Origin of the sequence: Pseudarthrobacter sp. NamE2 (genome assembly GCF_005796205.1) — a bacterium.
Lineage (GTDB): Bacteria > Actinomycetota > Actinomycetes > Actinomycetales > Micrococcaceae > Arthrobacter.
The window spans coordinates 115,343-173,013 of sequence record NZ_VAHN01000003.1; the positions used below are offsets into that span (position 1 = coordinate 115,343).

Here is a 57,671-nt window from a genome sequence, read left to right on the forward strand (position 1 = left end):
ATTTACGGCGGCACGGCCTACCAGATTTCGGTGCCGGCAGGCGCCAGCCCCGGCACGGAGACGTTCACCTACAACGCCTCCGACGGGCGCGGCCTGTCCGCCAGCGGCCAGGTCACCCTCAGCGTGGTGGGCCCGGACGAGAACAAACCGCCGCAGTTCAAGCGCGGCGATGACACCACCATGCTGGTGGAACAGGGCAAAACGGTCAGCCAGAACATCCTCACCGACTGGATCGACCCCGACGGCGACGACCTGGTCCTCCTCGATGCCCGCGCGGACAATCCCCAGGACCAGGTGAAGGTCCGCCGCGACGGCCTGCTCACCTTCCAGGACTCCGGCGCCACCGCCGGCAAGAAGACCGTCGAGGTCACCATCTGGGACGGCCGCGCCACCGTCACCGGGAAAGTGGTGGTCAACGTCCAGCCGCCAGGTGCCCTGGCGCCGGTGGTCAACGCCGACCACGTCACCGCCGTGGTGGGCCAGGACCTGGTGGTCGCCCCGCTGAAGAACGACGTCGATCCGAACGGCGGCGCCCTCCGGCTCGCCCAGGTGGAGGCCAATGGACCGGCTGAGCTGGGTCCGGTCACCGACGGCGGGACCTTCACCTTCCGCAGCAACACCCCCGGGCCGGTGTACCTGACCTACATTGCCAGCAACGGCCCGCAAAGCAGCCAGGGGCTTATCCGCGTCGACGTGGAGTCCGGTGACGAGGCCGGCAACCCGGTGGCAGTCCACGACGTGGCGCTGATGCCCACCGGCGGCAGTGCGCTCCTGGACCCGCTCGCCAACGACTCCGACCCCTCCGGCGGCGTCCTGGTGCTGCAGTCCGTGAAGCTTCCGGACAACTCCACCGCATCTGTCAGCGTGATCAACCACAGCGTGCTGCGGATTACGGATATCCGCGGGACCAAGGATCCCATCCTGTTCGAATACACCATGTCCAACGGCCGGAAACCGGCCACGGGCAGCGTTTCGGTGGTGCCGGTCCCGGCCCCCGCCGTGGTGGAGGCGCCGCAGCCGAAACCGGATGAGGTGAACGTCCGCGTCAACGACGTGGTCACCATTCCCGTGCTGGAGAACGATACCCACCCCCAGGGCCAGGAACTTTCGGTGGACCCCGTCCTGCCGCAGGGCGTGGACCCGGCGGATGGAAAGAGCTTCGTCTCCGAAAACACGGTCCGTTTCATCGCCGGCAGCCAGCCCAAGACGGTCCGCGCCATCTACAACGCCGTGGACCAGCAGGGCCAGAAGAGCGCCGCCGCGGTGACCATCCACATCCTGCCGCTCGAGGGCGCAGAAAACTCGCGCCCCCAGCCGCGCAACCTCACGGCCCGCGTGGTGGCCGGCGGCATCGTCCGGATCCCCGTTCCCCTGGACGGCATTGATCCCGACGGCGACTCCGTCCAGCTCACCGGCATCGACAGCACCCCGTCCATGGGTACTGCGAACGTGGGCAGCAACTTCATCGACTTCACCGCAGCCGGGGACGGCGCCGGAACGGACACATTCCGGTACAAGGTGGTGGACCGGCAGGGAGCGGTCAACACCGGAACCGTCACGGTGGGCATCGCGCCCCGCGGGGAGGTCAACCAGAAGCCGACCCCCGTGGACGATGAGGTCCGGGTCCGCCCGGGCCGCCAGATTGCTGTTGACGCCACCAAAAACGACACCGATCCCGACGGTGACCTGATCCGCATCCTCACCGAGGGGATCGAAGCCGACCCGGCCCTGCAGGCCACTGTCAGCAAGACCAGCGGCCGCATCATCCTGCTCGCCCCGGACGAAGCCGGAACAGTCAACGTCCGCTACACCATTGCCGACGACCGCGACGCCTCGGCGCAGGCCACCATCCGTGTGGTGGCGGACAACGAGGTGCCGCTCAAGGCTCCCGTCGCCCGGGATGACCGGGTGACGTCTGCGCAGACGCTGGGGAAAACCGCCGTCGACGTCCCGGTCCTGAAGAACGACGAGGACCCCGACGGCGTGGGGGAGAACTTGAAGATCAGCACCGAGGCCGCCACGGCGCGGCCGGGCGCCGACGGCACCATGATCGTGGACCTCACCGAGCAGCCGCAGCTGGTCCCGTACACCGTTGAGGACGTGGACGGCCAGCAGTCGACGGCGGTCATCTGGGTTCCCGGGCTGGGGCAGCAGGTTCCCACGCTGGCCAAGGACGACGTCATTGAGGTCACCGCCGGACAGTCCGTCACTGTGGACCTCGATGAATGGGTGAAGGTCCGCGAGGGCCGCTCGCCCCGGCTGACGCAGACTGACCGGATCAAGCTGATCGGCTCCGACGGCAGCGATCCGGTCACGGGTGACGGTACGGCCCTGAGGTACACGGCCGGCACCGACTACGTGGGACCGGGCTCGCTGACCTTCGAGGTGACCGACGGGACCGGGCCGGACGATCCCGCCGGCCTGAAGTCGACCTTGAGCATCCGCACCAAGGTCCTGCCCGATCCGAACCGGAACAACCCGCCGGAACTCCTTGGCGCCACCGTGGACGTGCCCAAGGGGGACACCGCAAGCACCGACCTCGGAAAGCTGACCTCCGACCCCGACCGTGACGACGTCGAAAAGATGAAGTATGAGCTGGTGGGCGGATCACCCGCAGGCTTCAACGCCAGCCTCGACGGCAGGACGTTGAAGGTTTCCGCGGCCGATTCCAGCAGCAGCGGCACCACCGGGGCCCTGCAGGTCAAGGCCCGTGACTCCCGCGGGCTCGAAGCCACCGCTACCTACCAGCTGGCGGTCACGGCATCGAACCGGCCCAAGCCGGTGGCAAACGACGACCTGGAACCCAGCGCTGCCGCCGGCAAGCCGGTCACCGTCGATGTCCTGGCCAATGACGCCAACCCGTTCCCGGAGACGCCGCTGAAGATCATCGCGGCCGGGACGGAAACCGGCAGCGGCAATGTGGACGTCAACGGCGAGTCCGTTGTGGTGACCCCCGCCCCCGGCTTCACGGGAACCATGGTGGTTTCCTACACCGTGGCCGACAAGACCGGCGACCCCTCCCGGGAGGCAACCGCCCGGATCCGGCTGACCGTCAAGGACAAGCCGCAGGCTCCCGCCACGCCGCAGGCGCAAAGCGTGGGCGACCGTACGGCACTGCTGACCTGGACCGCCCCCGCGGACCGCGGCTCGCCCATCACCAAGTACACGGTGTACGGCGAGGGCGGATTCCAGCAGGACTGCCCGGCCAACACCTGCACCCTGAACGACCTGGTCAACAACACCGCCTACCACTTCCAGGTCACGGCCACGAACGAGTTCGGCGAATCCGACCGGTCTCCGGCCTCCGCCGAGGTCCGGCCGGACGTAAAGCCGGACACCCCGCTGGCGCCGCAGCTGAAATTCGGTGACAAGGAGCTGTCCATCAGCTGGACCGCGCCTGCCAGCAAAGGCTCCCCGGTGAAGTCCTACGACCTGGAAATCTCGCCGCCGCCGGCCGGACAGAACGCGCAGATCCAGAACCTGACCGCTGTCAGCTACGTCTGGAAGGGACTGCAGAACGGCGTCTCCTACAAGGTCCGGGTCCTGGCCCGCAATGACGCCAAGGAACCGTCCGAGTGGAGCCCCTATTCCGCGGCGGAGGTTCCTGCAGGCGTCCCGGCAACCCCGGCAGCGCCCACGGCGGTCCAGGCGGACTCAGTGGGAAGCCAAAGCCAGATGAAGGTTTCCTGGACTGCGCCCAACAACAACGGCGATGCCATCTCGGCCTACACCCTGACCACCCTCCGCGGCGGAGCCGTGGTGGCCACCCAACAGGTGTCCGGCACCACGCAGAACGTAACGGTGGACAACTCGGAAACGAACTACACCTTTACGGTGTCCGCCACCAACAAAGCCGGGACCAGCGCCACCAGCGCCCAGTCCGCGGCGGTCCGGGCCGTGGGCAAGCCGGGAACCGTGGCTGCGCCCACAGCGTCTGCGGTGGAGACCGACGGCAACGGCGGCAAGATCGACGTCCGCTTCGGGGTCCTGACTGAAGCCCAGCGGAACGGCTCCGCTCCGAGTGAAATTTCCTACCGGTATAAGCTCACGTCCGGAGACGGGTCCGGCAGCATCCCTGCAGGCGGTGGCGTGGTTTCCGCGCCCAACGGCACCAACACCGCGGTAGTGGTGTGGGCGGTCTCCTCCCGGAGCACTTCGGCAGGCGACGCCAGCGCCCCGTCCAACTCCGTCAACCCGTACGGATGGGCTGATGCGCCGGTAGTCACGGGCGCGAACAAACCGCAGGGTGAAAAATCCGTCTCCTGGACCTGGACCCAGCCCAACGGCAACGGACGCCCGGTGACCGGCTACCAGTACAGCCTCGACAATGGTGCCTGGACCAGCACTGATTCCCGGTCCTTTTCCACGGGTACGGGCGGTTACGGCGAGACCCATACGCTTCGGGTCCGTGCCATCAGTGGCGGACAGCCCGGACGGATCGGCAGTGACACGTCACGAAGCGGTGCAGCCCCGCCGCCCCCGCAGCCGACGTCTTGGACCATCACCGCGACCCCGGTGCGCAGCTGTACGGAGCCCGGCTACGGTACCGACAGCTTCCGTGCAGGCAACCCTTCGTCCTGCGTTGGCGGCGGCAAGTGGCTGCCGGAGAACACTCCTTCGCAATCGGATTTTTACGTGGTCTGGTACAAGACGGCGGAGAACCCCTCCGGCATCTGGTACCACCTCACCAGCGGTCCCGCCGCCGGCAACTACGTACGGCATGACACCACCAACCGGGACGGCCAGGGCCCGCCGGCAGGCATGCCCCAGCGGTAACCAAACACCCACGCTTTTCGCATCACACTGTAGAGGATCTGACCATGACCATGACCCCGGAGCAGGCCGCCTGGTTTGCCGACACGTTCGAGAAGCTCGTTGCCAACGTTGGACAGGCGGTGCTCGGCAAGGAACACGTCATCCGGCTGACCTTCACCGCGATGCTCGCCGAGGGCCATGTCCTGTTCGAGGACGCCCCCGGCACCGGCAAGACGTCCCTGGCCCGGGCCCTGGCGGCCACCGTCCAGGGTTCGAACAACCGCATCCAGTTCACTCCAGACCTGCTGCCCTCTGACGTCACCGGCGTGACCATCTACGACCAGAAGACGCAGAAGTTCGAGTTCCACAAGGGCCCGATCTTCAACAACATCGTCCTCGCGGACGAGATCAACCGCGCCTCGCCGAAGACCCAGTCCGCGCTGCTGGAGGTCATGGAAGAGTCCCGGGTCACCGTGGACGGCGTCACCTACTCCGCGGGCCGGCCCTTCATGGTCCTGGCCACGCAGAACCCGATCGAACAGGCCGGTACTTACCGCCTGCCGGAAGCGCAGCTGGACCGGTTCCTGATCAAGACCTCCATCGGCTACCCGGACCACGCCTCCACGGTCAGACTGCTGGGCGGCACGAACCTCAAGGACCGCTCCAGGGAACTGTCCGCGGTTATCACCACCCAGGCCGTGGCAGACATGGCCGACCTTGCCGCCACCGTCCACGTGGACACCGTGGTGCTGGAATACATCTCCCGGCTTTGCGAGGAGACCCGCAACGCGCCCGAAACCCGGCTGGGCGTCTCGGTCCGCGGCGCGCTTGCGATGGTCCGCGCCGCCAAGGTGTGGGCAGCATCCCAGGGCAGGAACTTTGTGCTTCCGGACGACATCAAGGAACTCGCCGGCGTGGTGTGGACGCACCGCTTTGTCATGGACCCGGAAGCCGAATTCTCCGGCGCCACGGCCGAGGCCGTACTGACCCGGATCCTGGCGGACGTCGCTGCCCCGCAGCAGCGCACCACCGCCTGACGCCCGGCACTTCCCGCGTCCCCGCCATGAACCGCAACACAACAAAGGCACACACATGTCCAGCGGCACCCCGTTGATCCGGCTCGCGGAACGCCTGAAGCAACCCTTTGCCCGGAACGGCGGCCCCGGCCGGCTGCACCCGTCAGCGGTCTGGACCGAGGCCAGCAGCACCGCTGCCATGGTCCTGGCTCCCGCCTGGCGGGCAGTCCGCGGCGCCTGGCTGAAACACGCTTGGCCGGTTCTCTCGGTGGTGAGTATCCTCGGCTGGTCCGTGCTGGCCGCCGCCATCCTGCTCTGGGCAACGGGGCAGGCATTCGGCTGGCAGGAAGCCAAGGCTGCGGCCATAGCCGCCTTCGTGATTTTCCTGGTTGCAGTCGGCTTCATCCTGGGCCGCTCAGCCTACGGCGTGGTGCTGGACCTCGCCCGTACCCGGGTGGCCGTCGGTGACAGCGCGGTGGGCAGCATTGCGGTGTCCAACACCTCCGCCCGCCCCCTGTTGCCCGCGGCCCTTGAGCTGCCCGTGGGCAAGGCCACCGCCGTTTTCCACCTGCCGCGCATGAAGCCCGGCCAGGTCCACGAGGACCTGTTCACCATCCCCACCGCCCGCCGCGCCGTGATCGTCGTAGGCCCCGTGCGGTCCGTGCGGGCCGACCCCCTGCACCTGCTCCGCCGGCAGGTGCTGTGGACGGAGCCCGAGGACCTCTTCGTCCACCCCCGGACCGTGGCCCTCGCCGGGTCCGCAGCCGGGTTCATCCGGGATTTGGAAGGCATGCCCACCACAGACCTGTCCAGCGCCGATGTGTCCTTCCACGCGCTGCGCGACTACGTGCCGGGCGATGACCGGCGGCACATCCACTGGAAGACCACCGCGCGGACCAGCAAGCTCATGGTGCGCCAGTTCGAGGAAACCCGCCGTGCCCACCTGGCCATCGCCTTGTCCATCAATACAGACGAATACGCGTCCGAAACCGAGTTCGAAATGGCCGTCTCCGCCGCAGCTTCCATTGGCCGCCAGGCCATCCGGGAACAGCGCGAACTGGACATCATCACCCAGCACGGACCGCTGCGCTGCGAAACCGGCCGCAACATGCTCGACGACATGACCCGGATTGTCGGCGCTCCCATGCGCCGCACCGCCGTCGACCTCGCCAGGACCCTGGCGGACACCGTCCCCAACGCATCCGTCAGCTTCTTTGTGGTGGGCAGCAACGTGACTGCCACGCAGCTCCGCTCGGCCGCCGTTTCCGTGCCCCCGGGCGTCCGCAGCCTTGCGGTCCGGGTGGAAGCCGGAGCGGCACCCGCGCGAGCAAACATCGCGGACCTGACGGTCCTGACGCTCGGCGACCTCGCCGACCTCGCCATCGTGCTGAGGAAGGCCGCAGCATGACTGCCGTATCGGGCCAGGGGCCGCTTCCGGAATTCCGCCGGGCCGCCAAGGAGGACCGGCGCGCCGCGCGGGCAAACCAGGCGGACTCCGCGTTTGCCGACGGGCAGCCGCGCTGGCACTTCGTACTCGACGCCGGGGCACTGACCGTCCTGCTGGGACTGGGCCTGCTGGGCTTCGGACTGAGCTTCGGCGGCGACCCCTACTACCTGTTGTCCGGCTTCGGCGGGATCGTGCTGGGACTGGGCATCGGCGTCGTCAACGCACACCTGCGGCTGGGACTGCTGATCACCACCGCCCTTGCCCTGGGCGCGTACCTGGTGTTTGGCACCCTGCTGGCCGTTCCGGACTCGGCGGTTGCCGGGTTCGTGCCCACCCTGGATTCGCTGCGGATCCTGCTGCTGGGGATCGTCTTCGCCTGGAAGGACATGCTTACGGTGGGCGTGCCGGTGGGGACGGCCGGCGGCGTGCTGATTGTGCCTTTCCTCAGCTCAATGATCACGGCCCTGGCGGCAGCTGTCCTGACCTGGCGGGTACGGAGCCCGTATTTCCCGCTCCTGCCCGTCCTGGTCCTGTTCGTCACCGGCATCGCGTTCAGCACCAATGCGGCTTTCCTCACCCTCGAACGGGGCATCGGGCTCACGGTCCTGGGCATCGCCTGGGCAACCTTCCGCCGGGACGCCCTGCGGCGCAGCAGCACACGGAGGGTGGCCGTCAACAACCCGCAGGCCGATACCGCCACCGCCCGGCGCGCCAGGATCCGGCGGCTGGGCATGGCCGCGGGCGTCATCGCCGTCAGCGTTGCAGTCACGGCGTTGTCCGCGCCGCTTGTCACGGCCGGCAGCGAGCGGAAAGTCCTGCGCAACGTGGTGGTGCCGCCGTTCGATCCCAAGGACTACATCACGCCGCTGGCCAGTTTCCGGACGTTCGTCAAGGACAAGAAGGATGACACCCTGTTCGTGGTCAAGGGCCTGCCGCGCGACGCACGGGTCCGGCTGGGTGCCCTGGACGCCTTCAACGGCACCAACTACACCATGGACCCCAACGGCTCGGGCAGTTTCAGCAAGGTGGGTGACACCGAATCCATCAATACTTTGGCGGACACGTCCGGCACTGTTCCCACCAACGATTACTCGATCGATATCACCATCGAGGACTACCAGGGCTTCTTCGTTCCCGGCGGACGCAAGACCACGGGCCTGAGCTTCGACGACAGCGCCTCCGCGGCTGCGTCCGGGCTGTACTTCAACTCCGGCACGGATACCGCCGTCACCACCAGCGGCCTGTCCCGCGGCGATTCGTACAGCGTGCAGGTGTCCGACCCCGTGAAGCTGGAACACGGGCAGCTCACGCAGTACGACTTTGCGAAATTCACCATGCCGGAGGCCCTGGAAGTGCCGCCCGTGGTGGGTTCGCAGGCTAACGACCTGTCCGCCGATGCGCCCACCGCGATCGACCGGGTCCGCCAGATCGAGGCCCATTTCCAGAAGACCGGCGCGTTCAGCAACGGCCTGGTCAGCGAAGGCCAGCTGCCCAGCGTTTCCGGCCACGGCTCGGCCCGGATCCGGAACCTGCTCACCGCCAAGCAGATGCTGGGCGACGACGAGCAGTACGCCGTCGCCATGTCCCTGATGCTCCGGCACCTGGGAATCCCGTCCCGCGTGGTGATGGGCTTCTACCCGGATCCCACCAGCCCCGAGAACGGCGCCGGCGAGGTCAAGATCACCGGCAAGAACGTCCACGCCTGGGTGGAAGTGGCGTTTGAACGCGTCGGCTGGGTCAGCTTCGATCCCACCCCGCCCAAGGACAACGTTCCCATCCCGCCGGACCCGGAGAACAAGTCCAAGCCCAAGCCGCAGGTCCTGCAGCCCCCGCCTCCGCCGCAGGAGCCGGCGGACCTGCCGCCGGATTCTTCCCCCGACGCGCTGGACGCGGACGAGAAGAACAACCCGTGGCTGTTCTGGGGCGCCCTGCTGGGCGCGCTGGGCGTCGCCCTGATCCCGCTGTCCATCCTTGCGCTGCCGCTGCTGCTGATTGCCCTGCTGAAATCACGACGGCGGAAGGCGCGTTTCCGCGACGGGCACCCCGCCCAGCGGGTCGGCGGGGGATGGAGCGAGGTGGTAAGCCTCGCGACCGACATGGGAGCCGCCGTCGACACCCGTGCAACCCGGCGGGAAAGCGCCGCCGTCCTGGCCGAGGCCTTCCCTGCGAGCAAGGCGACCACCACCATGCTCGCCCGCCGCGCGGACGCATCCATCTTCGGCGCCAGCCAGCCCACGGAGGAAGAGGTACGGGAGTACTGGAGCATCGTGGACGGGTCGCTGAAGGAGATGACGGCGACCGTGGGCTTCTGGCGCAGGCAGCAGGCACGGTTCTCGCCGCGCTCGCTCCTGGCCGACGCCCGCCAGGTCCTTAACCTGCGCGGCGGGCGGCTGGCCCTGCCGTCCCTTAAGCTGCCCGGCAGCCGGCGTACCCAGCCGGGACAGGGAGCAGACCGGCCAGACACACCTCCGACGCAAGGGCCCGTAGCGCAGTGACCTCCGACGCCGGGCGCTGCCCGCGCTGCCAGCAACCCATCCGTACGGGCGCGGCCTTCTGCACCGCCTGCGGTGCGCCCCTGCCCAACCGCGCCGCCCGCAGCCAACATGCCCCTGCGATTCCCGGTACTATCCCGGTAGTACAAATGCCGCCGGCGCCGCGCGCCGGAGGAATCACGAACGCGGGCACCGGGCTGGGGAGCGCCGGCGGTTCCACCGCCCAGGTGGCTGCCGCTCCAGGGGGAGGAACGGGAATGGCAACGAACCTTCAGCTTGTCCCGGCGACGGCGGGCAAGCGGCTGGGTGCCGCGGTCATTGACTGGCTGCCGCCCTTCGCGGTCCTGGTGGTGACGTTCGCCATCGGTTTCGCCGGGATCACCCGCACCCGCAGTGGCGGGTTCATCACCTATGACACCGCGTCGCTGGTGCTCTTCGGCAGCATCGGGCTGGGTTTCACGCTTGTTTACCTCTGTGTGGTGATGGGACTGGAAGCGCGGACCGGCAAGACACCGGGGAACCTGCTGATGGGTATCCGCAGCGCCGACAATGACGGCTACGCACCAGGTGCCGGACCGGTTTTCCTGCGCGGCCTGGTGACGGGAGCCGGCATCCTCCTCGCAGTGGTTGCTGCCGTCCTGGTGGCGGTTTTCCAATGGTTCGGGGTTGCCTTCTTTATCCTCGGACCGCTGCTGCTGGCCGGGACAGCCTGGGCCGTGCTGGTGGTGGTCTCGAACTCGTGGGACAAAAACGGCAGGCTGCGGGGCTGGCACGATACCGCCGCCAAGACACTGGCCTTCGACGTGAAGGCAGGCCGCAACCCCATTACCACCGGCGGCATCCAGGGACCCTACAGCTTTGCGCCGCTCGACCTGCCGCCGGTGCAGCAGGTGCTGTCCCCGGTGCCGGGCGCCGCAGCACCACAGGTAGTCAACGCCCAGGCGCCTGCGCCGTCCGCCGGGCCGGTGCTCCCTGTCCCGGTGGTCCCTGCCGCACCGCCGGGCACCTCCGCCGGCACCATGCCGTCCCGGACGATGCCCTACACTTCGCCGGCCTCCTTCGAGCCGCCCGCACCCGCCCGGTACCAGGGTTCCCACGCGGACGACGACGTCGAACGCACCCAGGTGCGGCCCGAAACCGGCGGCCCCGCCCCAATGGCCGTGCTGCGCATCCGGCTCGACGACGGCCGCGACTTCCAGCTGGACCGCTGCGTCCTGGTGGGCCGCAACCCCGTGGGGCAGGCGGGCGAACAGCACGCCCAGCTGCTCGCCGTCGACGATCCCGGCCGTTCCATTTCCAAAACCCACCTGCACCTGCTCACCGACGGAGCGGGAATCTGGGTGACGGACCGGAACTCGACGAACGGCAGTGCCGTGACCACACCGGACGGCCACCGCACCGCACTGGTGCCGGGCGTCCCCACCTTTGTCAGCCCGGGCTCCAGCGTGCACTTCGGAGACCGCACCTTTTACCTAGGACAGGCATGAACCAACAGCCCGCCAGCGTTGCCTCCACCCAGCCGGGGCACGGCCTTACCTTGGCATACGGTTACGGAACGGACCGTGGGCTCCGCCGGGAGCTGAACGAGGATTCATATATCGCCTCGGATCCGGTGTTCGCGGTGGCGGACGGAATGGGCGGCCACGAAGCCGGCGAGATCGCCAGCGGGATGTGCGTCCGCGCCCTCGCCGCCATGCCCCAGCTCACCACCGGGGAGCGGACGGCCACCGCCGCGGTCCTGCAGCATTACCTGGTCCAGGCGGACAACTCCATCCGCGAAGCAACCGGCGCCCGCGCCGGCACCACCCTGAGCGGCGCCGTCGTGGTCGAGCAGATGGGCATGCCCTACTGGCTGGTCATGAACATCGGCGACTCCCGGACCTACCGGCTCAGCCAGGGCCGCTTCGAGCAGATCAGCGTCGACCACTCTGAGGTCCAGGAACTGGTTGACGCGGGGGAGATCACTCCGCAGCAGGCAACCGTCCACCCGCGCCGCCACGTAGTCACCCGCGCCCTCGGCACCGGGGATGAGACCGAGGCCGATTACTGGCTGCTGCCGGTCGAGGAAGGCGACCGCGTCATGGTGTGCTCCGACGGTCTCACCTCCGAACTGGGCGATGAACACATCTTCCGCATCCTCAGCACCGTGGGCCAGCCCCAGGACGCGGTGGACGCGCTCATCCAGGCCGCGCTCCGCAACGGGGGACGGGACAACGTCACGGTAATTGTGGTGGACGCACGCAACGTTTTGAACGACGCCGGCACGGCCACCACGGCGCCCAGGCACGATTCCGCGGAGGACGAAGTGACGCTGCCCCGGGGCCAGGCAGTCCAGGCCGTCCAGGGCGGCGGGCAGGACGGCAACGGAAGCGGGGTAGAGGGTGGCCGGCACTAGTTACACTCCCGGTTCCTGGCTGGGCATTGTCCGCTCCGGGACCGCGGTTGTCCTCGGCCCCGACACACCCCCGGCCCTGGTCCCTGCCCTCTGGGACCTGCTGGCCGGGCAGCCGCAGGTCCATGAAGTGCTGCACGCGGTCACCAGCAGCTCGGGCGGTTCCCTGGCGGACATCCCTTCCTTCGGCATTCTCGACGTCAACGGGTCGTTGCGGGTTTTCCTGCGCGGAGACCTGGAGCTCACCGTCGGGCTTTCCGACGGGCCGGTGGAGCTCAACGGCCGTGACGTCACCACCTGGAACGAACGCGCCTTCGCCCTGCCTGACGAGTGCACGTTGAGTATCCCGGGCGCGGGTGCGGCGGTACTGCCGGAGCTGCCACTTGCGGAGGGGGTCGTCCTGCTGCGGGCCCTTACGCTCCGGCCGGCTGCAGGCCAGCTGGCGGTTACCGCCGCGGAACCCGCCGCTGCCGCGGTGGTGGTGGATGCCGAGGGCAACGCAAATGTGCAGCAGGCAGTCCCGGTACAGGCGGCAGCGGCGGAACGGGAAGCGCCGGCGGCGGCGGAACGGGAAGCGCCGGCAGCGCCGGAACGGGAAGCGCCGGCAGCGCCGCCGGTCCCCGCTGAACCGGCCGCCCTGCTGTTGCCCGGGCCTGACGGGCAGACCCAGGTTCCGGAGTTGACCATAGCTCCCGAGCATGAGGTGTCAGCAGAGACGGTCTACGGGGTGCCCGACGACGAGGCCGGGTTCGTCGACCCTGCCGCTCCTGCCGGCGACCTCACCAGCTCTTACGACCACCTCTGGGAGCGCACCGTTATGCGCAACATTGAGGACGCCGCCGTGAGGGAGGAACCCGAGGATGGGCACGCCGCATCCGCACCAGTGAGAGCACCGGCCCTGGAACCGGTGGTTGAGCGCCCCGCCCTGGCGGACCCGGCGGGAGCTCAGCCTGCAACTGACGGCTCCAGCGCGGACAGTAGCCGGGAAAACGCCAACCAAGCCGATACTCCTGTTCCGCCGGTACGCCCGGCCCCGGCAGGAGTCCTCATCGATTCCGTACCGTGGCGGACGAGCGGGACGAGCGGGCAGCCGACGGCCCCAGTACCGCCGAACCCGCTTCCGCTGAATCCTCCGCCCGCTAACCTTGCACCTGGCCCATCTTCCATTGCCGGGGCGCGCCAGGAGACCCAGGCCGCCCGGTTCGACGGGGACCATGACGGCCAGACCGTCATGAAGAGCAGCATCGCCGGAACGGCCTCCCGCCCACCGGCCCCCTCAGCCGGTTCCGGGGGACCCCAGGTGCTGGCCCGGGTCTGCGGACAGGGACACCCGAACCCGCCCACCCGGGCCCGGTGCGCCAGCTGCGGAGGCGCCCTCCTGCCGGACGCTGTGCAGGTGGCGCGGCCGCGGCTGGGACGGATGCGCCTGTCCACCGGCGAGCTGCTGGACCTGGACCAGACCCTGGTGATCGGGCGGCAGCCTTCCGTGTCCCGGGTCCAGGGCGGCGTCATGCCCCGCCTGGTCCAGGTGGCCAGCCCGGGCGGCGACATCTCGCGGTCGCATGTGGAGGTCCGGCTGGAAGGCTGGCACGTGATGCTTTGCGACCTGAAGGCCACCAACGGCACCGTCCTGGTTCGGGAAGGCCAGCCTCCGCGCCGCCTTGCGCAGAACGAGATGGCCATCCTGCTCGATGGCGACATGGCCGAGCTTGGCGACGACATCTCGCTGCGCTTTGAGGAGCTTCCTTGAGTTCCAAACGGCCGGTAGCGCCGCCGCCGCGCATTCCGGGGTTCACGTACATCAGCCTGCTCGGATCCGGCGGCTTCTCTGATGTTTACCTGTACGAACAGGACCGGCCCCGGCGGAAGGTCGCCGTCAAGGTCCTGGTCTCGGACCTGAAGACCGAGGGCGCCCGCCGACGCTTTGAGTCCGAAGCCAACCTGATGGCGCAGCTGTCCTCGCACCCCTACATCGTCACCATCTTCGAAGCGGAGGTGACGGACGACGGGCACTCCTACCTGGCCATGGAATACTGCTCCAGGCCCAGCCTCGATGTCCGGTACCGGCGGCAGCGGTTCAGCGTGGACGAGGTCCTTGCCGTCGGCATCCAGGTGGCTTCCGCCGTCGAAACCGCGCACCGCGCCGGGATCGCCCACCGCGACATCAAACCCGCCAACATCCTGGTGACGGACTATAACCGGCCCGCGCTCACGGACTTTGGCATCTCCGGCACCCTGACCGGCGACTCCGATGACGACTCGGGCATGTCCATCCCGTGGTCGCCGCCGGAACAGTTCCGGGACGGCCCCGTGGACGGCGTCCTGGTGGACGTCTGGGCCCTCGGCGCCACCCTCTACACCCTCCTGGCCGGGCACTCGCCGTTCGTGATGCCCGGAGCGGACAACTCGCAGCGGGAACTCATCAACCGCATCAGCAACATGCCGCTGCCGAGGCTTGGCCGTGCGGACGTTCCAGAGTCGCTGGAACTGGCGCTGTCCACGGCGATGGCGAAATCCCCGCAGTCCCGGTACTCGTCCGCGCACGCCTTTGCCCTGGCCCTGCAGCGCATCCAGGCCGAGCTCAACCTGTCCGTGACGCCGTTCGAAGTGCTGGAGGAACCCCGCCACGAGGACAGCCATCCGGACGAGGGCGTGGAGGAAACCCGCGTCCGGAGCATCGCCGCCATCGATCCGGAGCGGACCGGCAGCGCACCCACTTTTCCGTCGCGCACCCGGCCGGCGGCTCCCCAACAAGCAGGGCCCGACGGCGGCCCGCAGGACTGGGGGCAGGCGACCGTCCTGCGCGGCAGCGCCGGGAGCAGCGCCGTCAACGCCGGCCAGCCCCCGCACCCGGCCGATGCCGGCTTCACGGAGACCGGGTACACCGGTGCCGCCGACGCCACCATCCAGCGTGCCGCCGCGCCGCCGCCCGCTCCGAACGAACCGGAGGCAGCCCCGGGCGCCGACCACGGCAGGCGCAACCTCTGGCTGGCGATTTCCGGAGGCACCCTGCTGGCCCTTGCCGCCGTCGTGGGCCTGGTGGTGGCAATCGCCGCACCTGACACGCCCAAGGCAGTGGAGACGCAGCAGGTCGGCAGGCCGCCCGCGGATGCCTTGGACAACGGAACCGTGCCCGACGTCGCCGCCCTTGCCGGGGCCGTCGGTGCGGAGGGGAAGGCAACGTTCACCTGGGAGAACCCGCAGCCCAAGGACGGCGACACCTATAAATGGCGGGTGTACGCCGTGGGGGAGAGCAGCGAGTACCAGGCCACCACGGAGACGAGCGTCCAGGTGGCCCTGAACCCGTCGGTGCCCACCTGCATCCAGGTGATGATCGTCCGCAGCGACGGCGCCTTCTCCCCGATGGAAAACGACTCGATCGCCTGCGTCAACAGATGACACGGCGCAGCAGACTGAAGAACGGAAACGTCCGGGCACTGCCCGGTAGGAGGCACAGAGCATGGGGGATCTAGCAATAGATTTCTGTGGTGAGTGGTACGAACCGTTGGACGAGGACGTGTTCAACATCGGCCGCGAAGGCGATTTGGAGGTGGACGATAACCCCTACCTGCACCGGCAGTTCCTGCAGGTGGCCCGCTATGACGGCATCTGGTGGCTCAGCAACGTGGGCAGCATGCTGTCCGCCACCGTGGCGGACGCCTCCGGCGGCATGCAGGCCTGGCTCGCGCCCGGTGCACGGATTCCGCTGGTCTTCAGCCACACCAACATCATTTTCACGGCCGGGCCCACCACCTACGAATTCGCCGTCCACCTGAAGACGCCTTCCTTCCGCCACCAGGTTTCCGAGGCCGGCAGCAGCGGTGACACCACCATTGGTCCCGTGGTGTTCACCGACTCCCAAAAGGCCCTCATCGTGGCGCTCGCCGAGCCGATGCTCCGCCGCGAAGGAACCGGCTTCAGTGCCATCCCGTCCTCCGCCGCGGCGGCCAAGACCCTGGGCTGGGCACTGACCCGCTTCAACCGGAAGCTCGACAACGTGTGCGACAAGCTGGACCGCGTGGGCGTGGTGGGGCTGCGCGGCGGCGGCGGCAAACTCGCCACCAACCGGCGGGCAAGGCTCGTGGAACACGCCGTCACCTCGCACCTGGTGACCCCCGACGACCTCTACCTCCTGGAGAAGATGCGAGGCGTGGACGAAGGATGAGGATCCGCCTGACCCTCCGCCGGGAGCCCGCCGTGGCCAAGGACCTGGCCGTGACCGTCGACGGACTGGCCACGGTTGCGGACATCGCCGCCGTTCTCTGGGCCGCCGACCCGGCCCGCAAGGGAACCCCGGTCCCGGACAACCTTTCGCTGCGCATTGACGAGGCCTTTGTGGGCGCGGGTATCAGCGGCAATATCCTGGACCGCACGGACAACCTGCTCGAATCGGGCCTGCGCCCGGGCTCAGTGGTCTCGCTGGCACAGGTGAGCGAACAGTTCCACCAGCCGGGGACCGGCCGCGGCGGCCCCGCGGCCGCCACCCTTCGCGTGCTGTCAGGGCCCGACGTCGGCCGCGAATTTTCGCTGCCTTCCGGCACCAGCTACATCGGCCGGGGCCGGGACGCGGACGTGCGGCTTACCGATCCCCTGACGTCCAAGCGGCACGCCCGCATCACCGTGGCCGACACCGTGGAGATCGTGGACACGAACTCCGCCAACGGACTGCTGATGGACGGGCTGCCGGTCACGCGTGCAACACTGAACTCCTCGGACACGGTCACCCTGGGCGACACCACCGTGACGGTGGTTCCGTTGGGCCACAACCAGGCGGCAGCGCCGTCGTCGCCCCTGGTGAACTTCAACCGGTCCCCGCGCGTGGTGCCGCGGTTCGAGGAACCCAAGCGGATAGTCCCGGCCGGGCCCAAACGTCCCGAGGACCACCCGTTCCCGTACATCATGCTGATCGCGCCGCTGATGATGGGCGCGGTGATTTTCGCGATCACCCGCAACGCACTGTCCATGGTGTTCATGATGATGATGCCGCTGTTCATTATTGGCCACTACGTGGACCAGAAGATGCGCACCCGAGGCCAGCAGAAGGAAGCGCTCAAGCAGTTCCGCGCGTCCATGGCGGCGTTCCGCCAGGACCTTACCGAACTGCAGCAGGTGGAGCGTGCCGTCCGCCTGCAGGAGGCACCGTCCGTCAGCGACACCGTGGATGCCATCTACAAGCTGGGACCGCTGCTCTGGACGCACCGGCCCGAGCACACCTCGTTCCTGGGTTTAAGGTTCGGACTGGGAACGGTGCCCTCGCGCGTGCGCCTCGAAGAACCGGCCAGCAACGAGACCGAGGTGCATTACACCCGCGAGATCCAGGACTGCCTGAAGCAGTTCCGGGACATCGAGGGCGTCCCCGTGGTGTCGCAGTTCCGCACGTCCGGGTCGCTGGGCGTGGCCGGCGCGCGGGGCCTGGTGGATGACGTGGCCCGCGGCCTGGTGCTGCAGCTGGTGGGGCTGCACTCGCCGGCCGAGGTGGTCCTTACAGCGGTTACGTCCGCCCAGTCCCGGGAACGCTGGGACTGGCTGCAGTGGCTGCCCCACGTGGGTTCGGGCCACAGCCCCCTCTCCGGCGACCACCTGGCCGCCGGTTCGGCCGGCGGGTCGTCGCTGCTGGCCCGGCTCGAGGAACTGGTGGAGGCACGGGAAACCGCGGCCAGGCGTTCGGGCCCGGACCTGAGGACTGCAGTGGATCCGGTTAAGCACGAGCCGGACGCGCCCGTGCTGCCTTCCGTCCTGGTGATCGTCGAGGATGACGCCCCTGTGGACCGCGGACGCCTCACCCGGCTCGCCGAGCGCGGGCCGGACTGCGGGGTGCACGTCCTGTGGGTGGCCACGGACGTGCAGGCCCTTCCTGCCGCCTGCCGCGATTTCATGGTGGTGGACGGCGAGCACGGCACCACCACCGGCCAGGTGCGCCTGGGCTGGCACACCTATCCCGTCAGCTGCGAAAGCGTGGATGCTGAACTTGCCGGGCAGCTGGCCCGCATGCTCGCCCCCGTGGTGGACGTCGGCAAGCCCGTCAACGACGATTCCGACCTGCCGCGGTCCGTTTCCTACGCCACGCTGATCGGCAAGGACTTCCTGGACAACCCGCAGGCCGTGGCGGAGCGCTGGACGGAAAACAACTCCGTGCACGCCACCGCCGTTGCCAACCGCAAGGACAAGGGCACGCTCCGTGCCCTGGTGGGCTCCAAGGGCATCGAGCCGCTGTACCTGGACCTGAAGAACGAGGGCCCGCACGCCCTGGTGGGCGGCACCACCGGCGCCGGCAAATCGGAGTTCCTGCAGTCCTGGGTGATGGGCATGGCCGCCGCCTACAGCCCGGACCGCGTCAGCTTCCTGTTTGTTGACTACAAGGGCGGCGCCGCCTTCGCCGACTGCATCAACCTGCCGCACACCGTGGGCCTTGTTACGGACCTGTCGCCGCACCTGGTTCGCCGCGCCCTGACGTCGCTGCGCGCCGAGCTCCACTACCGCGAACAGCTGCTCAACCGGAAAAAGGCCAAGGACCTGCTGGCCTTGCAGCGCGAGGCCGACCCCGACGCCCCGCCCTACCTCATCATCGTCGTTGACGAGTTCGCGGCCCTGGCCAACGACGTTCCCGAATTCGTGGACGGCGTGGTTGACGTGGCAGCGCGCGGGCGCTCCCTGGGCCTGCACCTCATCCTGGCCACGCAACGTCCGGCGGGTGTGATCAAGGACAGCCTGCGGGCCAACACCAACCTCCGGGTTGCCCTGCGCATGGCAGACGAGGACGACGCGACGGACATTTTGGGCGTCCCGGACGCCGCCTACTTCGACCCCGGCATTCCCGGCCGTGGGGCGGCAAAGACCGGGCCGGGCCGGATCCAGGGCTTCCAGACCGGCTACGCCGGCGGCTGGACCACGGACAAGCCGCAGCGTCCCCAGATCGACATCGTGGAAATGGCGTTCGGGTCCGGGCCCAGCTGGGAAGCGCCGGCACCGGAAAAACCCGCGGCGCCCGAGTCCGCCGGCCCCAATGACATCGGCAGGATGACCGCCAACATCGTCCGGGCCGCCGACGCCCTGGCCATCAGCCCGCCCCGCAAGCCCTGGCTGGACGAACTGGCCAAGACCTACGACTTCTCCAAGCTGCCGAACCCCCGGACGGACGAGCAGCTGCTGCTCGGCGTTGCCGACGACCCCGCCCGGCAGGCCCAGCCAACGGTCTTCTACGAGCCGGACAAAGACGGCAACATGGCCATCTACGGGACCGGCGGATCCGGGAAGTCCGCCGCCCTCCGGGGGATCGCCATCGCCGCGGCGGTCACCCCGCGGGGCGGGCCCGTCCACGTCTACGGCATCGACTGCGGCTCCTCCGGGCTGCGGATGCTGGAGGAGCTTCCGCATGTGGGTGAAGTCATTAACGGCGACGACGTGGAGCGGGTTGGGCGCCTGCTGCGCCTCCTGCGCGACATCGCCGAGGAGCGTTCGGTCCGCTTCGCCGACGTCCGTGCCTCTACCATCGTGGAGTACCGCAGGCTGGCCAACCGGCCGGACGAAAAACGCATCTTCGTCCTGGTGGACGGTATGTCCGCGTTCCGCGAAGCGTACGAGCACAGCCGCCTGTCCGGGCTGTGGGACATTTTCCTCCAGCTGGCCACCGACGGCCGTCCCCTGGGCATCCACCTCGTGGTGACCGGCGACCGGCCCAACGCCGTTCCGGCGTCGCTCCTCGCCTCAATCCAGCGCCGCCTGGTGCTTCGGCTGTCCTCCGAAGACGACTACATCTCGATGGACGTCCCGCGCGATGTCCTCAGCGCCGCGTCACCGCCCGGGCGGGGCCTGCTGGACGGGCTTGAGGTCCAGCTGGCCGTGCTTGGCGGAAACTCCAACCTGGCGCTGCAGGCGCGCGAGGTGCACAAGCTCAGCGAGGCCATGCTGCGCCAGGGCCTGGATACCGCGCCCGGCATCGAGCGGCTCCCCGAGCAGGTGGACCTGGACGTCCTCCCGGCCGGCAGCCCCGACCTGCCGGTCATCGGCGTCGACGATGAAACCCTGCAGCCCGCCGAAGTCATGGCCCGCGGACCGCTCCTGCTGGCAGGGCCGCCAGGAGCAGGCCGAACCGTTGCCCTGGTCACCCTCGCCTACGCCCTGCGCCGGTCCAATCCGGACACCGAACTGGTCTACCTGGGATCCCGGCGCTCGGCCGTCGCCTCCCTGCCGATCTGGAACCGGTCCGTCGTGGGGCCGGACGACCTCGCCGAGGTGGTGGAGGACCTGGCCGAACACTCCTCGGGGAACCCGGGCCGGCTGGCCATCTTCATCGAGGGCCTGACCGAGTTCACGGACACCATCGCAGAGTCCGGCCTGGCGCAGCTGGTCACAGCGTCCATCAAGGCGGACCAGTGGGTCGTCGGGGAGTCCGAAACCTCCACCTGGTCCTCCGCCTGGCAGCTCGCCCAGCCCTTCAAATCGGGCCGGCGCGGCCTGCTGCTCAACCCAGGCGACATCGAAGGCGACAGCCTGCTGAACACCTCGCTGGGGCGGGTTTCCCCGGAATTCATCCCCGGCAGGGGCTACGTGGTGGGACGCGCCAAGGCACGCAGGATCCAGGTGGCGCTGCCGCCGGAAAACCGGGACTAAGGCACGGGCGGGGGCGGGGCCGCGGACCCCTGGGATTTGCGGCCCCGCCCTACGTTGTAGAAGACTGCCCGGGACACCAGAAAAGCCGCGGCGGGGGGACTGCGTGCGTAGAAAGGTAGCAATGACTCCGACCTCCCCGGTCCTCCGCGTTGTCTCGGCCATCGCGCCGGCAACGGCCCTGGCCATCGCCCTGGGCCTCTTTCCCGCCGGGCCGGCGGCCGCGGATTCCAGCGAACCATCGCCCGCCGGCACCCCGGGAGCGGAATCACCGGCTGGAGACTGCGGACTCCTGTGCCTGCCGGTCCTGGGCGGCGGGACCGAGCCCACGGAGGCCGGGCGGCCACGGAAAGAGAAGGAACCGGAGGAGCCGGCCGTGCAGCCGGCGGCCCCGGCCCCGGAGGCACCCGTCCAGGCCCAACAACCGGCGGTAACTCCGGCCGCCACTGCACCTGCCAACGACCCTGCCGCGATCCCGGGCACCGGCGGGATCCCGGACACCGGCGCTATCCCGGACGGGCCAGCCAGTGAAACCTCCGCAGCGGCGGCAAGCGCCGCGCCGTCGGGCAGCCCCACCGATACGTCCAACTGGAACACGCCTGTCTCCAGGTCCGCCAGGGCAACGCAGGTGGCCGCCTTCAGCGCACCTGCTGATCCCGGTTCCGGGGCGCCGGAACTCCTTCCTGTTGCAGCCGGCACCTTGCTCGTGGCCGCCGCCGGGGGAGCCTTCTTCTGGTGGGGACGGAACCGCCTCCGCACGCACTGAGCCGGGCTGTCGCACCCGTAGGGCAAGATAGGTCTGTGAGCACAGGACCAGGACCCGCAGAAAAGACCGCCGCCCGGACCACCGCCCCCGATGGCCAGGACGCCATTCCTTCCGGGCCGGTCCGCGAGGAGTACGAAAACCTGGTGGACCTCGTCAGGAAGTACCGGTTCGCCTACTACCAGGAAGACGCGCCCCTGGTCCCGGACGCCGAATTCGACGCCCTCTTCCGCCGCCTCGAAGAGATCGAGGCCCTCCACCCCGAACTGGTATCCAACGATTCGCCCACGCAGGAAGTGGGCGGGGAAGTGTCGGCAGCCTTTGCGGCCGTGGAACACCTGCAGCGCATGTACAGCCTCGAGGACGTCTTTTCCATTGATGAACTCGAAGCCTGGCTGAACCGGGCGGAGGCCGGCATCGAAAAGCTCGGTAACGGCGCCGCCAAGGCCTCCTGGCTCACGGAACTCAAGATCGACGGCCTCGCCGTGAACCTGCTGTACCGGGACGGGAAACTCGTCCGCGCGGCCACTCGCGGCGACGGCACCACGGGTGAAGACATCACCCACAACGTCCTCACCATTAAGGAAATCCCGCAGCAGCTCAGCGGCGAAGGGTTCCCGGCCGAGATGGAAATTCGCGGCGAGGTGTTCATCCCGTCCAAGGAATTCGCCGAATTCAACGAAGCACTGATCGAGGCGGGGAAGGCGCCGCTGGCCAACCCCCGGAATGCCGCCGCCGGCTCGCTGCGGCAAAAGGACCCCGCGGAAACCGCCAAGCGGCCGCTGAGCATGTTCGTCCACGGCATCGGCGCCCGCGAGGGGCTGGAAGCCCGCAGCCAGTCCGAAACCTATGCACTGCTCAAAGAGTGGGGCCTGCCGGTGAGTCCCTACTTCGAGGTCCTGGAACGCCGGGAGGACGTCCTGGGGTTCATCAGCAAATACGGCGACCAGCGCCACAAGCTGCTCCACGAGATTGACGGCATCGTCATCAAAGTGGACAACTTCGCCACCCAGCGTGCCCTCGGCTACACCACCCGGGTTCCGCGCTGGGCCGTTGCCTACAAGTACCCGCCGGAGGAAGTGCACACCAAGCTGCTGGACATCCAGGTCAACGTCGGACGGACCGGCCGGGTCACGCCCTTCGGCATGATGGAGCCGGTCAAAGTGGCCGGCTCCACCGTGGAGATGGCCACCCTGCACAACCAGGAAGTGGTCAAAGCCAAGGGCGTCAAAATTGGCGATATCGTCATCCTGCGCAAGGCCGGGGACGTCATTCCGGAAATCGTGGGCCCGGTCCTGGCATTGCGCGACCAACAGGACCCGCCGGTGCGCGACTTTGTGATGCCAGCCGAATGTCCCTCCTGCGGCACCCCGCTGGCGCCGGCCAAGGAGGGCGACGTGGATATCCGCTGCCCCAACGCGAAGTCCTGCCCGTCCCAGCTGCGGGAACGTGTCTTCCACCTCGCCGGCCGCGGCGCCTTCGACATCGAGGCCCTCGGCTGGGAGGCCGCCATCGCGCTGACCCAGCCGGCGGAACCCGAAGTGCCCCCGCTTACCTCGGAGGCAGGCCTGTTCGACCTGACCCCCGAGGACCTGGCCGTAGTCCGGATCCGCCGGGAAAAGCGGTCCAAAGGTGTGGGAACCGGCGAATACGAGCTGGTGCCCTACTTCTTCAGCAAGGGCACCGCCAAGTCCCCGTCGAAACCGACGGCCACCACGGAGAAACTGTTCAAGGAACTGGAAAAGGCCAAGGACCAGCCGCTGTGGCGCGTCCTGGTGGCGCTGTCCATCCGGCACGTCGGACCGCGGGCATCGCGGGCACTGGCGCAGGCATTCGGCAGCATGGACGCCATCCGGGCAGCCTCGGAAGAGGACCTCGCCCATGTGGACGGCGTAGGCCCCACCATCGCCGCTGCCCTGAAGGAATGGTTTGCCGAGGACTGGCACCGGGAGATCGTGGACCGCTGGGCGGCGGCCGGCGTCAGGATGGAGGACGCACGCGACGAGTCCACCCCGCGCACCCTCGAGGGGCTCACCGTGGTGGTCACCGGTTCGCTGCCCAACTTCAGCCGCGACGAGGCCAAGGAAGCCATCCTGGTCCGCGGCGGCAAGGCGGCGGGATCTGTCTCCAGGAACACCAGCTACCTGGTGGCCGGCGAAGCCGCCGGCAGCAAGCTGGACAAGGCGGAACAGCTCGGCATCCCCGTGCTCGACGAGGACGGCTTCCGCAAGCTGCTCGACGGCGGACCGGCGGCCTTCGGGGACGCGGCGGAAGAAGACGCCGCCGGCGCGGATGCTGCTGAAGAAGCAACAGTGCCCTCGGAGGGAACCGTATGACCACGCCCGCCGAACTCCTCGCCGTTGCCAAGGACGCAGCGGCGGCAGGCGCCCGGGTGCTCGCCACCAGGAACGGCGACGCCCTGCAGGCAAGCAACAAGGGGGCAGCGGGCGACTGGGTCACCGCCTTCGACGTCGCTGCCGAGCATGCGGTGCGGGACGTGATTTCCGCCGCACGCCCGCGGGACAGCATCACCGGTGAGGAACACGGCACCACCCGGCCGGATGAGCCCACGGGGTACCGCTGGTCCATTGATCCGCTGGACGGCACCACCAACTTCATCCGCAACATCGTGTACTACGCCACATCGGTCGCGGTGGCGGATGCCGACGGCGTGTGGCTTGCCGGCGTGGTTAACGCCCCTGCACTGGGCCGCGTCTACTACGCCTCCCGCGGCGGCGGAGCGTGGCTGGAGGAAGGCGGCAGGGTGACGCGGCTGGAGGGTCCAGTGCCCGGACGGCCGGGCCAGATCCTGGCTACAGGTTTCAACTACGACGCCGGTGTCCGCGCGGAGCAGGCTGCGCAGTTCGTGGACCTGATGCAAGGTTTCGCCGACGTCCGGCGCCTCGGCTCGGCAGCCCTGGACCTGTGCCTCGTTGCGGATGGAACCCACGACGCCTTCGGCGAGCGCGGCCTCAACGAGCACGACTTCTCTGCCGGGGCCCTCGTCGCCGAAGAAGCCGGATGCTGGGTGCGCCGGCCCCGGCTGGCCAGCCCGCTGCAGGGCGGACCCAGCGACCAGCAGCGGCTGGACGCCTGGACGTGCGCGGCCAGCCTGGAGCTTTCGGGCAAGTTCCCGCTGTAGCGGAGCCGCCGGGAGTGATAGTTCGATCACGGAAAACCGGGTTCTGCCGGGTGCTACCGGCCGGTACCACTACCATTGTCGGGTGCAGCCGCAGATCACCATCCGTCCCGCCGTCGAGGCAGACTACGACGCCGTTGCCCGCATCACACGCGATTCCTACCTCGCTGCGGGCTACTTCGACGACGCCGCGCACCCGTACATGCGCAAGATCCAGGACGTTGCGCTGCGGGCCGGCCAGGCCACCATCTGGATAGCGGAACGGGACGGCGCGGTGGTCGGTTCGGTGACCCTGGCCCTGGCAGGTGAGCCGTACGCGGACATCGCCCTGCACGACGAGCTGGAATTCCGCATGCTCGTTGTTGACCCCGCGGTGCAGCGCAGTGGAGCCGGGCAGGCGATGGTGCAGGCCATCGTAAGCCATGCCCGGTCCCTGCCCAGCATTGGTGGAATTGCCCTCACCACCGGCGCCAGCTGGGAAAGCGCGCATGGCCTGTACCGCAAAAACGGCTTCCGGCGTGTCCCGGAACGGGACTGGTTCGTGCCCGGAACCGACACAAAACTGCTGGTTTACCGGCTGGACCTGTAGCAGTCCTACAGTGGGGGCGACCCTCTTCCAGCTTTGAAAGGCCCCACCATGCGCAAGACCTTCGGTACCGGCTCCGTTTGGGAACAGACCCTCGGTTACTCCCGTGCCGTCCAGGTGGACAACACGCTCTACATCTCCGCCACCGCTGCCAGCGGTGAAGAAGGCATCGTGGGCGAGGACTTCTACACCCAGACCCAGTACATCCTGCAGAAGCTTGGCAAAGTCCTTGCCGACGCGGGCTTCAGCTTCGAGGACGTTGTCCAGTCCAAGCTGTACCTGACGGACATCAGCAAGTGGGAAGAAGCAGGCCGGGCCCACGGAGAAGTCTTCGGCGACATCCGCCCCACCCTGTCCCTGGTGCACGTGCTGCCGTTCCTGGATCCCAGGATGCTTGTCGAAATCGAGCTCGTGGCCCGGAAGAGCGGAAGCTAGGAACCGGTTTCAGCCCGGGACCACGGGCAGGCCGTACCTGTGTTCCGGCCTGCCCGTGGTCCCGTACCGCAGCTGGATGTCGACGGCGCCGTCATCCGCCAGGGAGGACAGGTAGCGTTGCGCCGTCGCCCGGGACACTCCCACCCGGGCGGCCACCTCGGCCGCGGAATACTGTTCGCCGGGCACCAGCGCTTCCAGCACGGCCGCCTCGGTGGCTGAGCGCGGCTTGGCCGACGGTGTTACGTCACCCGGGATCAGCGACCGTTTAGCCCGCTCCACGGCGTCCTGGTCCAGCGCGCCGGGCTGGGCCAGCACCCGCCGGAACCTCGCGTAGGACCTCAGCTGCTGGGACAGCGCGTCCGACGTGAACGGCTTCAGCAGGTAGCCCAGGGCTCCGCGGCGGAAGGCGGTGCGGACCGACGCGGCATCGGAAGCCGCGCTCAGGATGACCGTATCGACGTCCAGCTGCTGGAGCAGGTCCAGGCCCGAGGCATCCGGCAGGTAGACGTCCAGCAGCACCAGGTCCGGCCGCAGGCTGTGGATGGCCTGCAGTGCCAAAGAGGCCGTACCCACTGGGGCCAGCGCCAGGAAACCCGCCACCGAATCCACGTATGCGGCGTGGAGCTTGGCCACATGGAAGTCGTCATCCACGATCAGGACCCGAAAATCCTCAGCCATCGTTGCGGTCTCCCTTCATAAATGAGTTGCCACCCGTGGTGTGCGGCAAAGTTGCCATGAAGACCGCCCCCGGCCCGCCCGGGCTGCCGCGGTCCAGCACTTTCACGTCCCCGCCGCGGCGCCGTGCCAGCTGGCGTGCCAGGGCCAGCCCGAAGCCCTGCCCGCCGCCCGCCCGTACGGAGCCGGTGGCGGTGGTGAAGCCTTCTGCGAAGACCTGCTCCGCGTCCGTCCCCTCAGCCAGCCCGTCCCCCGAGTCGGCGACCACCACGTGCAATGTGCCGCCGTCGCCGCCCGGCTCGTCCAGCACCTCCAGCTCAACCCAGCGGTCTTCGGAAGACCCGGCCACGGCGGCGTTCACGGCGTTGTCGATCAGGTTGCCCAGCACCGTCGTGACGTCCTGGGCCTCGGTAACCTGGCCGCGGACCATAGTCTCGGGCCCGATCCGGAGGGCGACACCGCGTTCGTCTGCTTCGACGCCTTTTGCGCCCACGAAGGCCTGCAGGTACGGGTCCTGCAGCAGCTCGGCCTGCTCCACGGGGAACTTCAGGGGCCCGGTGGCCGCCAGCTGCGCCAGGTACTCCTGTGCCTGCCGGTGCTGCCCGATGCTCATGAACCCTGCCAGCGTGTGCAGCTGGTTGGCAAACTCGTGCCGCTGGGCACGCAAAGCCGTGGACATGGTTCCCACCGCGTCCAGCTGGCGGGTCAACTCCTGGAGCTCGGTGCGGTCGCGCAGCATGACCACCCAGCCCAGGTCTTCCCGCCGGTGCAGCGCCTTGCGGGCATTGGCCACCAGCACCCGGCCCCCGGCCACAAACTCAAGGACATCGCCGTGGGAGATGCCGGGCCGGGTGAGGGACTTGAGCTGGTCGGGCACCGGCGCGTCCTCCCATGCCGTGCCAGCGAGGTCCGGAAGGCCCAGCAGGCGCTGCGCGGCCGCGTTGAACACGCTGATCCGGCCGTCGGCACTCACGCCGATGACGCCGTCATCCACGCCCTGCAGCACCGCCACCTGGTCGTGGACCAGCGTGCTGATCTCCTCAGGTTCCAGCCCCAAGGTCAGCCGCTGCAGGCGGCGGCGCAGCAGGAAGGAGCCCAGCACGCCGGCGAGGAGTGCGCCGGCAGCCGTCAGGGCCACGGGACCGACGTCCCGGGCAACGCTCTGGCCCACGGTTTCCATGGAGTAGCCCACGCTGACCTCGCCCACCACTGTGTTGCTGTCCGGCGCGTACACCGGCACTTTTGCTCCCGCGGAAGGGCCCAGCGTTCCGGTGTTCCGGGTGGTGACCTCCCGCCCGGCCAGCGCCTCGGTCGGGTCGGTGCTGACCTTTTCACCGAGCCGCTCCGGGTCCGGATGCGCCAGGCGAAGGCCCGCCTCATCCGTGATCACCACGAACAGTGCCCCGGTGCGGGTCCGTGCAGCCTCGGCTTCCTGCATCAGCGGACCGGCTGCCAGTACAGAAGGCGGGGGAGTACCCTCCTGCCGGCTGATGGCAAGCACATCAGCCCGCACGGAAGGGTCCGAGGCCACGGTGCGGGCGAGGGTGAGTGCGCGGTTTTCGGCTTCACTGCCCACCCGGTCGTAGGTCAGCCAGGCGTGGACGGCGGCGCTGAGCAGCACCACCAGCAGCACCACGGCCAGCTGGAGGAGGAGTGTCTGGGTGGAGAACCGCAGCGGCGGGCGGGGCGCGGAACCCGGCATGATCCTCCTTGATGTGCTGCCCTTACGGTCGCAGGGGACCACGCGACGGGGGCCAATGGGTCAGTGAGCAGAATGAGCAAAATGCTCCCAATAAGCAGTATGCCAATCAATTGAGCCAAAGGCACTGCCGTGACCGCCGCCACCCTACAGTCTGTAGCACGCATCACAACGCTGTGGTGCCGTTCACAAGAAGGAGCCGGCCGTGCTGGTAATACTTGGATTCGCCATGATCGCGGTGTTCATGGTGCTGATCATGACGAAAAAGTTGACGCCAGTGCTGGCGCTGATCATCGTCCCCACCGTTTTCGGACTGTTCGCCGGTGCCGGCCTGGGTATCGGCGACATGGTCCTGGACTCGATGAAGTCCATGACCTCCACCGCAGCCCTGCTGATGTTCGCCATCATCTACTTCGGGCTGATGATCGACGTCGGATTGTTCGACCCGCTGGTGAAGTTCATCCTCCGCAAGCTGGGCAACGACCCCGCCAAGGTGGTCCTCGGCACGGCCCTGCTGGCCGCCGCCGTGTCCCTGGACGGTGACGGCTCCACCACGTTCATCCTCACCACTGCCGCCATGCTGCCGATCTACCTCCGGCTGAAGATGAGCCCGGTTGTTCTCACCTGCGTGGCCGGCCTTGCCAACGGCACCATGAACATCGTCCCCTGGGGCGGCCCCACAGCCCGTGCCGCCACCGCCCTGGGCATCGACGTCAACGACGTGTTCGTCCCCATGCTTCCGTCGCTGATCGCCGGCATCACCGTCGTCCTGGCCTTCGCCTGGCTCCTCGGCCTGCAGGAGCGCAACCGCCTCCGCGCCACCGCCCCTGAGATCTGGGGCGTCCCGGACACCGCCGAAGGGTTCGACGGCGGCGCTTCCGCCGGCTCAGCCGGCGGCTCCGGCAACGGCCGTGGACGCAAGGGGAGCAACCCCGGCGGAGCGGCCCCCGCCGTCGGCGGTTCAACCCCCACCGGCGTAGCTCTCCTTGAACGACCCGAGACCCTCGTGGACGACAGCGACACTGCCATGGCGGACACCGCCCTGGACCCCAACCGCAGCACCCTGCGTCCCAGGCTGTTCTGGTTCAACCTGGCCCTCACGGTGGCGGTCATGGGCATGCTCATCGCTGACCTCGTGCCCCTGCCGTACGTCTTCATGGTGGGCTCTGCCATCGCACTGCTGGTGAACTTCCCCAACGTCAAGGACCAGGGCACGCAGCTCGTGGCCCATGCGCCGTCGATCGTGGCAGTGGTCAGCATGGTCATGGCTGCTGCAGTACTGACCGGCGTCCTGACCGGCACCGGCATGGTGGAAGCAATGTCGGCGTGGCTGGTGCAGATTATCCCCTCGTCCATGGGTCCGTTCCTGGCCGTCATCACGGGCGTCCTCAGCATCCCCATGACGTTCTTCATGAGCAACGACGCCTTCTACTTCGGCGTGCTCCCCGTCCTGAGCGAGACCGCCGCCCACTACGGCATCAGTGCAGCCGAAATGGCCCGCGCTTCCATCACCGGCCAGCCCTTCCACATGCAGAGCCCGCTGGTTCCGGCCATCCTGCTCCTGGTGTCCCTCGCCAAGGTGGACCTGGGCGACCACCACAAGAAGGTGCTGTGGCGCAGCGCCGTGGTGTCCCTGGTCATGCTGGGAGTCGGCATGCTGACTGGAGCCATCGGTATCGGCTAGTCTGTAGCTGCCTGCGGTCCCTGCTCCGGCCGGGACCCCGGCAGGAAGGTGCCCGTCTGACGCCCGCTGGGGGCCGTCAGACGGGCATCTTTGTTCCCCACTAGAATGGACCGGAAACCAATCCGAACTTTGCAGGGGAGATCCATGGCTGCGATCAACCGTGACGACGTCGCGCACCTCGCGCGGCTCGCTCACATTGAGATGAGTGACCAAGAGCTGGACAGGATGGCAGGGGAACTCGCCGTCATCGTTGATGCGGTCAAATCCGTCAGTCAGGCAGCCGGCGATGACGTCCCGGCAACGTCCCACCCCATCCCGCTCAGCAACGTATTCCGAGAGGACGTTGTGGGCCACACCTTCACGGCCGAGCAGGCGCTTTCCGGTGCACCCGACTCCGACGACAACCGCTTCAAGGTCCCGGCAATCCTGGATGAGGACTAGAACATGACTGAACAAAACACCGCCGCCGAGAGCCTGATCCGCCTGTCCGCAGCGCAGCTCGCCGAGAAGCTTCGCGCCCGCGAAGTCACCGCCGTCGAAGTCACCCGGGCGCACCTGGACCGCATCGCCGAAGTGGACGGCGGCGAACGCGGCGTCAACGCGTTCCTGCACGTCAACGCCGGGGAGGCGCTCGCCGTCGCGGCCGAGGTCGACGCCATCCGCGCCGCCGGCGGTCCTGAAGCCGACGCTTTGCATTACCTGGCCGGAGTGCCCGTCGCCGTCAAGGACCTCATCGTCACCATCGGCCAGCCCACCACCGCAGGTTCGAAGATCCTCGAAGGCTGGCACAGCCCCTACGACGCCACCGTGGTGGAGCGCCTCCGTGCCGCCAAAATGCCCATCCTCGGCAAGACCAACCTGGACGAGTTCGCCATGGGCTCCTCCACCGAGCACTCGGCCTACGGCCCCACCCGCAACCCCTGGGACCTGAACCGCATCCCCGGCGGTTCCGGCGGCGGGTCCGCTGCCGCCGTCGCCGCCTTCGAGGCACCCCTGGCCCTCGGCACGGACACCGGCGGATCCATCCGCCAGCCCGGCGCGGTCACCGGCACGGTGGGAGTGAAGCCCACCTACGGCAGCGTGTCCCGCTACGGAGCCATCGCCATGGCCTCCTCCCTGGACCAGATCGGCCCGGTGTCCCGGACCGTCCTGGACTCCGCGCTCCTGCACCAGGTCATCGGCGGGCATGATGACCGCGACTCCACCTCGCTGCCTGACCCGCTCGAAGACCTCGTGGCAGCCGCGAAGACCGGCAACATCGAGGGCCTGCGGATCGGCATCATCAAGGAACTGCACGGCGAGGGCTACCAGGCCGGGGTCGAAAACCGGTTCAACGAGTCCCTGGACCTGCTGCGGGAAGCCGGCGCCCACATCGTTGAGGTGTCCTGCCCCAACTTCCAGTACGCCCTGGGCGCCTACTACCTGATCATGCCCTCGGAGGCATCCTCCAACCTCGCCAAGTTCGACGGCGTCCGGTATGGCCTGCGCGTCCTCCCCGAAGAGGGCCCCATGACGATCGAACGCGTCATGGGTGCCACCCGTGCCGCGGGCTTCGGCGACGAAGTCAAGCGCCGCATCATCCTCGGCACCTACGCCCTGTCCGCCGGTTACTACGACGCCTACTACGGCTCCGCCCAGAAGGTCCGCACGCTGGTGCAGCGCGACTTCGACGCCGCCTTCACGGTGGCCGACGTCCTGATTTCCCCCACGGCGCCCACCACGGCGTTCCGCCTCGGCGAGAAGCTGGACGACCCGCTGGCCATGTACCTGAACGACGTCGCCACCATTCCGGCCAACCTCGCCGGCGTGCCCGGCCTGTCGCTGCCCGGCGGCCTGGCTGACGAGGACGGGCTCCCCGTGGGCATCCAGCTGCTGGCCCCCGCCCGGGAGGACGCGCGGCTTTACCGCGTCGGTGCCGTGCTGGAAGCGCTGCTGGAGGCCAAGTGGGGCGGCCCGCTGCTTGCCCAGGCTCCCTCGCTGGTTGAGCTTGTCGAAACCGCCGCTGCGCCGGCCCTCGAAACCCAGGAGGCAAAATAATGAGCACCGACACCATCCTCAGTTTCGAAGAGGCGATGGAGAAGTACGACCCTGTGCTGGGGTTCGAGGTCCACGTGGAACTCAACACCAGGACCAAGATGTTCTCCTCCGCCCCCAACGTCTTTGGCGACGAGCCCAACACCAACGTCAACGAGGTTGACCTCGGCATGCCGGGCGTCCTGCCGGTGGTGAACAGGACCGCCGTCGAGTCCTCCATCAAAATCGGCCTTGCGCTCAACTGCAAGATCGCCGAGTCCTGCCGCTTCGCCCGGAAGAATTACTTCTACCCGGACACTCCCAAGAACTTCCAGACCTCCCAGTACGACGAGCCCATCGCGTACGACGGCTACCTGGATGTTGAGCTCGAGGACGGCACCGTGTTCCGCGTGGAGATCGAGCGCGCGCACATGGAAGAGGACGCCGGCAAACTGACCCACATGGGTGGGGCCACCGGCCGCATCCACGGCGCCGATTTCTCCCTGGTGGACTACAACCGCGCCGGCGTGCCGCTGGTGGAAATCGTCACCAAGCCCATCCAGGGCGCCGGTTCCCGCGCACCCGAGCTTGCCAAGGCCTACGTGGCGGCAGTCCGCGAGATCGTCAAGAACCTTGGCGTTTCCGATGCCCGGATGGAACGCGGCAACGTGCGCTGCGACGCCAACGTTTCCCTGCGGCCGCACGGCCGTGAACGGTTCGGCATCCGCTCCGAAACCAAGAACGTGAACTCGCTGCGCGCCGTCGAACATGCCGTCCGCTACGAGATCCAGCGCCACGCCGCCGTCCTGGAAGCCGGCGAACCGGTCATCCAGGAGACCCGCCACTGGCACGAGGACACCCGCACCACCACCTCCGGCCGTGCCAAGTCCGACGCCGACGACTACCGATACTTCCCCGAACCGGACCTGGTTCCCGTGGTTCCATCCCGGGAATGGGTGGAGGAACTGCGTGCCTCCCTGCCCGAGCCCCCGGCCGAGCGCCGCAAGCGCCTCAAGGCCGACTGGGGCTACTCCGACCTCGAATTCCGCGACGTGGTGAACGCCGGCGTCCTGGACGAGATCGAGGAAACCATCGCCGCCGGCGCCAGCGCCTCCGTTGCCCGCAAATGGTGGATGGGCGAAATCGTGGGCCGTGCAAAGGCCGCGGATGTTGACCCCGGCCAGTTGGGCGTCCAGCCGGCCACCATCGTGGAGCTCGCCACAATGGTGGAGGACGGCAAGATCAACAACAAGATGGCGTCCCAGGTCCTCGACGGCGTGCTCGCCGGCGAAGGCACCCCGGCCGAGATCGTCGAAAAGCGCGGCCTCGCCGTCGTGTCCGACGACGGACCCCTGCTGGAAGCCATCGACGCCGCCCTCGCCGCGCAGCCCGACGTCGCGGACAAGATCCGCGGCGGCAAGGTGCAGGCCATCGGCGCCATTGTGGGCGGTGTCATGAAGGCCACCCGCGGCCAGGCCGACGCCGGCCGGGTCCGCGAACTGATCCTGGAAAAGCTGGGGGTCACCGCCTAGCCGCCTTCCGCACCCAACTGGGTCGCACTTAACGTCGCGAAACCGCGTTTTCAGGACGTTAACTGCGACCCAGTTGGGCTTTAAGTACTCAGGTGCCGCCCCAAAAGTACTTATGTTCAGTGTCGGAGCGCAGCCCTACACTTGAGCGCACGGGGCCAGGTTCGCGCAACCGGCCCCGGCCAGCCACGCGAAAGGGACCGCGGTGCCACTGCAGAACCAGCCAACCATGCGAAAGGCCGTCCTCGCCGGTGCCCTCGCACTGGCCCTGAGCTGCGCGGGGGCGGCGTTCGCGTGGTCGGCCAATCCGCCGTCGCCTCCCGGCCCGCAATCCGCGCCCGGGCAGGAGAACAAACCGCAGAAGCAGGACAAGTCTGCCAAGGCCCAGCGGCACCAGCTGCAGCACAGTGAAAGTGTGGTGAAGAACGCCGACGGGGCATTCCAGACGGTGGTGGAGCAGCGCGGCACGGTGGAGGCCGTGGGCGCCACCTCCATCACCGTCATAAGCGAGGACGGCTTCAGCCAGGCGTACGCCGTCAACGGCGACACAACAATTACCAAGGCGCCGGGAACGGGCGGCGACGGCAAGCGGCTTAGGCCCGAAGACGGAACCATCGCGGACATCACCACAGGTGAACTGGTGCGGATTTCCGGGCTGAAGAAGGACGGCCAGGTTGCAGCGGAGAAGATAGCCGAAGGCGCCGGCGACGTCCCCGGACTGGGGCTGGGCCGGGGCAACGGACACGGCCTCGGGAAGGCCCACGGGCAGGGCAGGGGCCCCGAAAAGTAGCTTCAGCCCTGTTTCACCAGCCCGGCCATGATGTCCTGCAGCGCCTCGCACACCGTTATCACGGCCTGCCGCTTCAGGTTTTCCGGCCGGGCCAGCAGGTCGATTCGGCGGCGGGTGCTGATGCCTTCCAGGGGCCGGAGCACGATGTCCGGGTGCATGACGGGGCCCGCCGTGTACCGGGGGAGCAGACCCGCCACGCCACCCGCTGCCACGAGGGCAGCCACCGTGGAGTAGTCGTTGATGCGGTGGACGATGTTCAGTTCCCGGCTGGAGACGGCGGCGACGGCGGAAAGCACATCCGCGGGGGAGTACCCGGCGTGGCTGGTCACCCAGGCTTCGCCGGCCACGTCGTCCGCCGTGACCGCCGGCCGGGCGGCGAGCGGATGCCCGGCCGGCAGGGCGACGTCCAAGGGCTCGTGGAGCAGCGGAATCACGGTGACCCGTTCGGCCGGCCAGCGCGGGCTGTGGTCCATCCGGTGCGCAAGCACCAGGTCATACCGCGCCGTCAGCGCCGGAAAGTCATGCTGCGCCACGTCCTCGTCCGTGAATTCGACGCGCGGCTGCCCGGGTCCGTCGAGGACCCGGGCCAGCTTGGCAAACACGGCCTGGCCCGCGCTGTGGAAACCGGACAGCGTCACCCTTCCGCCTGCCGCGCCGTGGTAGCTGCCGATCGCGCTCCTGGCGTCGGCCATGGCACTGACGACGGCGGCACCTGCGTCCGCCAGCACCTGTCCTGCGTCGGTGAGCACCAGGTTCCGGCCTTCCTTCCGGGTCAGCGGGACGTCAACAGTGCGCTGCAGCAGGGCAAGCTGCTGCGAGACGGCGGACGGCGTGACCATGAGCGTTTCGGCGACTGCCTTGACGCTGCCGAGGGCCCCGAGTTCGCGCAGGATTTCAAGCTGATGAATCTCCATGGGGACAGCTTATGCGTAAGCTTATGCTTCATCGTCGATTGAGAAAATTCCGGTTGTGCTAATGCTTCCATAGGGCTGTAATGAGGAGGGCAGCACCCTGCCGCAGACGTGACAAGTAGTGAGGAAGCCAATGAAGGCTTTGTACAAGGCAGGCCCGCAGGCCGGCTTCAAGCTGGTGGACCGGCCGGAACCCGTGGCCGGACACGCGGACGTCAAGATCCGGGTGATGACCACCGGAATATGCGGCACGGACCTCCACATTCAGTCCTGGGACTCGTGGGCGCAGGGCATCATCGAGGTGCCCCTGATCGCCGGCCACGAGTTCTACGGCGAAGTGGTGGAGGTCGGCAAGGACGTCCGCGACGTGAAGGTGGGCGACCGGGTGTCCGGCGAAGGGCATGTGGTCTGCGGCATCTGCCGGAACTGCCGCGCGGGCCGCCGCCAGATGTGCATCCATACGGTTAGCGTCGGAGTGCAGCGGGACGGCGCATTTGCCGAGTACGTTGTCATCCCCGAAACCAACGTCTGGGTCCACCACGATCCGTCCGTTACGCCGGAACTCGGCGCCATCTTCGACCCCTTCGGCAATGCGGTACACACCGCACTGAGCTTCCCGCTCGTCGGTGAGGACGTGCTCATCACGGGTGCCGGGCCCATCGGGTTGATGGCCACCGCCGTCGCCCGTCATGCCGGCGCCCGCAAGATCGCCGTCACGGATATCTCCCGCCCCCGCCTGGACCTGGCCCGGAAACTGGGGGCGGACCTTGCCATCGATGTCTCCACCACCCGGGTCCGGGAGGCGCAGCAGGAACTGGGCATGCGCGAAGGGTTCGACGTCGGCATGGAAATGTCCGGCCATCCCGCCGCCCTTCCCGAGATGATTGACAACATGAACCACGGCGGGCGGATTGCGATGCTCGGCCTGCCCAGCCAGGACATCACCATTGACTGGGGCAAGGTGGTCACGCACATGCTGACGCTCAAGGGCATCTACGGCCGCGAATTGTACGAGACCTGGTACGCCATGAGCGCCATGCTCTCCTCCAACCCGGTGCTCCACGCGGGAATCTCGGCCGTCGTCACGGATACGCTGCCCGCCGGGGACTGGGAAAAGGGCTTTGACATCGCACGCAGCGGCACCGGGGGCAAAGTAGTCCTCGACTGGACCCAACTCTAAGGAACGGTATGTACACCTCGATCAAGGACCAGCTGCGCAGCGAGCTGGAAGAGATCCGCAGCGCCGGACTCTACAAGAATGAGCGGAGCATCAGCTCCCCGCAGTCCAGCCACATCACTGCCGGGCAGATCGGCGCGCCAGGCTCCGGCGTGCTGAACTTCTGCGCCAACAACTACCTGGGGCTTGCGGACCACCCGGACATCATCAGCACCGCCAAGGCCGCAATGGACGACCGGGGATTCGGCATGGCCAGTGTCCGGTTCATTTGCGGCACCCAGGACCTGCACCTGGAACTGGAGTCCCGGGTTTCCCGTTTCCTCGGCACGGAGGACACCATCCTGTTCTCCAGCTGCTTCGACGCCAACGGCGGCGTATTCGAGTCCATCTTCGGGCCGGAGGACGCTGTCATTTCCGACGCCCTCAACCACGCCTCCATCATCGACGGCATCCGCCTGTGCAAGGCCCAGCGCTACCGGTACGCGAACCAGGACATGGCGGACCTCGAGGCCAAGCTGGTGGAGGCCAGCGATGCCCGCCGGAAGATCATCGTCACCGACGGTGTGTTCTCAATGGACGGCTACCTTGCCCCGCTGGAAGCCATCTGCGACCTGGCGGAAAAGTACGATGCCCTGGTGATGGTGGATGATTCCCATGCCGTGGGCTTTATGGGCGCCACCGGCGCGGGCACCCCCGAACATGCCGGCGTTCCCCACCGGGTGGACATCTACACCGGCACGTTCGGCAAGGCCCTGGGCGGGGCCTCCGGCGGCTACGTCTCCGGCCGCGGGGAGGTGGTGGCCATGCTGCGGCAGAAGGCCCGCCCCTACCTGTTCTCCAACTCGCTCGCGCCGGCCATCGTTGCTGCCACCATCAAGGCCCTTGACCTGGTCCAGAACTCGGCGGAGCTGCGCCGCCAGCTGTTCGACAACGCCGCCCAGTTCCGCCGCCGCATGACGGAAGAAAGGTTTGAGCTGCTGCCTGGCGAACATGCGATTGTTCCGGTGATGTTCGGCGACGCCGTCCTGGCCGCCAAGGTGGCCGACCGGATGCTGCAGCACGGCGTCTTTGTCACCGCCTTCAGCTTTCCCGTGGTTCCGCGGGGTGCAGCGCGCATCCGGGTGCAGCTGTCCGCCGCGCATTCAGCAGACGACGTCGAAGCCTGCGTCAGTGCCTTCGTCGCCAGCCGCGCCGAGGTGGCAGGTTGAGCGGGGACCGTTATGGCATGACTCTGCAAGGATGAAGGCATGGCCGAACACTACGATGTCCTGATTGTTGGCGGCGGAATTGCCGGGCTGTCCCTTGCCTCCGCGCTGGCCGGCAAGTGCACCGTGGCGCTGGTGGAGGCCGAGCAGGAGTTGGCGTACCACGCGTCCTCCCGCTCGGCCCGCCAGCTCATCCCCAGTTACGGTCCACCGGTGGTGCAGGAGCTGACGGTCCGGACCCTCGAACTGATCGCGGCCCGCGATTCCGAGCTTCCCACTCCGGTCCTGACGCCGCGGAGTTTCATGCTGATCGGCAGTGAGGCCGACGTAGCGGCGGAAGCCAGTGGGTCGATGCAGACCATCACGCATGCAGAGGCCCTGGAACTGTGCCCGGCGCTCGTGCCGGACGCGTTCGTCGCGGCCGGGCTGGACACCGGATCCTTCGGCTGCGACGCCCTCCTCCTGCTGGCGGACCACCGGCAGCGCGCGGTGGCGGCCGGGCTGGATATCTTCACCGGTGCCCGGGTCCACTCCGCGCAACGGTTGGGCTCCGGCTGGGAGGTAGGCGCGGGTACCGAGGCTTTCCTGGCCACCGTGCTCGTCAACGCCGCCGGAGCCTGGGCTGACGAACTCGCCGTCATCAGCGGTGTTGAAAAGCTGGGGCTGCAACCGTACCGGCGCACTGCGGCGATTGCCGCCGTCGAACGCTCCCTTCCTGAGCAAAGCCCCATGGTGGCGGCAGCGGACAACACGTACTACTTCCGCCGGGAGGGCAGCGATGTGCTCATCTCGCCCTCGGAGCACGTGTCCAGCAGGCCGGAGGATGCCCGCCCCCGTCCCGGGGACGTGGAGCGCCTGATTGAGCGGCTCAACCAGGTGACGACCTTCGGCATCACCGCGGTGCGCAGGGCCTGGACCGGACTCCGCACCGAGGCTGCAGATGGTGTCCCGGTGGCCGGATTCGACGCCGAGGCTCCCGGTTTCTACTGGCTGGCAGGGCAGGGCGGGTACGGCTTCCAGACCTCGTCGGCCATGGCCGAGCTGGCGGCGGAGCAGATCCTGGCCGGCGCCGGCAGCGGAAGCCTGGCCGGGGCCAGTCCGGAATCCCGGACATCGCAGGCGCTGGCGGCCACTCGATGGTCCATCCGGCGCTGAAGAATGGTCCCATGAGCACGCTGATCACCAATATCGCCGAACTGATGACGCAGGACCTCGAACACCGGGTCCTGAAGGATGCAGCGGTGGTGATCGAGGGGGAGCGGATCGCGTGGATAGGGACAGCATCCGGTGCACCGGCCGCGGATGACGCCGTCGATGCCGGCGGCCGTGCCGTCCTGCCGGGCTGGGTGGATTCACATACCCACCTGCTGTTCGCCGGCGACCGGACTGCCGAGTTCGAGGCGCGCATGGCGGGTGAGCAGTACGCCGCCGGGGGCATCGCCGTCACCGTGGAAGCCACCCGCGGCACGTCTGACTTCGACCTGACCCGCCTTGCGCTGGGCCGGGTGGCGGAGGCGGTGTCGCAGGGAACAACCTACCTGGAAACGAAGAGCGGCTACGGCCTGGATATTGAGCATGAGGCCCGCAGCGCCCGCATTGCCTCCACGGCCGCGGACCAGGTGACGTACCTCGGCGCGCACCTGGTGCCCGCCGGGCAGGACCCGGAGGCTTACACGGACCTGGTGTGCGGGCCCATGCTGGCAGCCGTCCGGCCTTACGTGCAGTGGGCCGACGTGTTTTGTGAGAAAGGCGCCTTCACGGCAGAGCAGTCGCGCCGCGTCCTGCTGGCCTGCCGCGACGCCGGCCTGGGGCTGCGGGTGCACGGCAACCAGCTGGGCGAAGGCCCGGGGGTGCAACTGGCCGTGGAACTCGGAGCGGCCAGCGTGGACCATGTGAATTTCCTGTCAGCCCGGGATGTCGAGGCCCTGGCCGGTACCTGGACACGCTGGGACGCGGCGCGCGGCACGGGGGAGCGGGGAACCGTGGCTACCTGCCTGCCCGCCTGCGACCTCTCCACCCGCCAGCCGCTTGCTCCTGCCCGCGCGCTCCTAGACGCCGGGGTCCAGGTGGCAATTGCCTCAAACTGCAATCCCGGCACGTCCTACACCACTTCCATGGCCTTCTGCGTTGCCACCGCAGTGCTCCAGATGGGCCTCAGCGTGCATGAGGCAGTCCGGGCGGCCACCTATGGCGGTGCACTTGCGTTGCACAGGGACACTGGCAGCGACGCCGAGGGCGAACGCGCCGTGGGATGCATTGCCGTCGGACACCGGGCGGACCTCCATATGCTCAACGCGCCCTCTGCTACCCATCTGGCTTACCGGCCGGGCATGCCGTTAACGTACGCTGTGTGGCGGGCGGGAGTCCGGGAAAGGTAGCCCGCCGCTCTTTATTTGACGTTAGCTGATTGTTTCCCATCTGTTAGAATCAGAAAGCGTCATCCGATGGGTGGCTGAAGTACGCGAGAGGCACCTGTATGACCCGCACCGACCGACTGACCGCCATCCTCGACCTGCTGGCCCGGACCGGGCAGGTGGAAGTCGACGAAATTGTCAGCACCCTCGGTGTATCACCGGCCACTGCACGGCGTGACCTGGACAGCCTTGCCAAGCGTCGGCTCCTGACCCGTACCCGTGGTGGAGCCACCACCGGGGCCCTGGCCTATGACCTTCCGGGCCGCTACAACCGGGACGACCACGCCGAAGCCAAGGAACAGATCGCCCGGGCGGCGTCTTCGCTGATTGCCCCCGGGGCCGTCATCGGCTTGTGCGGCGGGACCACCAGCACTGCTCTCGCCCAGATCCTCGCCACCCGCGAAGACCTTAACGCACCCTCGAACCAGCCCACCCTCACAGTGGTCACCAACGCCATTAACATCGCCGGGCAACTGGCTGTCCGCCCCAACATCAAGGTGATGGTGACCGGCGGCATCCTCAATCCGCGCTCATACGAGCTGGTTGGGCCGTATACGGACATCATTATGCAGAAGGTGGTGCTGGACATCGCCTTCATTGGGGTCAATGGCATCGATCCCGAAGTGGGTCCCACCAATACCGGCGAGGGGGAAGCCTCCGTCAACGCCCTCCTCGCAAGCCGGGCCCGGGTTTCCTACGTCATCGCTGATTCCTCCAAGGTGGGTGTCCGGGCCTTCGCCACCATGGACGGCTACGACTTCACCCGGCTTATCACCGACTCCGGAATTTCCGCTCAGGACAAGGCTGCCTTTGAAGCCCACGGCACGGAAGTGATTGTCGCGCCGGCCTAGCAGGAGTGGCTTCCTGGCGGCGGCTAAGCCCTGCAACTGTACGTGGCTGCTGTCAGGCCTGCTCCAGCAAGTGCAGGCAAGATGGGTACATGCTGGTTCCTTCCCGTCGCCGCCTGAAGCTCGAAGTTTGGATCGTTCTGGGCCTGTCCCTGGGCCAGTCAGCCGTGTATTCCGTGGTGCAGCTCCTGGACAAGATAACCCGTGCGCCGCTGGCTGAGGGCACTTCCACGCTGAACCGCTCGCAGAGCACGCGCGAGTACTTCGACCTGACCTACCAGCTGCTGGACATCCTCTTTGCCTTGGTTCCGGTGCTCCTGGTGATCTACTTCCTGACAGACCACCGCCAATCGGTGTCCGGCGGTCCCGGCAACACGGGGTCGGCCTTCCAAAAGCTTGGCTTCGATTTCGCCCGGCCCGGCAGGGATCTCCTGCAGGGGCTGGGGCTGGCGGGACTGATCGGCATACCTTCCCTTGGGCTTTATGCGGCGGGCAGGGCCCTGGGTATTACGACGGCGATCATCCCCAGTGCGCTCGACGCCTACTGGTGGACGGTTCCGGTCCTGATCCTGTCCGCACTCCGGCACGCGGTGGTGGAGGAGGTCATTGTGGTGGGCTACCTGATGAACCGCTTCGGCAAGTTCGGCTGGAGTGTGCCGCTCTCCATTGCTGTCAGCTCTCTGCTCCGCGGCACCTACCACCTGTACCAGGGGTTCGGTCCGTTCATTGGCAACGTGGTCATGGGCATCGTCTTCGCCTGGCTCTACACCCGGACCAAGCGGGTCATGCCCCTTGTGATAGCCCACGCGCTGCTGGACATCGTTGCCTTCGTTGGTTTCAGTATCTTCGGGAGGGCCGTCGGGCTGGGCTGAAAGCGGGGTGGCGCCGTGTACGTTCCCCCCTTGCAGCGGCGAGGCTGAGGCACGCTCGGCTACGGCCCTGGCTCGTCAGCCCGACAAGACCTGAAGCAGCGCATCCTCGAATGGGCTGGTGTTTGAGGGAAGGCATCCCGGCGGCCAATACGTTGGTTCTTTGTCTGCTTGTTCGGCTTGGTAGTGGCGGCCGGTGGGTGAGGTCCAGCCGGGTGGCTCGTTCTTCGTGGCCGGGGTTGGTGTCCAGCGGCTGTTGTGTTTCAGGTGATGGTGTTTGGGGCAGAGCTGTGCCAGGTTGCTGATGCCGGTGGTTCCGCCGTGCTGCCAGGCTTGGAGGTGGTCGGTTTCGTTGTCGAGGGAGTTGTTGTTGCAGCCGGGGAAGGTGCATTTGCCGTCCCGCAGCTGCAACGCCTTTTTCATGGCTTTGGTGAGCCGATAACTGGTGCGTCCGATCTCCAATGGTGTCCCATCGCTGGGATCAACCAGAACCCTGCGGAACGACTCGGCGCCGTTGGCAAGGAGTTTGCGGGCCATCGAGGCGGGGATGGGTCCGTATCCGTCGAGTTCGGCGGGTTCGTCCGTCAGCCCGAGGAGTGCGAACACGGGAACGGTGACGAGGACTTCGGTCCGTGGCGTCGGAACCTTTCCGGGTTCGGTGGTGAAGGCGGCAGCAGTGGCGGTGGCTATTCCAGTCCCGGTGTCTTCCTGATGGGCAGGAGTCCTGTGGGTGAGGAGTTGGTTGGCGAGGACGTCGGCTTTGCGCTGGGGAAGGGTGCGATGCTCGCCTGGTGCTTGCAGGCCGCGGGCGATGGCTGTGGTTCTGTTCCAGATGGCCTGGGCGGTGTCGGCCGGGAGGTAGGCGGAGATCCAGGCCATGCCGTCGCGGTCCGGGGTGTATTCGACCCGCCGGTCCGCGACGCTTTTGCGGTGGCGTTTTTCGATGGATTCGGGGTGGCGGCGTTCCCGCCAGCCCCGCACTTTGGCCCGGAGCCGGGCAGGGACGAGCTCCGCGGCGGGGCAACCACGGGCCGGATTGGGGGCATCGGGGTCGAGGAAGTGCTCTACGACGGCGACGGCAGCGGTGTGCTCCAGAGCCTCGGTTTCGTCTGCGAAGATCTTCGCCTGCTGCCAGGTGAGGCTCCCCGCGGACAGGGCGTCCATGACCGGCGGCAGGGCACAGACCAGCCGGGACTGAGCCACGAACGCGCTTGCGGCGCCGGAACTGATGGTGAGAATCCCTGCGATCTCCTCGACGGTGGAGATCTCCGTATAGGTCCGCTCATGCAAAGGCGCGTCGGGCGGGGTCATGGCGTGCTGCAGGTCGACGGCATCGGATGCGTCCCTAGCCTGGAGTGCGGACAGCTGGGCTTGCAGTTTCCTAGTCACGTGCATCCGTTCGAGCCGGATCTCGTAGGCCCGCCGCAAAACATCCACTCCGTCCCCGGCGGCACCTGAAGCGCCGGCGGAAGCGAGGGCGGCGTCCTTGGCGGTAAGCGCGGTGAGAGCAGCAAAAGAGGCGCGAACGTCCTCCATCGCTGCCGCCGCCCCAACACCGTTTCCCATACCAACATCATCGGCGGAGGCACTGACATTTTCCGGGCCGCCCCACAGATGCATTCGGCCGCTATCGGCAGGTGACGCCGTTGTCACCCGCTGATAGCGGCCGAAGCATTTTGCCGGGCAGTGCCCGGTCCCAATCAAGAAGGATCGGGGAAGCAAGAGGACGTCAGATCGTGACGGCCCCGTTGGCGGTTTCGAATGTGACCGACAGGATGCCAGGCGTACCGTGCGGGGCGACCCACTCAACAGCTACATCCTCGAGCGGCTTCTCCACCGGTTCACCCAGCCACTCGGTAACCCGGGAAGCGGAGCCGGCGATAGTGAGGCAGCTCATCTTGATGCTGCTTTCGTAGGCGTTGGACGGGTGAAGCGACGGGTCGCCCTCCCACTTGAGCATGTAGGGAACCTGGGGATCGGCGATGAGGCCCAGGATCCCAATCTGCTTCCATACCAATTCGCGGCCATCCGGGAACTTGCGGTTGCCGTTGACGGCTGAGCGTCCAAGGCGCTCCTCAAAGGGGGCGAGGTCGTCCACTTCGACGCACCAGCCCATCCAGCCGCCGCCGGCTGCGGAGCGTGCCCGGACAGCCTGCCCGAACGGAGCCTTGTCCGAAGCCGGGTGGTCCAGGACCTCCACAACCTCGAGGTACTTATGGCCGGCCAGCGGGATGATCATATTCCGGGTTCCGAACCGGGGGTGCACCCCGCCCTTCACTGCCTCAACGCCGAGGGCGGAAGAAATACGTTCGGTAGTGGCCGCGAGGCCATCGTGTTCACAGGCGTAAGAGACGTGATCCATGCGCATGCCATCATCTTGGCACTTTGTGATCGGGCTCTCAGCTTAGGGTAGCCTTACTGGATCTTGCCGGTATGACAGCCGGATCAGAGGGCCGTTGAGCAGCAGAAACTCCCAGGACCATGTTCGTCATATTGCTGTCCGGAGGCAATTCCCTGTTCCTACACTGGGCTCAGGTCATGAGCGCCAGCGCCAAGCCCCGGCTCGCTGGCCGGCAACCCTCCATCCGCGGTGGGGTGCCCCGGGTGAGGACCTGGTTGTCCGGCAACGGCCGGAGAGCAAGCGCGGCCCGTGGTGCTCCCAGCATGCCGGGCCCATGTCAAAGGAGCCTTGAATGTCCAACGGATGGTCTTTCGAAACCCGCCAGATCCACGTCGGCCAGGAGCCGGATGCCGCCACAGGTGCCCGGGCGCTGCCGATCTACCAGTCCACGTCATTTGTTTTCCCGAGTGCAGAGAGCGCTGCGAACCGCTTCGCCCTGGCTGAACTGGCCCCCATCTACACACGCATCGGCAACCCCACCCAGGAGGCGGTGGAGCAGCGGATCGCCAGCCTCGAAGGCGGCCTCGCGGCGCTGCTCCTCAGCTCAGGCCAGGCTGCGGAAACCTTCGCGGTCCTGAACATCGCAGAGGCGGGGGACCACATCGTCGCCAGCCCCAGCCTCTACGGCGGTACGTACAATCTGTTCGCCCACACACTGAAGAAGTTCGGCATCTCCGTCACGTTTGTCGCGGACCCGGACAACCTGGACCAGTGGCGCAGTGCAGTCCAGCCCAACACCAAGCTGTTCTTTGGTGAAGTGGTCTCCAATCCCCGCCAGGACGTCCTGGACATCGAGGGCATCTCCGAAGTAGCCCATGAAGCCGGAGTTCCGCTGATCGTGGACAACACCCTCTCCACGCCGTACCTCATCCGGCCGCTGGAATGGGGTGCGGACATCGTGGTCCACTCGGCCACCAAGTACCTAGGCGGGCACGGCGCCGCCATCGCCGGCGTCATCGTGGACTCGGGGAAGTTCGACTTCAGCAAGGACCCGGAGCGGTTCCCCGGCTTCAACACCCCGGACCCCACCTACAACGGGCTGGTGTACGGCCGCGACCTCGGTGAGGGTGGCGCGCTGGGCGCCAATCTGTCTTATATCCTCAAGGCCCGCGTCCAACTCCTGCGCGATCTTGGCTCCGCGGTGTCCCCCTTCAACGCCTTCCTGATTTCCCAGGGTCTTGAGACGCTCAGCCTGCGGGTGGAACGGCATGTGGCAAACGCCACCGAAGTGGCCCGCTGGCTGGAAGGAAGGGACGACGTCGAATCCGTTGCCTATGCAGGCCTGCCCTCCAGCCCCTGGTACCAGCGCGGCCGCAAGTACGGCCCCAAGGGCACCGGCGCGATCGTTGCCTTCAACCTGGCCGGCGGCGCCGAGGCGGGCCAGCGGTTCGTGGACGCCCTGGAACTGCACTCGCATGTTGCCAACATCGGGGATGTGCGCTCCCTGGTGATCCACCCGGCGTCGACCACCCACAGCCAGCTCTCGCCCGAGCAGCAGGTGGCGGCCGGCGTCGCTCCGGGACTGGTCCGGCTCTCGGTGGGCCTTGAGCACATCGACGACATCCTGGCCGACCTTGAGGCCGGCTTCCGCGCGGCCAAGGGTGCCTGAGCAGGAGCAATGCACGACGGCGGGAGCCGCCGCCGGTGGGCAGCAAGCCGGGAAGTCACAACCAGTCACACTCTTGGTCCGGAGCGGGTGCTGTTTCGTACACTCGAACCAGGTCATGAGTGCCAGTGACAGCCCCGGCTTGCTGGCCGGCAACCCTCCTTCCGCGGTGGGGTGCCCCGGGTGAAGACCTGGCCTGCCGGTCATTCCGCCGGCGGGCAAGCGCGTAGAAGAGGTCTTGCCATGACGGTTACCGTCACCCGTACCACCGTTCCCGAACACGGAGTTGTCCGCTACGCCTCCATTGGGGGACTGGAACTGGAGGCCGGCGGCTACCTGCCGGATGTCACGCTCGCCTACGAAACCTGGGGCACCCTCAACGCGGACGGTACCAACGCCATCCTGATCGAGCACGCCCTGACCGGCAGCACCCATGTGACCCGCGGGGACAGCGACGAGGAAGGCTGGTGGGAACAGCTCGCCGGGCCGGGGGCACCGGTGGACACGGACAGGTACTTCGTGGTGTCCATCAACATCGTAGGCGGCTGCTACGGGTCAACGGGCCCGTCGTCGCCGGCCCCGGACGGAACCCCCTGGGGTTCCCGTTTTCCCCTGGTGACGCTGCGGGACAGCACCGTGGCGGAGGCGAGGCTGGCCGACCAGTTGGGTATTGGCAGCTGGTACGCGGTGCTGGGTGGTTCCATGGGCGGCGCCCGTGCGCTCGAATGGGCCGTCACCTATCCGGAACGGGTGCAGCGCTGCGCCGTCATCGCGGTGGGGGCTGCCAGCACCGCGGAGCAGATTGCCTTCGCCCAGGCCCAGACCCTCGCCATCCGCCAGGACCCCAACTTCAACGGCGGCGACTACTACGGCGGACCCGGCCCCGAGGAGGGCCTGGCCCTGGCGCGGCGCATCGCCCATATCACCTACCGTTCAGCGGCGGAGCTGGAGGGCAGGTTCGGCCGGGCACCGCAGGATCCCGAGTCGCCCCTGCGCGCTGAATGCCTGGGGGAGCGCGGGCGCTACCAGGTGGAGAGCTACCTGGACCACCAGGGCAACAAGCTGGTGCAGCGGTTCGACGCCAACAGCTATATCGCCATCACCGAAGCGCTCATGAGCCACGACGTCTGCCGCGGCCGGGGCACGCTGCCTGAGGCGCTGGCCCGGTCCAAGGCCCGTTTCTTCGTGGCCGCCGTGGATTCGGACCGGCTGTACTTCCCGTCGCAGTCCCGCGAACTGGCCCGGGCGCTGCCGGGAAGCGTGGACGTGCACCTCATTGAGGCGCCCATCGGGCACGACGGCTTCCTCACTGAGATCGGGCAGCTGGGCGATCAGCTCCGCACGAAATTTTTGGTCTGAGCCGCTCAGCCGTTCATGATTTCGCCGCGCCGGGTCATGTACTCCTCGACGGACAATTCACCGTTGCTGTACTGCTGGTCCAGTTCCTCGAGCTTCCGGGCACGGTACCCCTGGGGGGCCGACGGCGGCGGGGGAGTGGCAGGGGCAGAAGGCTGTTCCGGAGCAGGCTGCCGGGTTTCCGGCTGCTGGAACGGCGGTTCCTGCGGGCCCCACGGGCCGTTGCCTGCCGGTGGCATGGGCGGCTGACCGTACTGCCCGGGCAGTGGCTGGCCGGGCAGTGGTTCATTGGGTGGCAGGGGCTGCTGCCGTTCGATCCGGCGGAACCCGCCTGCAAAGTAGTCCTGCTGCGTGTAGCCGTCCCGCGGCTGCTTGCTCTGCGGTCCGGCGGAGCCGGGAAACTGTCCGGGGAACTGTCCCGGGTACCCGCCGGAGAAGCCCTGCTGGTTCCTGCGGTCCACGGATTTCCGGTACATCCGCATGGCCACCGGGATCAGGAGTGACAGGATGATGATCCAGAAAAACAGGTCGAGCACGGTGCTGCACCTCTCGTAGGGGTTCGTTAAAGCTTAACGCCGGACGGCACGCGGACCGCCGTGATTCCCAGGAAAGCCGCGTACCGGTCATCAGCCGCCTGGACAGCGGGATAAAGCGGCGTCCCCGGCCGGCTGCCGGCGGGACCAGCGGAGCGGATGTCCAGTTCGCACCTGTCCGGCCGGAGGGTGTGCCGCCAGGAGCCGGCCATCCGCCCGTCGAGCAGCACCACGTGGATCGGTTCCCCGGCGGCCGGAAAAGCGGGAGCCGTTTCGCCAAAATAATGGCGGGTGGCGGAGTACCCCCACCACGTACTCGTCGTAGCACTGCATCAGGTCGACCCGCGGTTCCCGCTCCCGGCAGTCGCGCATTCAAGCCCGGCGGGGAGCCGGCGCCGGACGCGTAATAATGCACGACGCCGTCAATTTCCTCTGCAGCTAGGGCCTCCGGATGTGCCTCCATGGTTTGCCGGACGCCGTTGCGGATGTCCGCCGCGGTCAGGCCCGACCAGCCGGCGCAATCCTTCACCGTGGCAGGCCCGCGGCTCGTGAAGCAGCGGCGGGCAAGTTCCGCCAGCGCATCCGCATGGGCAAGGCCAGGTGCAGCACCCCGCGTCGCCAGAGGCCCGTCAAGGAAGGACGGGCGCCGCTAGCGCCGTGCCGTCTCCGCGCTTCCCAGCGGTCCCTCGCCCGAACCCAGCGGAACGCCCGGGCCGAAGACTGGACCCGGCGTCGGGCGTTTTGCTTTGATGCCGTCGCCGGAGGACTGGTGCCGCAGCCGCCGCAGCACCCAGGGCACAAAGTACTCGCGCGCCCACACCAGGTCACCGGACCGGGCCTGGCGCCAGGTCCGGGGCGGAAGCGGCTTGGGCTGCAGCGGCTCCAGGGTGTGCTCCACGTTCAGTGCGTCGAGCACCATGGCGGCGATGGTGTGGTGGCCCAGCGGCGAGAAATGCAGCCTGTCCTGGTCCCACATCTGCGGATCGCCCAGCTGCCGCAGGGACCACATGTCGGCGATGATGGCATCGTGCCGGGCAGCCACGGTACGCAGGTTCTCGTTGTAAATGGCAACCTTGCTGCGGATCCTGCTGAGCACGGAGGACCCGGTGTCGGGGCCATTAAAGAGGACAACGGTGGCGCCGCCCATCGCCAGGATCTGGACTACCGAATCGAGTCTCTCGGCCAGCGCGTCCGGATCGCCGCCGGGGCGGATAAGGTCGTTGCCGCCGGCGGACAGCGTGACCAGGTCCGGCTTCAGTGCCAGGCAGGGCGCCAGCTGCTGGTCCACGATCTGCTGCAGCAGCCTGCCCCGGACCGCGAGGTTGGCGTAGGCAAAGTCCGGCTGGCTGCGGCTGAGCTCCTCAGCCACCCGGTCGGCCCAGCCGCGGTAGCCGCCGGGGCTTGAGGGTTCGGGATCGCCGATGCCCTCTGTGAAGGAGTCTCCCATCGCCACATACCGGGTCCAGGGGTGGGCTCCGGAGTGTGCGGGCGGGGTTGGGATGGCACTTGCGTCAGTCACGGCTCCTATCCTGCCTTTCGGCTCGCTGGCTACGCGAACGTAGGTTGTTACCCCCGGGTAACTGATAAAAATGGAAACCATGACTGAAGCCGAAGTATTTCCTTCCCCCGTTGTCCTGTGGTCCCATCCGGAAGACCAGCGCGACGGCAAGCCGCTGCTGGTGATGCTGCACGGTTACGGAGCCAACGAACAGGACCTGCTGGGCCTGGCGGACCTGCTGCCGGGGGACTTCGCCGTCGCTTCCGTGCGTGCGCCGATCACCATGGGTCCCGGCTTCACCTGGTTCCCGCTGACCGCGTCAATCGACTACTCACTGGAGCGCGTTAAGCGCGCTTCGGAGTACGTGCTCGACTGGATCGACACCATCAGGGCGGGCCACCCCTCCGTGTCGCTCCTTGGCTTTTCCATGGGAATGGCCATGGCCACCACGCTCCTGCGGCAGCGGCCCACGGACTTTGCCGCCGTCGTCGGACTGTCCGGATTCGTGGTGGACGCCGGCGACGACCCCTCCTTCAGGGACGACGAACTGGACGGCACGGTGCCCATGTTCTGGGGCCGGGACCAGCAGGATCCGGTGATCACCCAGGACAAGATCGAGTACACGATGGGCTGGGTCCGCAAGCACGTGAAGCTGACCAAGGTGCTGTACACCGGCATGTGGCACGGCATCAACCAGCAGGAGATCGGGCACGTGGGCGAGTTCCTCACCCATGAGGTCCTGAAGAAATAGGGAGTACGACACCGGCGCCTGCGTTGGGAGGGCCGCTTCAGCCGGGCGTCCCGTCAGTCTTCCGTGGGCGCCACCACGCGGACGGTCTGGTTGTTGACCGTCACCGTGTCGCCGTTGCGCAGCTGCCGGCCCCGCCGGTCGTCGATCTCGCCGTTGACCTTGACCAGCCCGTTTTTGATCAGCTCGGTGGCCTCCACGCCGTCCTCCACCAGGTTGGCAAGCTTCAGCAGTTGGCCCAGGCGGATCATGCTGTCGCGGATGGGGACGTCGTCAACAGTGTTGCTCATAGAGCAATGATGCCTGACGTAGGGTGGGTGCAATGACCTCCACCTCCCGCCTGCCCGTCCTCGCAGGCCTGCCGCTGGCGGTGGGCGCGGGCCTTGCCATCCCTGTCCAGGGCCGGATTAACGGCGCATTGGGTGTCCGGCTGGACGACGGCATCGCCGCAGCGGTGGTGAGTTTCAGCACAGGGCTGCTGGTCATGATCCTCATCTCCCTGCTCCTGCCGCGGGGGCGTGCCGGGCTGGCACGGATCATTCCGGCGGTCCGTTCCCGGGCGTTCCCGCCCGTGTACGTCCTGGCCGGCGGGATCGGCGCGCTCTTTGTGTTCGCCCAGTCCTTCACCGTCGGCATCCTCGGGGTGGCGCTGTTCACGGTAGCCACCGTGACCGGGCAGACGGTCAGCGGCCTTTTGGTGGATCGGCTGGGCCTCGGCCCCGCAGGAAAAAAGCCGGTGACCGGCATCCGGATCATCGGCTGCATCCTGACCATCGCCGCCGTCGCCTGGGCAGTTTTTCCCCGCTTCGCCGGGTCCGGAAGTGCGTCCGACGGCGGCCCCGCGGCGCTGCTGGTTCCCCTCCTGCTGCCCCTGGCGGCAGGGTTCCTGATGAGTTTCCAGCAGGCCATGAACGGCACGGCAACCGTGCACTACGGAACACCCATTGCTGCCACCCTGGTCAACTTCGTGGCCGGCAGCCTGGTCCTCTGGGCAGTGCTCGGCGCCAAGGTGGCGGTGGCAGGCCCGGGCAACCCGTTGCCGGGAGAGTGGTGGTACTACCTGGGCGGGCCCATGGGCTGCGTGTTCATTGGCCTGGGTGCGCTGCTGGTCCGGAGCCTGGGCGTGCTGGTGACCGGCCTGGGAATGATCGCCGGGCAACTGCTGGGTTCGCTGGCGCTGGACGTGGTGCTGCCGGCCCCGGGCAGCGTCGTGGCGCCTGCCACGGTCCTGGGCACTATCCTGACCCTCGCCTCGATCATCCTGGCCACCCTGCCCTGGCCCCGGGGCGCGCTCCGGGGGCGCGGCCGGTAGTCTAGGACACGCAGCTTTTACGCATCCCCTTCATCTGCCCCGCCCGGCTGCCGGACGTGCCTACCTCCGGTATTGCGCGGGGCCTGAAAACCGCGGACCGCACCCAGCGGCCCTGTAGAAATTGGAGTTACCCCATGGCAGCAAAATCCGTTCTCGACCAGGTCATTTCCCTCTCCAAGCGGCGGGGTTTCGTGTTCCAGGCCGGTGAGATCTACGGAGGTTCGCGTTCTGCCTGGGACTACGGGCCCCTTGGCGCCGAGCTGAAGGAAAACATCAAGCGCCAGTGGTGGCAGTCGATGGTCCGCGGCCGCGAGGACGTGGTGGGCCTGGACTCCTCGGTCATCCTGCCCCGCCAGGTCTGGGAAGCCTCCGGCCACGTCGAGGTCTTCTCCGACCCGCTGGTCGAGTGCCTGTCCTGCCACAAGCGCTACCGGGCCGACCACCTCGAAGAAGAGTACGAGGAGAAGAAGGGCCGCCCGGCCGAGAACGGGCTGAAGGACATCGCGTGCGCGAACTGCGGCACCCGCGGTGAATGGACTGAACCGCAGGAGTTCTCAGGCCTGCTCAAGACCTTCCTCGGTCCGGTGGCCAGCGATGAAGGCCTGCACTACCTTCGTCCCGAGACGGCGCAGGGCATCTTCGTGAACTTCAGCAACGTGCTCACCACCTCCCGCAAGAAGCCGCCGTTCGGCATCGGCCAGATCGGCAAGTCCTTCCGCAACGAGATCACCCCCGGCAACTTCATCTTCCGCACCCGCGAGTTCGAGCAGATGGAGATGGAGTTCTTCGTCGAGCCCGGCACGGACGAGGAATGGCACAAGTACTGGATGAACGAGCGCATGGCGTGGTACACCGGCCTGGGCATCCGGGAGGAAAACCTGCGCTTCTTCGAGCACCCGCAGGAAAAGCTCAGCCACTACTCCAAGGGCACCACGGACATCGAGTACCGCTTCGGCTTCCAGGGCTCCGAGTGGGGTGAGCTGGAAGGCATCGCCAACCGCACCGACTTCGACCTGTCCACCCACGCCAAGGCCTCCGGCGCTGACCTGAGCTACTTCAACCAGGCCACCAACGAGCGCTACACGCCGTACGTCATCGAGCCCGCAGCCGGCCTCACCCGTTCCTTCATGGCCTTCCTGATTGACGCCTACACCGAGGATGAGGCCCCGAACGCGAAGGGCGGCGTGGACGTCCGCACCGTCCTGAAGCTGGATCCCCGCCTTGCACCGGTCAAGGCGGCCGTGCTGCCCCTGAGCCGCAACGAGGACCTTTCGCCGAAAGCCAGGGACCTGGGCGCCCAGCTGCGCAAGAACTGGAACATCGACTTCGACGACGCCGGCGCCATCGGCCGCCGCTACCGCCGCCAGGACGAGATCGGTACCCCGTTCTGCATCACCGTGGACTTCGACACCCTCGAGGACCAGGCCGTGACCATCCGCGAGCGGGACACCATGAGCCAGGAACGCGTCTCCCTGGACAAGGTCGAGGGCTACCTGGCCGCACGCCTGATCGGCGCCTGACCATGGCCATCGAATACCGCGAATGGCAGGAGGGCGACGACCTCGCCCTCCTCGAAATCTGGGGCGACCCGGAAACTGCCCAGGCGCGCCAGTTCCGCGGCGCGCTCGCGGTGTCCTCAAACGGGACCGGCGGCAGCCCCTGGCGCCGCTGCATCGTGGCGGAGGACGTCATCGACGGCGTCGGGATTCCCGTCGCGGCCGGCGTCGTGTACGAGGCGTCGCTGCATCCCGAACGGCTGTGGACCTACATCGAGGTGGCCCGGGACCACCGCCGCTCCGGCATCGCTGCCAGCCTCCTGGCCATGCTGCGCCGGGAAGCCGGCCAGGCGCCGTCGGGCGTAACCAGGCTGCGCGCAAAGGTGGAGCCGGGCACCCCTGGTGCCGCTTTCGCCGAGGCCGCGGGCCTGTCGCCCATCCAGCGTTCACGCCTGGTGGTCGTTGAACCCGCGGCGCTGAAGCTTCCGGTGTTCCCGGACAAGGACTACGGCGGGCGGCCCGTCAGCGGTGAGAACGCCGGTTCCGACGTGGTCATGGACCTCGCCACCGGATCAGTGGAACTGACGGACGTGGTGGGCCGGTACTACACCTCGATCCACAGCTGGGACCCGCCCGGGGTCCTGTCCGTGGGGCAGGTGCAAAAGCTGTTCCTCGATGAACTCACCGGAGCGCACGGCGCCATTGTGCTGCGTGCCCGGCCGGAGTCGGCGTTCGGCGCGGGCGTGGCACCGGGCAAGAAGGGCCACATCCGGGCCTTCGCCGTCAGCTATGCGGCCCCCGCAACTCCCGATTCCTCACAAGCCGGGCAGACCGTCCCGGAAGCTCCCACCGAGGTCTTCATCGGCCATGAGCCTGCGTTGGACGCCGATGACGCCGCCGAGGCAGTCCGCGACATCCTTGCGCTCATTGCGTACCAGCACCCTGTGATGCTGGAACTGGACGACTCCATGGCAGCCCTGCGCGCCGCCGTCGAACCCCTCCTGGAGAGCGGCAAAGCCCGGCTCGCGGGCGCGGAAACCCTCGTCGTCTCGGACTGACACCAGACTGACTCGCACTTAATGTTCCCAAAACCCGTTTTCACGACGTTGAGTGCCAGTCAGTTGGGCTGGGGTCCCGGAGCAGTCAGAGGGTGACGTGGATGGCTGACTCCGGCAGGAGCTGGCCGAAGGCGCGGGAGAGCCGGACGTCCGCGCCGGTGCTCCCGGCGAAGGACTTGAGCACGAAACCGGTGGCAAGCGTCTGCCAGAGCCGGGTCTTGCGCAGCATAAAGTGCCCGGCACCCCGGAGCGCCACGTACTGCATGCCCTCAGCTACCGCAGAGGCGCGGCGGGCGAAAGCCAGCGACTGCGAGGGGCTGGTCCACCGGTCTGTGGTGCCATGGACGATCAAAACTTTCTTTCCTGCCATATTGGCGACAGGAGTCTCAGGGCTGAGCCACGGTGCCAGCGCCACCACGGCCTTCACCTGGGGATGGTCCGCTGCGCAGACTGCCGTCAGTCCGCCCATCGAGTGCCCCAGCAGGAAGACCGGTACATCCGGATGCTGTTCGGCGATCTGCGCCAGGGCCCAGCGTGCGTCCTGCAGTGGGGACATGTCCGGCCCGTTCCATCCCCGGACGCTGTTCCGCAGGGACCACACCGCCAGTCCGTGCTTGCGGCCCGCCCGGTGCAGGTGCCTGGCGAAAGGCACCATCCGCGCCGGGCTGAGGTGCCGGGCTTCCACCGGTTCACGGCTGTATGACTTACCGCCATGCAGGACCAGCGCCACGCCCCTGGTGTGGCATGATGCGTTGAGGACGCCCAGCACGGCCCGGTGGCCCGGCACTTCGGAAATTCCCTCAGCCGGCAGGCTGCTGCTGCCCTCGGCGCTTCGGTTGGCCACGCCTGGTACCTCCCCATAATCCATTTATCAACCCTACGGTGCCGGACGTAGAGTTCAAGGTATGAGGTTTCACTGCTGATGGGCGCCGGCCACTTCCACGCTTCTCCAGGCCATTCGGAGCCGACGCCGCAGGCGATGGCCGCCCGGCGCAGGGCCAACCGGATCCTGGCGGCGGTGCTGATCCCCATCACCTTGCTGGTCCTGGCGGGCATGGCGATGCTTTGGCCGTCCGGAAGCAAGGAAGGCATTTCGCTGGCCAACCCGTACTCGGCGGCCCCGGGGGTTACCTTCGACACCGGAACCATCCAGAGCGTGGTCACGGAAAACTGCATGCAGGGGGCAGCCCAGTCCAACCCGAACCAGCAGGGGCAAACCCAGCAGGGTCAAACACAGGGCGCCCCGGCGCAGCAAGGATCGGACTGCACGTTCGCCTTCACGGAACCGGACGCGGGCGGAAGTCCCGTCAAGGTCGTCATCAACCCTGACGTGGCAAAGTCCCACGGCGTAAAGCCGGGGGACCAGATCCGCTACCTGAACCTGTCCAACGCCCAGGGCGCGTCCGCTTCGCAGGGCTCACCCGCCTACATCTTCGTGGACTTTGTCCGAACCCTGCCCATCGTCCTGCTGGCCCTGCTCTACGCAGCCGTGGTGATCGCCGTCGCGCGGTGGCGGGGCCTGCGGGCACTGATCGGCCTGGTGGGGGCCTACTTCGTGCTCGCCACCTTTATGCTGCCCGGCCTGGTGGAAGGGAAGCCGCCGCTGCTGCTGGCGCTGGTGGGATCCACCGTGATCATGATCGGGGTGCTGTACTTCGCCCACGGGTTCTCGGCCCGGACATCAACAGCCCTGCTGGGCACCATCTTCGGGCTCGGCATCACGGCACTCCTTGCCGCGTGGGCCACTAACGCTGCCAACCTCGCCGGCGTCGGCAACCATGATGCCACCCAGCTGGTCAACACATCGTCGAACATCTCGATCTCCGGCGTGATCCTGTGCGGCCTCATCATCTCGGGGCTCGGCGTGCTCAACGACGTCACCATCACCCAGTCATCGGCCGTGTGGGAACTCTACGAACTGGCTCCGGCCAGCAGCGCCCGGAAACTGTTCAGCTCGGCCATGCGGATCGGCCGGGACCACATCGCCTCCACCGTCTACACCATCGCGTTCGCGTACGCGGGCGCCGCTTTGCCCATCCTCATCATCGTGATGCTGTACGACCGGCCGCTGGGGGAGACGCTCACCAGCGCCGAACTCTCCGAGGAGGTCATCCGGACCCTGGTCGGCTCCGTCGGGCTGGTCCTTGCCATCCCGGTCACCACCCTCATCGCCGTGCTGGTGGTCAAGGCGACCGGCATCAGGGAGGCGGCACCCGCCGTCGGAGGCTCTGCAAGGAACACGGGAGCTTCCCGGGGCAAGGAAGCTGTGCGGGACGCCAACGCGGGCCACATCACCGGGGGCCGTTACGACGGCGGCGGCAACCCTGCGGACGACGTCGAGGACACGGGCGCGCTCGCGGCGGCGGCCTATGAACGGAGGACGCAGGAAGGAAGCAGCCGCCGCGCCGTTGACGCTCCGGACGCTGCCCCGCTGACCCGCCGCGGCCGCCGGGCGGACCGCGGCTGACCGCCTGCCCCGAGCGCCCGTAGTCCCGGACGGGCCGATTTGCCCGGCTTTGCAACAATGGAATGGTGACTGTTGCAGCAACCCATCCAGTAGCCAAGCTGGAACTTCCGCCCCTGAAACTGGGTCCCATCACCGTGGACACGCCGGTGATCCTGGCGCCCATGGCCGGCATCACCAATTCCGCCTTCCGCAGGCTCTGCCGTGAATACGGCGGCGGCATGTACGTGGCAGAGATGGTCACCTCCCGCGCGCTGGTGGAACGGACCCCCGAATCCCTCCGCATCATTTCCCACGACGACGACGAGAAGGTCCGTTCCGTCCAGCTCTATGGCGTTGATCCGGGTACAGTCGGTGCCGCCGTGCGGATGCTCGTGGAGGAGGACCGGGCGGACCACATCGACCTGAACTTCGGCTGCCCCGTGCCCAAGGTCACCCGGCGCGGCGGCGGTTCGGCACTGCCCTGGAAGATCGACCTGTTCACCAACATCGTGCAGACGGCCGTCAAGGAAGCCTCCAAGGGCAACATTCCGCTGACCATCAAGATGCGCAAGGGCATCGACGACGATCACATCACGTACCTTGATGCCGGCCGGATTGCGCGCGATTCCGGTGTTGCCGCCGTCGCGCTGCACGGCCGCACGGCCGCCCAGTTCTACTCCGGCAAGGCAGACTGGTCAGCCATCGCCCGCCTCCGCGAAGCCCTGCCGGACATTCCGGTGCTGGGCAACGGAGACATCTGGTCCGCTGAAGACGCCGTCCGGATGGTCCGCGAGACCGGTGTGGACGGCGTGGTGGTGGGCCGCGGCTGCCAGGGCCGGCCTTGGCTTTTCGGCGACCTGCAGGCCGCCTTCGAAGGCAGCGACACCCGGCACACGCCCAACCTGGGCCAGGTGGCGGACGGCGTGTACCGCCACGCCCAGCTCATGATCGAGACGTTCGGCGGTGACGAGTACAAAGCCCTCCGGGAGATCCGAAAGCACATGGCCTGGTACTTCAAGGGCTACCCGGTGGGCGGGGACCTGCGCGCCAAACTGGCCACGGTGCCCACCCTCGAGGTGCTGCGTACCCTGCTGGATGAGCTGGACCAGGACGTGCCGTACCCCGGCGTTGACTCGGAGGGCCCGCGCGGCCGTGCCGGGACGCCCAAGAAGCCGGCGCTGCCCAAGGACTGGCTGGACTCGCGATCCCTGAACGACGAGCAGTCCCGGGACATCGCCGCCGCGGAACTGGACGTTTCCGGTGGCTGACATTCCCCTGGTTGACAGTCCTGCCGTCCTGGCCCGCTCCGGCTACGACGCCGATGACTCGGCCCGCTGGGTGGAGGAACCGCCCAAAAGCATCTACCGGTCCGACTTCGAGCGTGACCGGGCCCGCGTGCTGCATTCCTCGGCCCTGCGCCGGCTTGGAGCCAAGACCCAGGTGGTGGCGCCGGACACGGACGACTTTGTCCGGACCCGCCTGACGCACAGCCTGGAAGTTGCTCAGGTGGGCCGCGAACTGGGGCGCGCCTTGGGCTGCGACCCGGACGTGGTGGACACCGCCTGCCTAAGTCACGACCTGGGTCATCCGCCTTTCGGCCACAACGGCGAATCCGCGCTGAACGAGGTGGCGCACGCGATCGGCGGATTCGAGGGCAACGCCCAGACCCTCCGGCTCCTGACCAGGCTCGAACCCAAGGTCCTCACCGGGGAGGGCCAGCCGGCCGGCCTGAACCTCACCCGCGCCAGCCTGGACGCGGCGTCCAAATACC

General features: G+C 67.7%; 44 protein-coding genes, 2 pseudogenes and 2 riboswitches (2 of these 48 running past the window's edge). Of the genes and pseudogenes, 35 read left to right on the forward strand and 11 right to left on the reverse strand.

All coding sequences use genetic code 11. The features are described 5' to 3' along the window. The 15 genes from FDW83_RS05370 to FDW83_RS05440 all read left to right on the forward strand — a co-directional run. Positions 1-4,776, forward strand: partial view of an Ig-like domain-containing protein gene (locus FDW83_RS05370; protein ID WP_138136573.1) — the 3' portion only. 1,350 nt of this gene lie to the left of the window's left edge; the window shows 4,776 of its 6,126 coding nt (coding positions 1,351-6,126); its start codon lies beyond the left edge, outside the window; it ends in the stop codon at positions 4,774-4,776. A 44-nt stretch (positions 4,777-4,820) separates the two neighbouring features. Then, positions 4,821-5,792 carry a MoxR family ATPase gene (locus FDW83_RS05375; RefSeq protein ID WP_138136574.1) on the forward strand — a complete coding sequence of 324 codons (972 nt, stop codon included), beginning with the start codon at positions 4,821-4,823 and terminating at the stop codon, positions 5,790-5,792. 55 nt (positions 5,793-5,847) lie between these two features. Further along, a complete protein-coding gene (locus FDW83_RS05380; RefSeq protein WP_138136575.1) occupies positions 5,848-7,179 on the forward strand; it encodes a DUF58 domain-containing protein in 1,332 nt (443 codons plus the stop codon). Then, positions 7,176-9,713 carry a transglutaminase domain-containing protein gene (locus tag FDW83_RS05385; RefSeq protein ID WP_240720858.1) on the forward strand — a complete coding sequence of 846 codons (2,538 nt, stop codon included), beginning with the start codon at positions 7,176-7,178 and terminating at the stop codon, positions 9,711-9,713. Before FDW83_RS05380 ends, FDW83_RS05385 begins: the two co-directional genes overlap by 4 nt. Continuing rightward, entirely contained in the window at positions 9,710-11,197 is a 1,488-nt protein-coding gene (locus FDW83_RS05390) for an RDD family protein (RefSeq protein ID WP_138136576.1), read from the forward strand. The genes FDW83_RS05385 and FDW83_RS05390 overlap by 4 nt, the downstream gene beginning before the upstream one ends. Next, positions 11,194-12,105 carry a PP2C family serine/threonine-protein phosphatase gene (locus FDW83_RS05395; protein ID WP_138136577.1) on the forward strand — a complete coding sequence of 304 codons (912 nt, stop codon included), beginning with the start codon at positions 11,194-11,196 and terminating at the stop codon, positions 12,103-12,105. The genes FDW83_RS05390 and FDW83_RS05395 overlap by 4 nt, the downstream gene beginning before the upstream one ends. Then, complete coding sequence (locus FDW83_RS05400) at positions 12,092-13,852, forward strand: FHA domain-containing protein (protein ID WP_138136578.1); 1,761 nt, start codon at positions 12,092-12,094, stop codon at positions 13,850-13,852. The genes FDW83_RS05395 and FDW83_RS05400 overlap by 14 nt, the downstream gene beginning before the upstream one ends. After that, positions 13,849-15,501 carry a serine/threonine-protein kinase gene (locus FDW83_RS05405; protein ID WP_138136579.1) on the forward strand — a complete coding sequence of 551 codons (1,653 nt, stop codon included), beginning with the start codon at positions 13,849-13,851 and terminating at the stop codon, positions 15,499-15,501. The genes FDW83_RS05400 and FDW83_RS05405 overlap by 4 nt, the downstream gene beginning before the upstream one ends. A gap of 61 nt (positions 15,502-15,562) precedes the next feature. Further along, complete coding sequence (locus FDW83_RS05410) at positions 15,563-16,267, forward strand: hypothetical protein (RefSeq protein WP_138136580.1); 705 nt, start codon at positions 15,563-15,565, stop codon at positions 16,265-16,267. Further along, complete coding sequence (locus tag FDW83_RS05415) at positions 16,264-20,712, forward strand: FtsK/SpoIIIE domain-containing protein (RefSeq protein WP_138136581.1); 4,449 nt, start codon at positions 16,264-16,266, stop codon at positions 20,710-20,712. Before FDW83_RS05410 ends, FDW83_RS05415 begins: the two co-directional genes overlap by 4 nt. Positions 20,713-20,833: 121 nt before the next feature. Further along, positions 20,834-21,475 (forward strand): hypothetical protein, encoded by a 642-nt coding sequence (locus FDW83_RS05420; RefSeq protein ID WP_138136582.1) that lies wholly within the window; start codon positions 20,834-20,836, stop codon positions 21,473-21,475. 35 nt (positions 21,476-21,510) lie between these two features. Then, positions 21,511-23,808 (forward strand): NAD-dependent DNA ligase LigA, encoded by a 2,298-nt coding sequence (ligA, locus tag FDW83_RS05425; RefSeq protein WP_138136583.1) that lies wholly within the window; start codon positions 21,511-21,513, stop codon positions 23,806-23,808. After that, entirely contained in the window at positions 23,805-24,614 is an 810-nt protein-coding gene (locus FDW83_RS05430) for an inositol monophosphatase family protein (RefSeq protein WP_138136584.1), read from the forward strand. Before ligA ends, FDW83_RS05430 begins: the two co-directional genes overlap by 4 nt. Before the next feature lie 82 nt (positions 24,615-24,696). Then, a complete protein-coding gene (locus FDW83_RS05435; RefSeq protein ID WP_138136585.1) occupies positions 24,697-25,200 on the forward strand; it encodes a GNAT family N-acetyltransferase in 504 nt (167 codons plus the stop codon). A gap of 48 nt (positions 25,201-25,248) precedes the next feature. Beyond that, positions 25,249-25,632, forward strand: a complete 384-nt coding sequence (locus FDW83_RS05440; RefSeq protein ID WP_138136586.1) for a RidA family protein — start codon at positions 25,249-25,251, stop codon at positions 25,630-25,632. 9 nt (positions 25,633-25,641) lie between these two features. On the opposite strand, the gene FDW83_RS05445 is transcribed toward FDW83_RS05440, so the two are convergent. Both FDW83_RS05445 and FDW83_RS05450 read right to left on the reverse strand, forming a co-directional pair. Further along, positions 25,642-26,310, reverse strand: a complete 669-nt coding sequence (locus FDW83_RS05445; RefSeq protein ID WP_138136587.1) for a response regulator — start codon at positions 26,308-26,310, stop codon at positions 25,642-25,644. Further along, positions 26,303-28,009 (reverse strand): sensor histidine kinase, encoded by a 1,707-nt coding sequence (locus FDW83_RS05450; RefSeq protein ID WP_171027460.1) that lies wholly within the window; start codon positions 28,007-28,009, stop codon positions 26,303-26,305. The genes FDW83_RS05445 and FDW83_RS05450 overlap by 8 nt, the downstream gene beginning before the upstream one ends. 202 nt (positions 28,010-28,211) lie before the next feature. Between FDW83_RS05450 and FDW83_RS05455 the strand changes: the two genes are divergently transcribed. The 5 genes from FDW83_RS05455 to FDW83_RS05475 all read left to right on the forward strand — a co-directional run bounded on the left by FDW83_RS05455 (position 28,212) and on the right by FDW83_RS05475 (position 34,022). Further along, positions 28,212-29,690, forward strand: a complete 1,479-nt coding sequence (locus tag FDW83_RS05455) for a CitMHS family transporter (protein WP_138136588.1) — start codon at positions 28,212-28,214, stop codon at positions 29,688-29,690. A gap of 144 nt (positions 29,691-29,834) precedes the next feature. Next, positions 29,835-30,131 carry an Asp-tRNA(Asn)/Glu-tRNA(Gln) amidotransferase subunit GatC gene (gene gatC / locus FDW83_RS05460; protein WP_138136589.1) on the forward strand — a complete coding sequence of 99 codons (297 nt, stop codon included), beginning with the start codon at positions 29,835-29,837 and terminating at the stop codon, positions 30,129-30,131. Between the two features lie 3 nt (positions 30,132-30,134). Next, entirely contained in the window at positions 30,135-31,727 is a 1,593-nt protein-coding gene (gene gatA / locus FDW83_RS05465; RefSeq protein ID WP_138136590.1) for an Asp-tRNA(Asn)/Glu-tRNA(Gln) amidotransferase subunit GatA, read from the forward strand. Then, the gene (gene gatB, locus FDW83_RS05470) at positions 31,727-33,235 is read left to right on the forward strand and encodes an Asp-tRNA(Asn)/Glu-tRNA(Gln) amidotransferase subunit GatB (RefSeq protein WP_138136591.1); all 1,509 of its coding nucleotides are present in this window, start codon (positions 31,727-31,729) and stop codon (positions 33,233-33,235) included. The genes gatA and gatB overlap by 1 nt, the downstream gene beginning before the upstream one ends. A gap of 202 nt (positions 33,236-33,437) precedes the next feature. Continuing rightward, entirely contained in the window at positions 33,438-34,022 is a 585-nt protein-coding gene (locus FDW83_RS05475) for a hypothetical protein (protein ID WP_240720859.1), read from the forward strand. Between the two features lie 2 nt (positions 34,023-34,024). Here FDW83_RS05475 and FDW83_RS05480 read toward each other — a convergent pair whose 3' ends face one another. Continuing rightward, a complete protein-coding gene (locus FDW83_RS05480; RefSeq protein ID WP_138136592.1) occupies positions 34,025-34,936 on the reverse strand; it encodes a LysR family transcriptional regulator in 912 nt (303 codons plus the stop codon). Positions 34,937-35,066: 130 nt separating this feature from the next. On the opposite strand from FDW83_RS05480, the gene tdh reads away from it, so the two are divergent. The 6 genes from tdh to FDW83_RS05510 all read left to right on the forward strand — a co-directional run bounded on the left by tdh (position 35,067) and on the right by FDW83_RS05510 (position 41,449). Next, positions 35,067-36,113, forward strand: a complete 1,047-nt coding sequence (gene tdh / locus FDW83_RS05485) for an L-threonine 3-dehydrogenase (protein ID WP_138136593.1) — start codon at positions 35,067-35,069, stop codon at positions 36,111-36,113. Between the two features lie 8 nt (positions 36,114-36,121). Next, the gene (locus FDW83_RS05490; protein WP_138136594.1) at positions 36,122-37,318 is read left to right on the forward strand and encodes a glycine C-acetyltransferase; all 1,197 of its coding nucleotides are present in this window, start codon (positions 36,122-36,124) and stop codon (positions 37,316-37,318) included. 39 nt (positions 37,319-37,357) lie between these two features. Continuing rightward, positions 37,358-38,470, forward strand: coding sequence for an FAD-binding oxidoreductase (locus FDW83_RS05495; RefSeq protein ID WP_138136595.1), 1,113 nt, complete (start codon positions 37,358-37,360; stop codon positions 38,468-38,470). A gap of 11 nt (positions 38,471-38,481) precedes the next feature. Next, complete coding sequence (locus FDW83_RS05500; RefSeq protein WP_138136596.1) at positions 38,482-39,693, forward strand: amidohydrolase family protein; 1,212 nt, start codon at positions 38,482-38,484, stop codon at positions 39,691-39,693. A gap of 98 nt (positions 39,694-39,791) precedes the next feature. Beyond that, the gene (locus FDW83_RS05505) at positions 39,792-40,580 is read left to right on the forward strand and encodes a DeoR/GlpR family DNA-binding transcription regulator (protein WP_138136597.1); all 789 of its coding nucleotides are present in this window, start codon (positions 39,792-39,794) and stop codon (positions 40,578-40,580) included. Between the two features lie 89 nt (positions 40,581-40,669). Beyond that, a complete protein-coding gene (locus tag FDW83_RS05510; protein ID WP_138136598.1) occupies positions 40,670-41,449 on the forward strand; it encodes a CPBP family intramembrane glutamic endopeptidase in 780 nt (259 codons plus the stop codon). A 75-nt stretch (positions 41,450-41,524) separates the two neighbouring features. On the opposite strand, the gene FDW83_RS05515 is transcribed toward FDW83_RS05510, so the two are convergent. Together FDW83_RS05515 and FDW83_RS05520 are read right to left on the reverse strand one after the other, a co-directional pair. Continuing rightward, positions 41,525-43,012: an HNH endonuclease signature motif containing protein gene (locus FDW83_RS05515; RefSeq protein WP_138136599.1), complete on the reverse strand. Its 1,488-nt coding sequence runs from the start codon at positions 43,010-43,012 to the stop codon at positions 41,525-41,527. Between the two features lie 163 nt (positions 43,013-43,175). Next, positions 43,176-43,814 carry a VOC family protein gene (locus FDW83_RS05520; RefSeq protein WP_138136600.1) on the reverse strand — a complete coding sequence of 213 codons (639 nt, stop codon included), beginning with the start codon at positions 43,812-43,814 and terminating at the stop codon, positions 43,176-43,178. 166 nt (positions 43,815-43,980) lie between these two features. Next, positions 43,981-44,096: riboswitch (SAM riboswitch) on the forward strand. Positions 44,097-44,139: 43 nt separating this feature from the next. Between FDW83_RS05520 and FDW83_RS05525 the strand changes: the two genes are divergently transcribed. Together FDW83_RS05525 and FDW83_RS05530 are read left to right on the forward strand one after the other, a co-directional pair. Next, positions 44,140-45,456, forward strand: a complete 1,317-nt coding sequence (locus FDW83_RS05525; RefSeq protein WP_138136601.1) for a bifunctional o-acetylhomoserine/o-acetylserine sulfhydrylase — start codon at positions 44,140-44,142, stop codon at positions 45,454-45,456. A 111-nt stretch (positions 45,457-45,567) separates the two neighbouring features. Continuing rightward, positions 45,568-45,684: riboswitch (SAM riboswitch) on the forward strand. 12 nt (positions 45,685-45,696) lie between these two features. Next, positions 45,697-46,812, forward strand: coding sequence for a homoserine O-acetyltransferase (locus tag FDW83_RS05530; protein WP_138136602.1), 1,116 nt, complete (start codon positions 45,697-45,699; stop codon positions 46,810-46,812). A 5-nt stretch (positions 46,813-46,817) separates the two neighbouring features. Here the strand turns inward: FDW83_RS05530 and FDW83_RS05535 are convergent, their stop codons facing one another. From FDW83_RS05535 to FDW83_RS05550, 4 genes and pseudogenes are all read right to left on the reverse strand, one after another. Next, the gene (locus tag FDW83_RS05535) at positions 46,818-47,345 is read right to left on the reverse strand and encodes a hypothetical protein (RefSeq protein ID WP_138136603.1); all 528 of its coding nucleotides are present in this window, start codon (positions 47,343-47,345) and stop codon (positions 46,818-46,820) included. 26 nt (positions 47,346-47,371) lie between these two features. Further along, positions 47,372-47,593, reverse strand: a pseudogene (locus FDW83_RS19665) (winged helix DNA-binding domain-containing protein); the annotation flags it as partial. A gap of 221 nt (positions 47,594-47,814) precedes the next feature. Continuing rightward, positions 47,815-47,871 (reverse strand): annotated as a pseudogene (locus FDW83_RS19725) (hypothetical protein); the annotation flags it as partial. 120 nt (positions 47,872-47,991) lie between these two features. Further along, a complete protein-coding gene (locus FDW83_RS05550) occupies positions 47,992-48,861 on the reverse strand; it encodes an SGNH/GDSL hydrolase family protein (RefSeq protein ID WP_138136605.1) in 870 nt (289 codons plus the stop codon). Positions 48,862-48,940: 79 nt separating this feature from the next. Here FDW83_RS05550 and FDW83_RS05555 point away from each other — a divergent pair, with 79 nt between their 5' ends. Further along, positions 48,941-49,591 (forward strand): alpha/beta hydrolase, encoded by a 651-nt coding sequence (locus FDW83_RS05555; protein ID WP_138136606.1) that lies wholly within the window; start codon positions 48,941-48,943, stop codon positions 49,589-49,591. Between the two features lie 53 nt (positions 49,592-49,644). On the opposite strand, the gene FDW83_RS05560 is transcribed toward FDW83_RS05555, so the two are convergent. Beyond that, entirely contained in the window at positions 49,645-49,878 is a 234-nt protein-coding gene (locus tag FDW83_RS05560; protein ID WP_138136607.1) for an RNA-binding S4 domain-containing protein, read from the reverse strand. A 32-nt stretch (positions 49,879-49,910) separates the two neighbouring features. Here FDW83_RS05560 and FDW83_RS05565 point away from each other — a divergent pair, with 32 nt between their 5' ends. The 3 genes from FDW83_RS05565 (at position 49,911) to FDW83_RS05575 (ending at position 53,454) form a co-directional block, all read left to right on the forward strand. Then, positions 49,911-50,900: a DMT family transporter gene (locus FDW83_RS05565; protein WP_138136608.1), complete on the forward strand. Its 990-nt coding sequence runs from the start codon at positions 49,911-49,913 to the stop codon at positions 50,898-50,900. A 134-nt stretch (positions 50,901-51,034) separates the two neighbouring features. Beyond that, positions 51,035-52,420, forward strand: a complete 1,386-nt coding sequence (locus FDW83_RS05570) for a glycine--tRNA ligase (RefSeq protein ID WP_138136609.1) — start codon at positions 51,035-51,037, stop codon at positions 52,418-52,420. Between the two features lie 2 nt (positions 52,421-52,422). Continuing rightward, positions 52,423-53,454 (forward strand): GNAT family N-acetyltransferase, encoded by a 1,032-nt coding sequence (locus FDW83_RS05575; RefSeq protein WP_138136610.1) that lies wholly within the window; start codon positions 52,423-52,425, stop codon positions 53,452-53,454. 85 nt (positions 53,455-53,539) lie between these two features. Here the strand turns inward: FDW83_RS05575 and FDW83_RS05580 are convergent, their stop codons facing one another. After that, on the reverse strand, positions 53,540-54,298 hold the full coding sequence (locus FDW83_RS05580) for an alpha/beta hydrolase (protein WP_240720860.1): 759 nt from the start codon (positions 54,296-54,298) through the stop codon (positions 53,540-53,542). A 78-nt stretch (positions 54,299-54,376) separates the two neighbouring features. Between FDW83_RS05580 and FDW83_RS05585 the strand changes: the two genes are divergently transcribed. From FDW83_RS05585 to FDW83_RS05595, 3 genes are all read left to right on the forward strand, one after another. Then, the gene (locus tag FDW83_RS05585; RefSeq protein WP_370281166.1) at positions 54,377-55,921 is read left to right on the forward strand and encodes a YibE/F family protein; all 1,545 of its coding nucleotides are present in this window, start codon (positions 54,377-54,379) and stop codon (positions 55,919-55,921) included. A gap of 65 nt (positions 55,922-55,986) precedes the next feature. Continuing rightward, the gene (gene dusB, locus FDW83_RS05590; protein WP_138136612.1) at positions 55,987-57,168 is read left to right on the forward strand and encodes a tRNA dihydrouridine synthase DusB; all 1,182 of its coding nucleotides are present in this window, start codon (positions 55,987-55,989) and stop codon (positions 57,166-57,168) included. Between the two features lies 1 nt (position 57,169). Continuing rightward, positions 57,170-57,671, forward strand: the beginning of a protein-coding gene (locus FDW83_RS05595) for a deoxyguanosinetriphosphate triphosphohydrolase (protein ID WP_370281169.1). The gene runs 791 nt beyond the window's last position; only the first 502 of its 1,293 coding nucleotides appear in the window; its start codon is at positions 57,170-57,172; the stop codon falls past the right edge of the window.

Coding starts and splice junctions, on each gene's coding strand:
- FDW83_RS05375 (WP_138136574.1), top strand. CDS start 4,821: ATGACCATGACCCCGGAGCAGGCCGCCTGGTTTGCCGACACGTTCGAG.
- FDW83_RS05380 (WP_138136575.1), top strand. CDS start 5,848: ATGTCCAGCGGCACCCCGTTGATCCGGCTCGCGGAACGCCTGAAGCAA.
- FDW83_RS05385 (WP_240720858.1), top strand. CDS start 7,176: ATGACTGCCGTATCGGGCCAGGGGCCGCTTCCGGAATTCCGCCGGGCC.
- FDW83_RS05395 (WP_138136577.1), top strand. CDS start 11,194: ATGAACCAACAGCCCGCCAGCGTTGCCTCCACCCAGCCGGGGCACGGC.
- FDW83_RS05410 (WP_138136580.1), top strand. CDS start 15,563: ATGGGGGATCTAGCAATAGATTTCTGTGGTGAGTGGTACGAACCGTTG.
- FDW83_RS05415 (WP_138136581.1), top strand. CDS start 16,264: ATGAGGATCCGCCTGACCCTCCGCCGGGAGCCCGCCGTGGCCAAGGAC.
- FDW83_RS05420 (WP_138136582.1), top strand. CDS start 20,834: ATGACTCCGACCTCCCCGGTCCTCCGCGTTGTCTCGGCCATCGCGCCG.
- FDW83_RS05430 (WP_138136584.1), top strand. CDS start 23,805: ATGACCACGCCCGCCGAACTCCTCGCCGTTGCCAAGGACGCAGCGGCG.
- FDW83_RS05440 (WP_138136586.1), top strand. CDS start 25,249: ATGCGCAAGACCTTCGGTACCGGCTCCGTTTGGGAACAGACCCTCGGT.
- FDW83_RS05445 (WP_138136587.1), bottom strand. CDS start 26,310: ATGGCTGAGGATTTTCGGGTCCTGATCGTGGATGACGACTTCCATGTG.
- FDW83_RS05450 (WP_171027460.1), bottom strand. CDS start 28,009: ATGCCGGGTTCCGCGCCCCGCCCGCCGCTGCGGTTCTCCACCCAGACA.
- gatC (WP_138136589.1), top strand. CDS start 29,835: ATGGCTGCGATCAACCGTGACGACGTCGCGCACCTCGCGCGGCTCGCT.
- gatA (WP_138136590.1), top strand. CDS start 30,135: ATGACTGAACAAAACACCGCCGCCGAGAGCCTGATCCGCCTGTCCGCA.
- gatB (WP_138136591.1), top strand. CDS start 31,727: ATGAGCACCGACACCATCCTCAGTTTCGAAGAGGCGATGGAGAAGTAC.
- FDW83_RS05480 (WP_138136592.1), bottom strand. CDS start 34,936: ATGGAGATTCATCAGCTTGAAATCCTGCGCGAACTCGGGGCCCTCGGC.
- tdh (WP_138136593.1), top strand. CDS start 35,067: ATGAAGGCTTTGTACAAGGCAGGCCCGCAGGCCGGCTTCAAGCTGGTG.
- FDW83_RS05490 (WP_138136594.1), top strand. CDS start 36,122: ATGTACACCTCGATCAAGGACCAGCTGCGCAGCGAGCTGGAAGAGATC.
- FDW83_RS05495 (WP_138136595.1), top strand. CDS start 37,358: ATGGCCGAACACTACGATGTCCTGATTGTTGGCGGCGGAATTGCCGGG.
- FDW83_RS05500 (WP_138136596.1), top strand. CDS start 38,482: ATGAGCACGCTGATCACCAATATCGCCGAACTGATGACGCAGGACCTC.
- FDW83_RS05505 (WP_138136597.1), top strand. CDS start 39,792: ATGACCCGCACCGACCGACTGACCGCCATCCTCGACCTGCTGGCCCGG.
- FDW83_RS05510 (WP_138136598.1), top strand. CDS start 40,670: ATGCTGGTTCCTTCCCGTCGCCGCCTGAAGCTCGAAGTTTGGATCGTT.
- FDW83_RS05515 (WP_138136599.1), bottom strand. CDS start 43,012: ATGGGAAACGGTGTTGGGGCGGCGGCAGCGATGGAGGACGTTCGCGCC.
- FDW83_RS05520 (WP_138136600.1), bottom strand. CDS start 43,814: ATGCGCATGGATCACGTCTCTTACGCCTGTGAACACGATGGCCTCGCG.
- FDW83_RS05525 (WP_138136601.1), top strand. CDS start 44,140: ATGTCCAACGGATGGTCTTTCGAAACCCGCCAGATCCACGTCGGCCAG.
- FDW83_RS05530 (WP_138136602.1), top strand. CDS start 45,697: ATGACGGTTACCGTCACCCGTACCACCGTTCCCGAACACGGAGTTGTC.
- FDW83_RS05555 (WP_138136606.1), top strand. CDS start 48,941: ATGACTGAAGCCGAAGTATTTCCTTCCCCCGTTGTCCTGTGGTCCCAT.
- FDW83_RS05560 (WP_138136607.1), bottom strand. CDS start 49,878: ATGAGCAACACTGTTGACGACGTCCCCATCCGCGACAGCATGATCCGC.
- FDW83_RS05565 (WP_138136608.1), top strand. CDS start 49,911: ATGACCTCCACCTCCCGCCTGCCCGTCCTCGCAGGCCTGCCGCTGGCG.
- FDW83_RS05570 (WP_138136609.1), top strand. CDS start 51,035: ATGGCAGCAAAATCCGTTCTCGACCAGGTCATTTCCCTCTCCAAGCGG.
- FDW83_RS05575 (WP_138136610.1), top strand. CDS start 52,423: ATGGCCATCGAATACCGCGAATGGCAGGAGGGCGACGACCTCGCCCTC.
- FDW83_RS05585 (WP_370281166.1), top strand. CDS start 54,377: ATGGGCGCCGGCCACTTCCACGCTTCTCCAGGCCATTCGGAGCCGACG.